Source organism: Bacillus capparidis (assembly GCF_017832095.1).
GTDB classification, from domain to species: Bacteria; Bacillota; Bacilli; order Bacillales; family Bacillaceae; genus Bacillus; species Bacillus gobiensis.
The window spans coordinates 1-57452 of record NZ_JAFDST010000002.1 but is presented as its reverse complement, the minus strand read 5'-3'; the positions used below and the strand labels follow the sequence as shown (position 1 = coordinate 57452).

Sequence of the window (57452 nt, the reverse complement as noted above, 5' to 3'; positions counted from 1 at the left end):
AAAGAATACAGGCATGAGCTCTGAAGAATTTGCTGAAAAACTTTTGGTTCAAGAAAAAGTAGCCGTTGTTCCAGGAAATGCCTTCGGAGAAAGCGGAGAAGGATTTATTCGCTGCTCATATGCTTCATCTTTAGAACAATTGCAGGAGGCGTTAAGCAGAATCAACAGGTTCTTAAAGAACATATAGTGAGCTTGATGGTGAAAAATATCGTGTAAATATGATAAAAAAGACGGAGTGAAAATGATCACTCCATCTATAAAGGGGGGGATACTTGAAAGCCTTTGGCAGTTGTATGTATTCCCCTTATCTCAATTTTAAAACATTTTTCCGTTAATTCTTTTTTCGTTAATCTTTTTTTGCTAATACTATGCATGTATGCTATAATTTTTAATTGCGTATAATTCGAGAATAAATACAAAGATTTAGGAGTGTTATGATTGGCAAATTTTGAAACGGGCAGCGTGTATAGTGGTAAAGTAACCGGATTGCAAGCTTACGGCGCTTTTGTTGCGTTAGATGAAGAAACTCAAGGGCTTGTGCACATTTCCGAAGTTACTCACGGATTTGTTAAAGATATAAATGAACATCTAGCGATTGGTGACGAAGTGCAAGTGAAAGTACTTTCTGTGGATGAAAAATCCGGGAAAATCAGCCTTTCGATCCGCGCAACGCAAGAGGCTCCAGAGAAAAAAGAAGCGAAGCCAAAAAAACAAATTCAATCAACTCAAAAAGATGCTGCTTCTTCACAAGGCTTCAATACGCTAAAAGACAAGCTTGAAGAATGGATTGAACAATCAAATCGCAAAGATTTGATTAAAAAGTAATTTAAAAACCGAACCCTTATGTGGTTCGGTTTTTTTGAATTAGCGCATTTCCGGTTCGGGCTCGTCGCGCACCGCTTCTTCTTGCGGTTTAAATATCAGTGCGATGTTGATCAGTCCTGCAATTCCGACAATACTATAAATAATTCGTGATAACAGTGATCCTTGCCCTCCGAAAATCGCTGCTACTAAATCAAATTGAAAGAAACCTATTAGTCCCCAGTTTATTGCGCCGATGACCGTGAAGATAAGAGCAATACGTTGCAGCATACTCATTTGAAAATCCTCCTTTTTTATTCATCCTGCAACAATAGAGTGCATCAATCGCAAATAATTTATACATATTAGTTTAGAATGCGCATCACTTTACACAGGAATGTTGACTGGGCCATAATAATTTTAAAAGGAGGCGAAAATAATGGAAAAATTTACATATTGGAATCCTACCAAATTAATTTTTGGTAAAGGAGAAGTAGAAAAGCTTACGGACGAAGTGCCGAAGTACGGAAAAAATATTCTCTTGGTTTATGGGGGAGGAAGCATTAAACGTAACGGCCTATACGACCAGGTGACAGAGATTCTGAATAAAATAGGCGCAAACATATATGAGCTTTCAGGTGTCGAACCCAATCCAAGACTAACGACAGTAAAAAAAGGGGTTGAGATTTGCAAGGCTGAAAACATTGACTTTCTTTTAGCTGTTGGAGGAGGCAGTGTCATTGATTGTACGAAGGCTGTAGCTGCCGGCGCGGTTTTCGATGGTGACGCGTGGGATATCGTAACGAAGAAACATATTCCGCAAGAAGCCTTGCCTTTTGGAACAGTACTCACATTAGCCGCAACCGGTTCTGAAATGAACTCGGGTTCTGTCATTACTAATTGGGAAACAAATGAAAAATACGGATGGGGTTCTCCGCTTGTTTTCCCGAAATTTTCAATTCTTGACCCGGCCAACACGATATCTGTGCCTAAAAACCACACTATTTACGGAATCGTTGATATGATGTCCCATGTGCTGGAGCAGTATTTTCACCATACGAAAAACACACCACTGCAGGACAGAATGTGTGAGTCCTTATTAAAAACAGTCATCGAGGCTGCACCGAAATTAGTTGATGACCTCGAGAATTATGAGCTCCGCGAAACTATTTTGTATTCAGGAACGATTGCTTTAAACGGCATGCTGCAAATGGGCTATAGAGGCGATTGGGCTACTCATAATATTGAGCACTCTGTCTCTGCCGTTTATGATATTCCGCACGCTGGCGGACTGGCGATTCTTTTCCCGAATTGGATGAGGCATACTCTCGATGAGAATATCAGCCGATTTGTTCAGCTTGCTGTTCGTGTATTTGACGTTGATACTAACGGAAAATCTGATCGTGAAGCGGCTCTCGAAGGAATCGATAAACTAAGCGGGTTCTGGACAAGTCTTGGTGCGCCGAATAAGCTTGCCGATTATGAAATTACAGATGAAAAAATCGACGTCATGGCAGACAAGGCAGTAATAAATGGAGATTTTGGCCGCTTTAAAACATTGAATAAGGACGATGTCGTAGCTATTTTATCTTCATCGTTATAAAATTGTTTTTTATGTCCAAAAGCTATGCTTTTGGACATGATTTTTTAAGTTGTGAAATAGGCGTTTTTTCTCATAACGGGTCAGAGGCTTGCTTTCGTAAATAACTTCATATAAAGTGAATATGATAATATCTTAAGGCAATTGGGAGGCAAAAAAATGGGACATATCCAATTTGATTATTCAAAGGCACTACCATTTTTCGGTGAACATGAAATTACATATTTAAGTGATTTAGTAAAAGTTGCCCACCACACCATCCATGAAAAAACTGGTGCTGGTAGTGATTTTTTGGGCTGGGTTGACCTTCCGGAAAACTATGATAAAGACGAATTTGCAAGAATTAAACAATCAGCTGAGAAGATTAAATCAGATTCTGACGTTTTGTTAGTCATTGGGATCGGTGGTTCGTACTTGGGAGCACGGGCAGCAATTGAATTTCTTAACCATTCGTTCTACAACGTGCTTCCAAAAGAAAAAAGAAATACACCGCAAGTACTTTTTATCGGGAATAATATCAGCTCTTCTTATATGAAAGATGTTATGGATTTATTGCAAGACGTTGATTTCTCTATTAATGTCATCAGTAAATCAGGAACAACGACAGAGCCTGCTATTGCATTCCGTATTTTCCGCGACCTTCTCGAAAAGAAATACGGAAAAGAGGAAGCGGCAAAACGAATTTATGCAACAACTGACAAAGAAAAAGGCGCATTAAAAACCGTTGCCACAGAAGAGGGCTTTGAGTCCTTTATCATTCCTGATGATGTTGGCGGCAGGTACTCTGTATTGACTGCCGTAGGCTTGCTTCCGATCGCTGTAAGCGGAGCCGATATTGACGAAATGATGAAAGGGGCAGCCCAAGCCAGAAAAGATTTCTCTTCATCTGAAGTTGAAGAGAATCCAGCCTATCAATATGCAGCTGTTCGTAATATTTTATACAACAAAGGCAAAACGATTGAAATGCTTATCAACTATGAGCCGTCCTTGCAATATTATGCAGAATGGTGGAAGCAGCTATTCGGAGAAAGTGAAGGAAAAGACGAAAAAGGTATTTATCCTTCATCCGCTAATTTTTCAACGGATCTTCATTCTCTGGGCCAATACGTTCAAGAGGGCAGAAGAGACTTATTTGAAACAATTATTAACGTAGAAAAGCCAAAGCATGAGTTATCCATTGAAGAAGCAGAAAGTGACCTTGACGGCTTAAACTACCTTGCCGGCAAAACGGTCGATTTCGTCAATAAAAAAGCATTCCAGGGAACAATGCTTGCCCATACAGACGGCAACGTGCCAAACTTGATTGTCAACATTCCTGAGCAAAACGAATTTACTTTCGGCTATCTCGTATACTTCTTTGAAAAAGCATGTGCGATGAGCGGATACCTTCTCGGTGTAAATCCGTTTGACCAGCCGGGAGTTGAAGCATACAAAGTGAATATGTTTGCGCTTCTAGGCAAACCTGGATTCGAAGAGAAAAAAGCAGAGCTTGAGAAACGGTTAGAAGACTAATAGGGTATAGTAGAAATGGCAGACTTACAGGGTCTGCCGTTTTCTTTTAGTAATGGCCGAGATTATCCGGGACGAATTCAACGAAGCTTGCACTCATTATGCTTGTTTTTGTTTTTTAGAAATATCGGCATATATCGAAGATCCCTCCGATATTTCTATCCACATGTGGTTTGTAGTTCAGTTACCGCTTCTCCTCCTGACGATGCTCCATAATAGCATCGCATATCATATTTGATGTATTCAGAATATAATCCGCTCCGGCCAGTTCCGCGTTTATTACTTGCGTGTCTGTCACGATTTCAACCATTGCATAGATGCCTCGATTACATCCCTTTAACGCAAGCAAGATTAAGACCGTCAGCATGTCTGCATCCGACTCATTTTTATGTTGGTCTGCCGTAATGATAGCACTCGAAGCGCGTGCTGTATTTGCTCTTTCCAGAACGGATTTATCCGTTGCGTTTCCCCGAATGAAGTGCAGGTTATTTATAAGCGGGGCTTCCTTCAATGTGTCATCGATTAATACGATAGGGGTAGTTCGTTTCTCCGCTAGAATGGTATGAATGAGCTTGTTCGATTTTTCATTCCAACCCACAACGATCATGTGATCACTGCCTTCATATCTTACCTTTCCTTCTGAATAGCGATGCTGCTTATGGAAAGTGGCCGATGAGATAGACGCAAAGTAGGCAGAAAAAATGCCAACTCCGACAAAAATAAGCAGCATGCCAAGTACTTGACCCGCTGTAGTTCGAGGAGCGAAATCACCATAGCCGACTGAGGATACTGTGACAAGCGCCCACCATATGCCTTCAAAGACGGTGGTAAACTCTTTAGGTTCTATCCAGCTGATAACTGTGCCGAAAAGGGTGATGACCAATAAAACGAAAACGGCCATTCTGATCAGAATCGGCCATTTCAGCCATGTAATATAGATCCGATTCGATTTGATCATGAATCACCATTCCCAGTAACGCTGAAGGATAGAATTTCCTGAACAATTCGATTCAGCTTTTTTTCAATTGTCTCTTTTCCGTGTACTTCTATGGCTTCTTCAATAACTTTCAGAGTATCCTCATCAAATTCAATATTGTTTTTTTGTATCTTAGCTTCATTATAAAGCTGAATAAAGGCATCAAGTCCTTCATTCATTTTATCGATAGCACCGCTAAGAAGATTTTGTTCTTTGCTTGATACATTCAATGGGATCACCTGCTTTTAGGCTAATTAGTAATACGAATAGTGTTCCCTGTTTTTAGTGAAAAACGCAGCAAATAATACAAATGCTTGAGAAAAAAATAGACATAAGTTCTGATGCAAAGATGGCTGGACATTCATTCGCCGAATGGGCATGTCTCTTATTTGTTTTCGGACATGAGGGGAAAAAGGAACACAATTATATCGGACCAAAATACTGTACAAAAGAACGCCGGCTCATTAGAATTATTTTTTAATAGCATGTATTTTTACTTGCACAAGAGGGGAAGATGACAGCATGTTTTTCTTTTACTTTTTAACATTGGTCGCATTTGCTATTTCAATTTGGGCACAATTTAAAGTAAAGAGCAATTTTGAGAGATATTCTAAGGTGGAAGCCTCTGGGCACAAAACTGGTGCCGAGGTGGCAAGGCATATTTTGGATACAAACGGGCTGCATAACGTACCCGTTGAGCCGGTAAGAGGAACTTTAACAGACCATTATGATCCGACTGAACGTGTCGTCCGCTTGTCAGAGCAGGTATATTATGGACGATCTATTTCGTCGATTTCCGTAGCTTCTCATGAGGTGGGGCATGCAATTCAGCATCAGGAAGCCTATGGCGCGCTTGTATTGAGACATAAGATTTTTCCGGTGGTGAGCTTTTCATCCGGTATTGCGCCCTTATTGTTAATCGGCGGCTTACTGCTTGGGAGCTTAAATTTAATCGGGTTTGGCATCATTCTGTTTTCTGCCGCTGTCTTTTTTCAGCTGGTCACACTTCCTGTTGAATTTAATGCGAGCTCTAGAGCGAAAAATTTTATCGTTTCAGAAGGAATCATTCGAAATAATGAAGAGAAGAGTGTGAACAAAGTATTAAATGCTGCAGCACTGACATATGTCGCAGCGGCATTGGTATCCTTGTTTGAGCTTCTTCGTTACGTCATGATTTTTCTGTCGGGTCGAAATAATGAGTAAATCGTTAGAGGAGGTGATCCCTTGCCATATTTTGGCGAGGGATTTTTTTGATCATACTAAACATTATAGTTGTAGCTCTGCTCATTGCTGCTACCGCGTTTTTTGTTGTCGCCGAATTCGCCATCGTCAAAATCCGGGGCTCAAGAATTGATGAATTGGTTGAGAGCGGCAATACCCGTGCAATAGCTGCTAAACAACTTATTTCCAATTTAGATGAATATTTATCTGCCTGCCAGCTCGGAATCACCATTACAGCCCTGGGGTTGGGATGGCTGGGAGAACCAACAGTCGAGAGAATTCTTCATCCTTTGTTTGTTAGTTTTGGTATTAAAGAGCCGTTAGCGGGAATTGTTTCGTTTGTGATTTCTTTTATCATTATTACTTTTCTGCATGTAGTACTCGGTGAGCTGGCTCCGAAAACCATTGCGATTCAAAAAGCGGAAGAAGTAAGCCTGTGGACGGCAAAGCCTTTAATCTTGTTTTACAAGCTTATGTTTCCATTTATTAAAGTGCTGAATGGATCTGCAGGTTTAATTGTTCGTTGGCTCGGATTTCATTCTGTGAATGAGCACGAGGTCGCACATAGTGAAGAGGAGCTGCGGATGATCCTTTCTGAAAGCTACCAAAAAGGCGAAATAAATTTGACAGAATTTAAATACATGGATAAAATTTTCGATTTTGATAACCGGCTGGCAAGAGAAATCATGATTCCCCGTACTGAGATGGCAACGGTTTCGATAGAAGCGACGATGGAGGAAGCGCTACATTTCATGTTGAACGAAAGATATACGAGGTACCCTGTCATTGAAGGGGACAAAGACCATATTGCCGGCATTTTAAACGTGAAGGATGTATTTAAAAAAGAGTTTTTATCCACCAAAGCGAGCGTTAAGGAAATGATGCGCCCGGTGATTATGGTATTGGAAAGCACTGCGGTCGGTGAGCTGCTTATTCGCATGCAAAAAGAACGAAAACATATGGCGATTCTTGTTGATGAATACGGCGGTACAGCAGGTTTAGTAACTGTTGAGGATATTCTTGAAGAGATTGTAGGCGATATCAGGGATGAATTTGACATTGATGAAATGCCTCACATTGTAAAAAAAGGAGAGGGGCACTATGTCATGGATGGCAAAGCTCTCGTGGAAGAAGTGGGTGAGCTCTTAGGTTTATCTATTGAGCATGAAGATGTTGATACAATTGGAGGGTTGCTTCTGACACAGCAAATGGATTTTGAAAATGGGCAAACAATCGACATGTATGGCTGTCAATTCACCATTGTGGACGTAGAGGACCATCATATTCGGACGGTAGAAGTAAAAAAAGCGGAGAGTTAATCCGCTTTTTTGTTTGCAAACTGGCTTATATAAAGGCAAAATAGCAGTAAAGGGAGGATTTCACAACATGCTAACAAGGTTTACAGTCGAGACAAATCACAGAGATGAAATGATTGATGTTACTGCAAAAATCGAAAAATTTGTGAAGGATAATCAAGTAAATGAAGGCGCTGTTATTGTCTATTGCCCTCATACAACCGCAGGAATTACGATCAACGAGAATGCTGATCCTGACGTAAAACGGGACATGCTTAGAAGGTTTGATGAAACCTATCCGTGGAACCATCAAAAAGACAGACATATGGAAGGAAATACGGCCGCTCATATGAAATCAAGCACAGTCGGTGCTTCCCAACACATCATTATCGAACAGGGAAGACTTGTTCTCGGTACATGGCAGGGCATTTATTTTTGTGAATTTGACGGACCAAGATCAAGAACGTGTTATGCGAAAATCATAGGTTCCTAGATACAGAGTTTTAACAACAAAATCTACAGTGAAGGGTGAGAAACCTGAAGATTGTTCAGCACTCCTATCAGAAAAAAGGGAAAATCGTATTTGTTTTTGAAAATTGGCCCCATTCTGCAGTGATCATGGTACCGATCAAAAACTATTATTTTATCAGATTTGTAAAATGGGATGAACGTGATCCTGTTGTTACTAGAGAAGATTTGGAGCAGATGGAATGGGCCGCCAATCGGATGCTTGGATGTTCACATTTTTATCGAAACCGTAAAGCATTAACGTTGAATCCGTGAGAGCAGTTCTAGTATATCCACTCGCGTCACATGAGACATCAAATAAGCTGATTGGGTTGCACCTCTTTTTCTGAATGAATTTAACCGTTGAATCACCTGTTCTGCGGTCAATATCCCTAACCCGAAAGCGGCAAATTGGTCATAGCCAAAATAGATTGCATTTTCTCCGCGCCACTCAGGCCGAGCAGGATCGAAATCAGGATTCGCAAAATAAAGGCAATCTCCAGGAAGAAAATCATTTCGAATTTCAGAGTAGACGGGAAGCTTTTCATAATGCCAATCATAAAGAGTAATCGTTGGGAAAGCGGCATTAAATGCTTGATCACCAATCATTCGTAATAAAGCGAAATAAAAAATAACAACGATGGCGGTTGCGCATTCAAAGGCATAGAGGGAGCCGCGTTCAAAAATATCACGAATACCAAGTGCTGCCGGTACATTGTATCTCAATTCAAGCGCGCCTTCGGGTGACCGCCTCCAAAACATATCGTTTCCGTATGTTTTTGCAAACGTTGCGAATTTTGCGCCGCTATGGATCAGTGCCGTTGCGGATTGAATGGTATGGTTTCGAAACGAAGTTTCAAAAGATAATTCACGCATGCTTGAATAATCATAGCGGGCAGGACTTGTAAGCATCGCTTCGATAATTTTTTGTTCTGCCGGATTCAGCTGATCGGAATTTAGTACGTGTTCAGGCGCAATTCTTTGTCCGGATAGGAATATCATATTTCAGCACCCTTTAATTTTTTACTAGTATATGTGCGGAGCCTGGCTAAGGTAAAAAAGAAAATCAAAAGAAAGAGGGAATCATTTGAAACGATTGAAATTAAGCGCCGTCATTACACTTGGTTTGCTGAGCGGATGCGGAGTATTAAACGAAGTAAACTCAGGAATCAACTATATTAACGAATCAACAGAGTATATGAATGAGGCTCAAGTGTTTGCTGAGGATCTGTCTTCGTTAGCGAATGACGCGGTCAATAACGAAGATGCTGGAAAAAAACTAGAGAGCCGGCTGACTGAAATGAAATCGAATATTGAGGAATTTAATAAGCTTACACCGCCCGAAGCTGCTACATCAGTCCACGAAGAAGCGGTTAAGCAAAATGAAAAGCTGCTTTCGGGAATTGATCAAGTCCAAACTGCTGTTAAAGAGGGAACATTTCAACTGGAGCAGCTTGAGAACTCTGAAATCATGGGAACGATAACTGAAGTAACAGATTTGATGAAGACGATTGAAAAGATTCAAGAATAATATTCCCTGCAAATAAAACCTACTCCTGTCCATTCAAGAATAGGTTTTATTTATGCTCATTTTATTTTTTCAAAGGCTCGAGAGACAAACCATTGATGCCTTTCCCTCATCATTTTTTCCGTTCTTTCGTCTAATCCCCATTCTGAGATCCTTGAGGCAGGGCGTAATGCGGCAAATAGATCCCAATAAGGGAGGTACTTGAATTCGATTGCTGTACACATCGATTTGTATTGATTTGTAAAATCATTCATTGCGGCCATTCCATATGCCCATAGAATCTCTAGCCTGCTATTGGCAAAATCAGCAAGCGGGTCTCCGAGAGCTGCGTCTTCCCAGTCGAGAATTGCAATGAACTGTCCGTCTTTCCATAAGATATTGCCCGGCCAATAATCTCCGTGCAATAATACAGTTTTATTCACTTTAGGAAATGGCCAAACCGATTCCAGCATTTCGCGAATACGGCCTTCATTTAGTGATTCATCAATGATTGCAGGACGTTTCTCCAGCTTCTCTGCATAAATTTCTTCTTGTTTCGGCAAAAAGGATAATTCAGGATTCGAACCTTTGATCTTGTGAATGTTCGACAGCGATGTAGCAAGCTCATGTATTGCGGTGTTTACATTGCGAGGAATGTCTTTTTGCTTGCTTTCAATAAATTCAATAACAATAAATGGATTTGGAAATATGGCTCCCGAGCTATCGAAATGGTACGGAGCAGGTACGAGCAGCCTTTTAGACTTCAGGATTTGCAACAGCTTGAATTCGTCAGCTGCGATACGCGGATTTCGTTTCAGATCCGTTTCCCCATGTTGGCGTACGATCATTTTCTTCTTTTTTCCATCGGATTGTTCGAATTCAATCGCTGTCACTTGTGCGGAGACTCCTCCAGATACTCGCCACGTTCTCAGCAGCTTGCTTCCTGGATCCATTGTTTGAACCAATTGTTGAAACTTTTTTTCTTCTATGAATTTTGTTTCATCCATCGTATTCACCCCACAAGATTCGGTAAAACCACCATTCATTGTAGATTCATTTTATGCAGTCTAGTATTTCAAAATCCGGTGAAGATGTCGATATTAATTTTAACAATATAGAAGGGGACAACTTATGAGAAAATTTATTAAATGGCTCTGTACACCATCAATCTCAAGAAAGCTTTCGATTGCTTTTTTGCTTGTACTAACCTTACCCATCATTTTATTGGCTCTAGGCGCTTTTCATACAGCCAGCAAATCACTGGAAGAAGAGATGATGAGGAATGCAAACAATAGCGTAAAGTCACTGGACAGAACGATACAAAGTGATATGGAAACTAAAGTTGCGGCAATAAAAAATTTCAGCAACTGGATTAACAAGGATAGCTTCACGGAAGAAAACCTAGATGTTACGAGACAAAGATTCGAACAATATAAGTCTTTAAATAGTAATATTGAATCGATTTATACAGCCTCATCAAAGGGTGACTTTATTCGCTTTCCGGATATAGAGATGCCGGAGGATTTTAATCCAACTGAAAGAAACTGGTACAAATCTGCGGTGGCGAATAAAGGAAAATATATTTTAACCGATCCTTATCAAACAGCTTCTACAGGTTTAACCGTTGTTTACAATTGCAATGGCGAATTTGGATGGTTCAGGAGTAGTTGCAATAAATATTCCGATCAATTACTTAAGTCAAGTAACAGAAGGTATCAATATAGGGAAAAGCGGGTATGCGTTTATCGTAAATGAGAATATGCAGTATATTTCCCATCCAATCGAATCTGTTGGCGGAACAGTTAAAAAAGACATCAGCGGTAAGCTGGCTCAAAACAAGAACGGACATTTTGACTTCGTCATGAATGGTGCAAAAGAAAGAGTCATTTTTGAGACAAATGCATTCACTGGATGGAAAATTGCCGGAATAATAAACACGAATGAAATTGCCGAATCGTCTGAGCCGCTTTTTAATTTTACGATGATCCTTTTCATCGGATCTGTCCTTGTCGGAGGAGTTATTATCTTTACCATTATTCATTCCATTAGAATGCCATTAAAGAAACTTGTAGCTTCTGCAGCGAAAATCAGCAATGGTGATTTAAGTGAAAAGATTGAAATTCGTTCAAAAGATGAAATAGGGCAATTAAGCCAAAACTTTAATAGCATGGCAGAATCACTTAGGAATGTTATTGGTTCAATTCAACTTTCGGTCGATAATCTTGCGTCTTCATCGGAAGAATTAACTGCAAGCGCACAGCAAACAAGCAAAGCAACTGAGCACATTACGTTATCAATTGAGCAGTTTTCAGGAGGAAACGAAACACAAAGCGAAAATGTTGAAAAAAGCTCTGAACAGCTTGATCGTATTGACGATGGGCTGCAAAGGATTGCCAAGACATCATCTGTCGTAGCTGAATCTTCTATCAAATCAATTGAAACTGCAGAATCCGGCGGCCAGCTTGTCAGAAAAAATGCCGGCCAAATGAAATTAATTAATGACACTGTCAAGCATGCGGAACAAGTGATTAAGGGATTGGAATATAAATCGAAGGATATTAACAAAATTGCATGAACTATCAATGGCATTGCTGATCAAACGAATTTGCTTTCTTTAAATGCAGCAATTGAATCTGCGAGAGCAGGAGAATACGGAAGGGGCTTTTCCGTTGTAGCTGAAGAAGTGCGGAAGCTAGCGGCTAGGTCCTCTGAGTCTTCTAAAGTAATCGAAAAAATGATTCACGAGATTATTAAAGAAATCAATGGGTCTCTTGCTATGTTTCAATCTGTCAATCAAGAAGTCAGTACTGGACTGGATATTTCAACGCAAACAGAAGAAAGCTTTAAAGAAATACAAACCGTGACAAATGAAATCGCAGAAGACATTAATCAAATGAATGTAATGGTCAGTGATTTATCGGAAGGATCAAAGCAGGTTTCTACCTCAGTTAGAAGCATTGCTCAAATATCAAAAGAAAGTGCAGCAAGCATACAAGATATTGCTGCGTCTGCAGAAGAGCAGCTTGCATCGATGGAAGAAATCAGCGCTTCGTCAACAACTCTTGCTACGATGGCGGAAGAATTGCGCGAGCTGACGAAAAAATTTAACACGAATAAAAAAACGTAAGGATTGTCTATGGCTTTAAAATTGAGAAATCTTATCGTACACTAGAGCTACAATGGATAAGGAGAGTGACGTCTTTTGCGATTAGAAGGAAAAAAAGTGATTGCACTGGTAAGTGATGATTTTGAAGATTTAGAGCTGTGGTATCCTGTTTTGCGATTGAGAGAAGAAGCGGCAGACGTTCATCTCGTTGGCGAAAAGGACAAGCATGAATATATAGGGAAATATGGCGTTCCCGTCACGTCTGATTATTCTTTCGGCCAAATAAATGCAGATGACTATGATGCGATTTTGGTTCCAGGAGGCTGGGCGCCGGATAAACTAAGAAGGTACCCGGAAGTGTTGGAAATGATCAGAAAAATGAATGCAGAAAAAAAGCCGATCGGACAAATTTGCCATGCAGGCTGGGTATTGATATCTGCAGGAATTTTGGACGGTAAAAATGTAACAAGTACGCCGGGGATCAAAGACGATATGACAAATGCAGGCGCAACATGGTTCGACGAGGCTGTTATAGTCGACGGCCACATCGTATCCAGCAGACGTCCGCCTGATCTTCCCGAATATGTAAAAGTATTTGCCGATGTATTAGCTGAATCCTAAATGAAATTCGGGTAACATATTTTAATAGGATCAGAAAAAAAGGGTGTCCCAAAGATAAGCTCTAGGAACACCCTTTTTTCACGTGATCACTAGTGTCGTTATGTCCATCAGACTCTGGATGAAGGACAATTTTCGAGATCACTAGTGTTGTTATGTCCTTCAGCCCCTGGATGAAGGACAATTCACGTGATCACTAGTGTTGTTATGTCCATCAGACCCTGGATGAAGGACAATTCACGGGATCACATGCGTCGTTAAGTCCTTCAGACCCTGGATGAAGGACAATTCACGTGATCACTAGTGTCGTTAAGTCCATCAGACCCTGGATGAAGGACTTTTCACGGGATCACTTGCGACTTTTTGTCTTAAATAGGGAGGTGAATATTCCCGCAGATATTATTTTATGTTCAAATTCACCATTTTTCGTATAACTTAAGTCTCTTTTCATTCTCATCCCCCATAAGGCAGAGGCAGGCTAATTCATTACTTTTCATCAGCCGGGTACACAATCCCAATCTGTTTTCTTGCTTTCTCCATAATTGCTGCTGTTTGTAAAGTAACTGAATAGGAATTGATTTCAGATTCGAATTTGCCCGCTTTCAGACAGTTAATGAATTCTTGAACCTCGTAATACATCGATGGCTTGTCCTGAATGACCGTAATTTCTTCAGACGTACCATCTCTATATTTAATTTCTACTTTTTCAGGAGTATGTATTTTATCGATGAGAATCGATCCGTTTTCTCCTTGGATTTCAGAAGGCAGATGTGAATCGGTAATTTTGCTGTACATGACCACAGCTTCATGGTCGTTATACTGTAAAAGCAAGCTTCCTTCACCATCGACACCGGATTCAAGTCTTAGTCCACCCGCCTTAACATCAGATGGCTCGCCGAAAAGAGAGACAGCCGGGTAAATGCAGTACACGCCTATGTCCATTAATGCGCCATTTGAAAATTCCGGATTAAATGCATTTAGCACAGTTCCTTCCTTATATGCGTCATAACGGGAAGAGTATTGACAATATCCGGCTACCATTCTGCGGACCATTCCAATTTTATGGATGTTCTCGCGGATGGCTTGAAAGTTTGGTAATGGAGCCGTTTTTAAAGCCTCCATTAAGAGAACTCCATTCGCCTTAGCGGTTTCGATCATTTCTATCGTTTCTTTCGTATTTGATGCTAAAGGTTTTTCGCACAACACATGCTTGCCATGTTTCATCAAAAGTACCGCTTGATCTTTGTGAAACGAGTTTGGACTTGCCAGATAAACCGCGTCACATACCGGGCTTTTTGCCATTTCTTCAAGATCAGTAAACGTATGGGGAATCGAATGTTTTTCAGCAAACTGCTTTGCCCGCTCTTCCGTTCTGGAATAAACAGCGGATAGTTCAAATTCTGGTGCATGGCGAGCTGCTTCAATCAAACGCTCAGTAATCCAATTAGTGCCAACCACAGCAAAGCGTATCATAACAAGACACTCCTATCATTGTACTTAGTCAAGTATACACAGTTTAGATTATACCTTGGCATTCGTGCTTGCAACCCTTAGTTGATTGGAATTATAATAGAAGGACTAAGACAAAGGAGGTGTATGAGATGTTGACTACTGTGATTCGCGCGGATTTTTTATCGTATATGTATATCTGCCGTGCGATTTTTTCCGCAAATGAAGCCAAAGGGACAAGTCTGTCCATTTTTAACAGCTTCATACGGAAATTACAGTGAGTAGAACTCTCATTCAACCGAATTTGTCATCGGACTTAAACGAGACGGCTCAGGTGCCGTCTTTTTTTGTGGGAAATTAGGCGTTTTTGCCTTTTTTCGCATGCAATCTGACACGGCACAGGTGGGTTCTTACGCTTACCTGTGCTTTTTTAATTGACTTGGAGGAATATAAAATGATTTCAGTTCAAAATATTAGTAAAATGTACGGCGGCAGCATGATTTTCGAAAAGGTAACCTTTGAAATAAATGAATACGACAAAGTAGGGATTGTCGGCAGAAATGGAAGCGGCAAAACAACATTATTGAAGCTGCTTACGGGGGAAGAATCTCTTGACGAAGGAGCAATTTATATGAAAAAAGGCTCAATCGTCGGCTATTTGCAGCAAGAGGGAAATTTTAATAATAACTCAACCGTATTTGATGCCTTAATGAAAAGCTTCCATAAGCTTCAAGCAATCGCAAATCAAATGAAACTGCTGGAAACGGAAATGGCTGTATCAAAAAATATTGAAGTCTTGTTAAAACAATACGGTGAACTGCAGGAGGAATTTTCAAGAGATGGAGGCTACGAGATGGAGTCCCGTGTTCAAGCTGTGGCAGATGGATTGAAGATTACAGATTTGCTGCGAATCTTATTCACGAGCTAAGCGGAGGAGAAAAAACAAAAGTCGGGTTGGCAGCGCTGCTTTTGAAAAATCCGGATATATTACTGCTTGACGAACCGACAAACCATCTTGATATTGAAGCAACAGAGTGGTTGGAGAAATATTTGGGAAGCTACAAAGGAACGGTTGTCACAATTTCTCATGACCGTTATTTTCTCGACCATGTAACAAACAAAACGATCGATCTGGAGGATGGGGAGGCAACTGTCTATTTATGCTCCTATTCTAAATTTGTAAAGGAAAAAGAAAAAAAGCTGCTTGATGAATTTAAAGAATACGAAGAGCAGCAGAAAAAAATTAAAAAAATGAAAGAAGCTATTAAACGATTGCAGGAATGGGCCAATCAAGCCAATCCTCCCAATGAGGGTCTTCATAAACGGGCCCGCCATATGGAGAGAATGCTTGAAAGGATGAAAAAGAAAAAACGGCCAATGTTGGAACATAAAAAAATAAATCTTGCCTTTGAGATGAAGGAGAGAAGTGGAAAGGAAGTTATATCCTTACAAAATGTTTCAAAAAGCTATTCAGGTAAGTCATTACTTCAAAATATACATTTGGATGTATATTTTAAAGAGCGTCTGGCAATTGTCGGCAGCAATGGTTCTGGCAAGACGACATTACTCAAACTTATCATGCAGCAGGTCCTGCCCGATTCTGGAGATGTGAAAATAGGAAGTAATACCCAGATTGGATATTTGTCCCAGCATACTCTTGCTGAAGCAAGCTCTCACAATGTTATGGACACGTTTAGACAAAAAATTGTCGTAACAGAAGGAGAAGCCCGACATATTTTAGCTAAATTTCTTTTTTACGGCCCTGCGGTTTTTAAGAAGGTTGCCCAACTCAGTGGAGGAGAAAAAATGCGCCTTCAGCTTGCAATAATCATGTATCAAAAACTGAATTTACTGATCCTGGACGAGCCGACGAATCATTTAGACATTGATTCCAGAGAAGTATTGGAAGAAGCATTGCTTGCATTTGATGGAACAATTCTATGTGTTTCCCATGACAGATATTTGTTAAATAAATGCTTTACCAAGACTTGCTGGCTTGAAAATGGGAGGTTGGAAATGTACGTAAAATGCTATGACGAAGCCAGGTTGGAAAAGACAAACCGAATGAACCTCAGATAGGCAATGATTTCTATTTCAATGTCGAATAGTGTACAATTTAGTAAAAAGCTACTTGGAGGAGTTTATGGAATCAATGCAGATATGGAGCGGGAGGTTTAAAAGATTCTTTTTAAACAATAAATTTGTTATCTTTTTACTCGTCCTGCTATTAATTGGTCTAAACATCTTAATTTTCTCAAAAACATCATTTATCTTTACTCCAATAATCGTTTTATTAAGAACCCTATTGCTTCCATTTGTTATGACCGGAGTCGTGTTCTATTTGCTGAATCCTCTGGTGGATTTTTTGGAACGGAAAAAAATAAAACGGATATTTTCAATTATTATTCTTTATATTGTGATTATTGGACTACTTACGATCACGATCGTGAGCATTATTCCTTTTTTGAGAGAGCAAATAATGAGTCTTGTTCACGATTTCCCTAAATATGTAAAAACTGTTGAGGAACAAACGGAAAAGGTTCTTGGCAGCCAATTTGTCAATCAGGCACAGGAAACATTCAATATTAATGTAATAGATATCGCGAACAATATGTCTAATCAGGCAACACGGATTTTAGACAGTACGTTTACTGGGGTTGGGACCTTCATAGGCGCTGTCACTGAGTTTGTCATTTCGTTAATCACAGTTCCATTTATCTTATTTTATTTATTAAGGGATGGAAAAAAGTTGCCTCACTTTATCTTAAAGTTTGTTCCCGACCGCTTAAAAAAGGAAGCACATACGGTAATGATTGAAATGAATCACAGGCTGAGTTCTTATATTCGCGGACAGATTATTGTTAGTTTTTGTATCGGGATATTATTGTTTATCGGCTATTTGATCATCGGGCTGGACTATGCTTCGCTTCTTGCTGTTATCGCTGCCTGTACAAGTGTGGTACCTTACCTTGGACCTACCATTGCGATTACGCCAGCTATCATTATTGCGATAGTGACGTCGCCTCTTATGGTCTTAAAGCTTGTCATTGTATGGACAATTGTCCAGCTCGTAGAAGGAAAGTTCATTTCCCCGCAAATTATGGGTAAAAATTTGCAGATCCATCCGATTACTATTATCTTTTTATTAATCACATCAGGAAAGCTGTTTGGAGTTCTGGGAGTTATCCTTGCCATACCGGGCTATGCGGTTATCAAAGTAGTTACCACTCACTTGTTTGCCTGGTTTAAATCCAGGTCAAATCTATACAATAGCACTGCTGAAGAATATAAGAAATAATTAAAAAGGCTTAGGCTTCTAAGCCTTTTTAGTATGAATTTAGTATTGATAAGTTAAAGGAAAAGTGTCATATTTTTAATGTACCTATTTAAAATTTAATAAAACGAATTCGAAACATTTATGCTAGTCTGTCCGTTCAATAAAGAGAGCAAAATTACAGATGCGGGTACGCACGATAAGAAGGGAAGAATAGAATGAATTTTTGGGAAATCTTTGTCGCCGTAATTTTAGGACTGGTTGAAGGATTAACTGAATATGCCCCTGTTTCCTCCACCGGACATATGATCATTGTTGATGATCTATGGTTAAAGTCAAACGAGCTGGTTTCGGATGAAGCGGCATACGTATTTAAAATTGTGATCCAGCTTGGATCAATATTGGCTGTAGCGATCATATTCAGGGATCGCATCTTGAATTTGCTCGGTTTAAAGAGGAAGATTTCAAAAGAGCAAGAGCAAGGGAATAAATTGACACTTGCACAAATTTTCGTAGGACTGGTTCCCGCCGCGGTATTAGGTTTTTTATTTGAAGATTACATAGATCAGTATTTGTTTTCTGTTCAAACAGTTGCAATCGGCTTAATCGGAGGAGCTATTTTGATGCTCGTTGCTGATTGGATTAACAAACGGAAGCCAACAACCGATTCCGTTGATCAAATATCATACAAGCAAGCGATCGGCATGGGGCTGTTTCAATGTATTTCACTTTGGCCCGGCTTTTCCCGGTCAGGCTCAACGATTTCAGGCGGAGTTATCCTCGGGTTAAACCACAGAGCTGCAGCTGATTTCACATTTATTATGGCTATACCGATTATGGCAGGCGCCAGCTGTTTGTCACTGGTGAAAAATATGGAAGCTTTAAGCATGGATCTTTTGCCGTTTTTCGCAGTAGGCTTTATTACTGCATTTGTCGTAGCTCTAGTCGTCGTACAATTCTTTTTACAGCTGATTAACAGAATCAAGCTAGTGCCGTTTGCGATTTACCGGATTGTACTTGGGATTATTTTATTGCTTTTGTTTATGTAGATTAGTATTTTAGCAGCGTGCGGATCACCTCCGCACGCTTTTTATGATGAAATATTGTAATGTAATGTCGTGTGACTCAGCGAAAATTAAGATCGCGATAAAGGGGTCAGGATCGCGCGTAAAATGGAAAGACCGCAAAAAAAGAACCAAAATCGCAAGTGAATTGGTAAAAATACAGTCGTTTCAAAAAAATAACCAATACGATTAAAAGAGAACATTCAAATCAAACAAAAACAATGCTCAAACCTCTTATATTTGTATAAAAAATGCTTGTTTTTCATTTATATAATAGGAAAAGACGTTAAATACGGGGCCATAGCTCAGCTGGGAGAGCGCTACGCTGTCAGATTTATGCTAGTGATTTCTCACAGTAAAGCTTGCTAGAATACAGATATAATGCAATTCTGCTGGACTCGAACGTATGTTAAATCACTCACTATCACTTTGAGTTTCTGTCTTGTTCAAATACATTTTCTACTTCCGATTCATTACACCCTGTTTTTATCGGCTTAAATTAAACTGAGCGACTGTATACTTCGAGACAAGACCTTGATCGTTCATGATACGTCCAATACGACGTCGTGAGACTTGCCAACCAAGTTTTTCAAGCTCTTTTTTGATCTTTCTCTGCCCATAAATATTTCGGCTATTTTTAAAGACATCTACCACCATATTCGTCAGTTCTTCCTCATTGTTCTCACAAATATTGGCTTCATAATAATACGTACTTCTTGGAAGTTGCAGGACGGCACACATTGCTGATAACGAGTATTTGTGACGGTTATTTCTAATCACATCTACTTTCGTCCCATGATCAGCGCGGCTTGCTTTAAAATATCATTCTCCATCATGAGCTTTTGATTTTCTTTACGAAGTCGTATTAACTCTTCTTGCTCGGGAGTACGATTGTCTATTTCTTGAAAAGAACCTGATGTCTGGTGTTGACGAACCCATTTATCAAAGGCCGAAGGCGTCAGCTCGTATTCCTTAATCATTTCACTTCTTGGTTTACCCGAAGCATGCAGCTGAACGATTTGTTCTTTAAATTCCTTTGTGAATGTTCTTCTTTCTCTTTTCGTCATATTGATTCTCCTAAGTTTTTATTTGAATCAAGTGTATATGACCTTAACTTTTCTGTCCAACTAAGTGTAACCTATCCATGTAAAAAAACCAGAAACAAAGGGTGAGGCACTTCAAGCAATCCAGGAGTATATTGATTTCTACAATAAAGATCGTTTTCAAGAAAAATTTAACGGCCTTTCCCCGATTGAATATCGTGAAAAGACCGTAGCTTAAAGAGCTCTTTTTATAATTGTCTACTTGACAGGGGTATGTGCAGAGCTTTATTGCTCTGGCTCTTTTTTTATTCGATCTCAGTAATTTTTTCTACTTGCAAGGGTTTTATTGTTTTCATACAATTCTCATAGGTACTTTATCACGTATCACTAAAGGAGAGAAGAATGATTCAGATTGAAGAGGTATTTGATGGGTTGCAATCTGTTGGGGTTGACCTTGATACATTGAAAACTATTGATTGTACTGGGAAAACTCATGATAAGATAAAGAAAGAGATTTCAAAGAGAGTATCACTAATAGTTTTACATATTAACAAAACCTTGAATGTTACCCCCGATAAGTTTCAAGTCTCGGTAGATGAGAATATTAACAAGGAAAGCTCAACTATGTCACTTCAGTTTGAAATTGAGGTGCTTCACTAATGAGTATAGAAAAGAGCAAGAAAGAACTAATAGAAAAATACAATACTGGAGAGTTGACTGACAAGGCTGTTATTTCGCTTGGTCTCTCCTCTATTGTCATTATAGAAGTCATTCATGAAATGGCAATAGATAAAATTTTTGGTTACAGACAATTAGCCAATGGTGGGAAAACGTTCTTTCTTTGGAAACTTTACCACCATAAGAACGGAGTCTCTATTCTGTTTGGTGGTAGGTATTTACCTATTAATGATTTACTAAAAATGAATTATTAACTTCTCGGGTTTTACCTGAGAGGTATTTTTTTTGCTCTTGGATATTGGCTCCAAATAAGTACAAAATATGAGCCTTTTATGATCTGAGTCTTACCACAGTATGACTTGCAATTTTTTCTTTGTGCGCTTGACAACTCTTATGTAAGTACTGTACGATATATTTCTGGATAGATGCTCGTACTGAGTTCAAATGAAGGTAAAGCACTGTCAATACTCGGGGCCATAGCTCAGCTGGGAGAGCGCTACGCTGGCAGCGTAGAGGTCAGGGGTTCGAGCCCCCTTGGCTCCATCACTTAAACCCTTGTGTATCAAGGTTTTTTTTCATGACCAGATATTAGAAGATATACTAAATTCATCGGTTGGGGACGAATTGAATTTTTTGGGTTAAATTTATCAAATTTCTCCGCAGTATCTCTCGTCAATTTTTTAGTGACGTGGCTATTTGTTCCGGTTAGAACTTTTTGACTTGAATGTCCACTTCTTTTTTAGATTGTACTAAAATGAGCGCCTTCTTCTATAAGAAGAGTAACCATTGTATGACGGAGATCATGGAGGCGGATGTATTTTAGATCAATCTTTTTAGCAAACTTAGACCATCTGTAAGTGGGAGTCGTATAATAAAATGGTTTTCCAGTACCTCCATGAAATACATATTGCTTATCTCCTCCTTCCCATGCATCCCCTAATCTGAATTTCTCTCGTTTCCATATCATTTGATACTCTTTTAATTCATCCATGTACCAATCAGGCATGGCAACAAAACGTGTAGATCCTATTGTCTTTATTTCTTTAATATGTGCCTCATCGTTAACTGTTTTAGGAATATTCCTAGTTACATGAAAACCACCTTCTTCAAAGTCCACATCTTTATCCCATTCCAAAGCGATAGCTTCACCTCGACGTAGCCCACCAATCATAGCGGCCAAAAAATATAATCTCCAGTGAATAGGTTCTCTTGCATATAGTTCTTGAATGCATTTTTGGGCTTCTTCAGCTTCGTAATATTTCATTTCTTTTTTTCTTACCTTAGGAGCAGATATGTTTTCCATTGGATTAACCTTTATAAATTTCTATTCCTTAGTAGCCACCTTAAATAAACTTTTTAAAACTCTGTAAGAATCTAAAATTATCCGATCGGAAAGGCCTCCCCTTTTTTTGTCCTTACGTGCCCCCGTATGTCCCAACTGATCAATATAGTCAACAATTTGTTTGCTTTTTATCTGATCTAATCTTTTATGACCAAACACAGGGTTTATATGGTTTTTGAGGTGATTTTTATAGAGTTCAATGGTAGTAACAGAATATCTTTTTGTAACTACTTTGTTCATAAATTCTTCAGCGAAATCTCTAAATATAATTTTCTCAGGGGCAATGTATTCTCCAGCAAGTACTTCTTGTTTAAATTGATGTAATTGAACTTCTAAATAGTTTGCTAACTTTCGTGTCGTCTTTAAAAGCTTTTCATCTTCAATACGAATTGTCTTTGTTCTTTTGATTCTTTTATTTTTAGCATCATACCCTGCTTCGACTACGAGTCTAAATAAGTTTTTTCCTCTTTTTTCGATACTTGCCACATCTATCAACCTTTCATAATAATTCATTTTCGTTGATTAGGAATCAAGATTAAAACTTCATGAATGTCATTGATTTTTTGTCTTGTTCTGAATGGGGACGAGTTTTTGTAGGTGTCATAAAATCTTGAAATTTTTCATCAATTTTAGCTTGTTCTATCTTCCGACGGAAAAGATTCAAGCGTTTTTTCGCGAACTTTTTAGTAACACTAAATTCCTTGGCGATGAAAGAAGCCCCTTCTTTAATATTCGAATAGTTTGTAATGTTGTATTTCAGTAGCATAAAAGTAGGTACGCAAAAGTGATACATAAAATTATCTGCTTGATTTTCCTGTAGATATCTGAATAAGTTGATCATCCTATGCTGATTGCAATAATGCATTAAAATGTGACCTAATTCATGCGAAAAATCTTGCCATTCTTCTTCAGGTGAAAGATTGCTATTTAGTACAATGCTGTACAGACCAGATATTTTTGTTCTGCTCGGCTCATCATGATGGAAAATCCAAATGTCTAATTTCTCAGCAATCATATGCATTTGAATTTCACTCGGCTTAAGTATGCCTAATTCGATGTATACATTCTTTACATCCTCTTCTAGGTGTGACATCGAATAACGCAAAAGTAACCACCCCTTTGCAAACGTATGTTCTATTTTTATTTGAAAGAAAAGCCCTATAAAAGGGGGAACTTGATGATTCGGGCTCTTACATTAATCATACTGGCAGCTCGGGCAAAAGATACGGAATATCAAGAATGGCTTGAGGCTGATGGGAGGTAAGAAAGTGAATCAATTTACTATTCCAATCGTGCCAATGGGAGCCGTTTGCATGACACATAAAGGCAAATTCAAAGATAAAAATGCCCAGAAATATTTAACGTACAAAAGCGCTATCCAGTGGCAGTTGAAACAGCAAATGAAAGGGCACCAGATTATTAATGGTCCGGTTCATGTGGAAATATGGTTTAACATGCCAATCCCGGCTAGTTGGAGCGGCAAAAAGAAAGCAGAAGCCGTCGGAACCCGTCATTGTAAAAAGCCTGATATTGATAATTTAACCAAGGGTTTGTTTGACTCTCAATAAATTGATCTGGGCTGATGATAACCAGGTTGCTAGTATGACAGTTTACAAGCTTTATGCGGAAACCCCTGGTATTGAAGTCTTAGTGAAGGAGGTTGCGGCATGAGTACAAAAACTAGAAATGATCATCTACCGGGAGAGGTTATTACATGGAAAATGTCAGAGGAAGAACGGCTGACGTACATAGCCAAGCATCCGATCATTCCAGAGGAGAAGCCGAAGCCATTTGACATGCTAGAGCAAAAAGTTTGGTTAAAAAATTAAATAGCCCGAGCAGAGCCCGGACATTAAACTGTAGGAGGTTTACATTGTAACATGGGTTCTGCCTCGATTGGAGGTACTTATGGAGGATAAATTACAGGAAATTGTGAATGAAGCCAGCATCCGTACAACAATATTTGAGGATTCATACATCGTGGAAATAAGGAAGGAGTCATTTGATTATCTCATAGAGCAAGCTGAAAAGGCTGTTAACGTAGAAAATGAACGCTATTATCAAGCTTTGATTGACATTACAAGAAATCCATCGATCCAGAGTGCAGATCAAATGTACAGGGTCGCTTTAAAAGCACTGGCAGGTGATTCTGAGTGATGCCAAAACACATTGAAATCTTACATACAGTCTTAGCGACTAAGAATAAAGTGATAACAGTTCAGGAGCTCTCTGAGATATACGGAGAGCATCCCGAGGATATCGCGGCTCTGGCCGAACGTAACAAAGATTTGGTTGTGACAAATGGTGTAGTTATGGCGAAAAGGGAAAAGGCTTTAATAGCAGCATTTGTCGGAGCTGGGTAGTTTTGTTATTCGGAATCGTGGTTGAGTCGCCGGGTTTGATTGGGTAAGAGTAGACAACTAATGCAACATATTAAATCAAACAAAATACCAGAGCTGAATTAAGAATTTTCAGCTCTGAAGATCCGTGCTCTCATATTACAATGGAAATCATCATGTCCCATATTAAGACACCTACATTAGAGTGAGAGCTTAACAACATTCACATTTCTTTTTCTCTTTTTCTTTCTTTTTTTTGTTGCCATTTCTTTGTGCGCTGGTTTGGCTTTCGGATTGTGAATTTGATAGTGACTGTAATAAAATTAGCAAAAGTTTTTTAGAGATAAATTTTTTGTTCTTTTGTTTCTTATAGTGTTTATACATGCACATCTAATATCTCTCCTTAATATCTATTTAATATAAATATTTTATGGAGGCTATACAGAATTTGCGCAGGCTTATAACGTTATAAAGGTATATATTTTCAAGCTAGCTGCCATACGTTGATTAAGAGTATTATGAGGGGTTAGGGCAATGATGAACAAATGCAAAGAATGCGGTGCACCAACGAAAACACTATGATTTAAGGAAACAGCTGAAAGTAAAATTGTAGTTATTGTGAATAATCTAGATGACTAATCAAGTGAGAGTGAGCCTGAAAGAAATCGTCGGTGGTGGATATAAAATTTATTGGAATTATAAAGGTCGTTACAGAGTTGTAAAAGGCGGCCGCGGTTCCAAAAAATCAACCACAACGGCACTCAATACGATTAATCGTATGATGGAATATCCATTAGCAAATACATTAGTTGTGAGGAAGGTATTTAAAGATCATAAAGATTCTACGTATGCCCAGTTGAAATGGGCAATCAAACGACTCAAAGTGGAACATCTTTGGGAAGCAAAGCTTTCTCCATTAGAAATCACATACAAGCCGACAGGACAAAAGATATTGTTCTGAGGGCTAGATGATCCAATGAGTGTGACCTCGATCACAGTAGACGTGGGATTCCTTTGCTGGGCATGGTTTGAAGAGGCCTATCAAATCATGAATGAAGATGATTTTGACAAAGTAGATATGAGTATTCGTGGAGAATTACCTTCAGGATACTTTAAACAAATAACGCTAACCTTTAACCCGTGGAATGAGAAACATTGGTTGAAGAAGCGTTTTTTTGATGTACAGCAAAATAATATTCTGGCGATGACGACGAATTACCTGTGCAATGAGTTCTTAGGAGCAGATGACCGAGAGCTCTTTGAATGGATGAAGAAACACAATCCGAGAAGTATAAGATTGAGGGCCTTGGTGAGTGGGGGATTGCAGAAGGAGCTATCTTCACCAACTGGCGAGAGTTTGCTTTTGATAAGTCTGAAATCATTAAACGTCCGGGTGTAAAATCTGCCTTTGGTTTAGATTTTGGGTTTACAGTCGATCCAACTGCATTCCCTGCATCAATTGTCGATCCTAAGAACAGAGAAATCTTTATCTTTGATGAAATTTACGAAAAAGGCTTACTTAATAACGAAATTGCTGATGCAATCAAGAATAAAGGTTATCAAAAAGAGATTATTATTGCAGATGCTGCTGAACCAAAAAGCATTGGAGAACTAAGAAAATATGGCATTAGGAAAATTAAAGCGCTGAAAAAGGACCTGACAGCGTAGAAGCTGGCATTCAATTCCTTCAGCAGTTTTCTATTTACATTCATCCATTTTGCACAAATGCATCGATGGAGTTTAGCAACTATGTATGGGACCGCAATAAGGAAGGTCAAATGATTAATAAACCAGCAGATGAATATAACCACTTAATTGATGCGCTTCGCTATAGCGTGGAGCCGATCAGAAAAAGGATGAGAGTAAGGTAGGTGACAGAATGAACCTAAATCAGTACATCGACAAGATCAAAAACAAAGGGATAACTAAAGAGATCGTGATGGAATTGATCTCAACACATAAAAAAGATCACGAGCGCATAAAAAAGCTCTATGAACGATATAAATCAGAACCAGAAGGCGTGCCGATCTTGGAACGGACGCCTTTTAAAATGGATTTATCGGAGAAAGAAAAAATTCAAAGGATCGACGATAAAGTCAATAACCGATTGGCGAATGCCTTTGATGCCGAAATTGTAGATACCAAGGTCGGTTACATGTTTGGTCATCCGATCACCTATGAGTTTGATGATAAAAGGGGACCCGGCACAACTTCACCGATTAAAGACAAGATCGATACATTTAATCTCCGCAATCACGTGGAGGATGGGGACTCAGAACTTGGGAAAACGGCTGCTATTTGTGGGGGGGGCGGCAAGACTCATATATCTCGACATAGAAGGTAATGAGCGAATCAAGAATATCGATCCTTGGCAAGTTGTTTTTCTGGGCGACAACATAAGCGAGCCTACCTATTCGCTTTGGTATTACAAGGATGCTAATGGGTTTCAAGCTGCAGAATTTTACGATGATACGACGGTTTATTTCTTTCGATCTAATGAGAGTGGGGAGCTGCAGAACGTGTTCTGACTCTTATTGATGCATACAACCGAACATTGTCTGATGCAAGTAATGAGATTGAGCAATATCGTTTGGCCTATCTCATACTTAAGGATATGGGTGCCGATGAGGATACACTTGAACGAATGAAAAAGTCAGGTATAATCGAGCTTTTTGATGAAAAAGATGATGTGGATTACTTAACCAAAGGTATAAACGATGCTTTAATTGAACATCACTTGGATCGATTGGAAGAAAATATTTTGAGGTTTGCTAAATCGGTGAATTTTGGTGATGAGCAGTTTGCTGGGAATGTTACTGGCGTTGCCATGAAATATAAGATCATGTCACTTGAAAATAAATGTATCACCTTAGAGAGAAAGATGACATCAACACTGCGGTATCAATATAAGGTCTTATTCTCAGCATGGAGCAAACGGAATGGAGTGGCACTGGATGATTATTTGAAAGTTGGCTTTAAACGAAATCTACCAGTCAATATGATTGAAGAAGCTCAAGCGACAGCAGCACTTAGAGGTCAAGTCAGTGAGGAAACTCGACTCAGCAGGCTTTCTTTTGTCGATGATGTTCAATTTGAGATTAGGAAGATGCAAGAAGAACAAGATGAATATGCCCGTCATTTGCAACCGTTAGGCGAAAAGGTAAATCACGTTCTGGACTGCCGTTAACAGGAAAAGTATTGTTTATCGTTGCTCACGAAACAGGAAACAACTCAGCAGATGCTGACGCACATTTCAAGTATTTTAACCGGCATGTGACCGCATCCTCAGCTCACGCATTCATCGATGATACTAAAATTCTTGAAATCCTGCCTTTAAATGAAAAGGCGTGGCACGTACAATACCAAAAGGCTATGGATAATATCCTGTTTGGCGATGACGCAAATGATAGAGCGATTGGAGTTGAGTTGTGCCGTACTGGTAACTTTGCCAAAGCTTATAATCGGTACGTATGGTACATGTCTTACTTGTGCCGGAAATTCGGTTTGAAACCAAATAAGCATATCGTTTCCCATAAAGTATTAGATCCGGAAAGCCGATATGATCCAGAAAGTTGGTTGCAGCCACACGGGATTACATGGGAAAGGTTTATTTCAGATGTAACTGCAGTTTACAATGCTTGGACTGGCGCAATGTGAAAGTTGAAGCGCCAAAAACAGCAGTGAAAGCAGCAACATCAAACCCTGAAAAAGTGCTTAGAAAAGGTTCTAAAGGAGTAGCAGTTAAAGGATTACAGAAAAAACTCATTGCTGCTGGATTCAAATTGCCGCGTTTTGGCGCTGATGGACATTACGGCGATGAAACAGTCGTGGCTGTCAAAGCATTTCAAAAGGCTGTCGGGATTTCCGTTGACGGAATTTACGGACCTGATACAGACAGAAAGCTCGACAGCTACAAAAAGCCAGTGAAAAAGAAATCCAACGCATCAATTGTTCCTTATCCAGGTAAACTAATCCGAAGAGGGGCAAGAGGTAAAAATGTTGAGAGGATTCAACGTGCTGTTGGTGTACAACCTGACGGGATTTTACCCGAACCTTGGAAATCTTTGCTACAAAGAAAATCGCGCTGAGTATAATTCCGGCGAAAACCCCTTTCGATAAATCATGGGTAGCTACAACGGTAACAACTGTCACAACCATGACGATGGTGTCTGTTAAAGGGACTTTGGTTAAGGTTCGAAGAGAGGACCAATCAAATGTTCCAATGGACACCATGATCATAACCCCGGCTAAGGCAGCCATAGGGATTTGTACAACCCAATCCCCCAATACGATAATTAAGAACATGAGAAACACACCGGCAACGAAAGTAGATAATCGTCCTCTTCCGCCTGACTTTACATTAATAACTGACTGCCCAATCATTGCACAGCCGGCCATGCCGCCAAAAAACCCTGCGACAATATTTGCAATCCCCTGACCCCTGCATTCTCTGTTTTTATTGCTTTCTGTATCTGTCATATCATCTACAATCGAAGCAGTTAACATGGATTCTAATAAACCAACAACTGCTAACGCGAGAGAAGTCGGAAAAATGATCGCTAATGTTTCGAAATTCAGCGGGATTTCCGGCAGCAGGAATGACGGCAGCGATTGTGTGATTTGGCCCAAATCTCCGACCGTACGAAGATCAGTATTCGCGAAAATCGCAAATACTGTCATTATTACAATCGCAACAAGCGGAGCAGGCACTACTTGTGTAAAGCGCGGAAGCAAATAAATGATGGCCAATGTGACTGCAACTACTATATACGTCAGATTCGAAATTCCAATAAAATGAGGAACCTGTGCCATGAAAATTAAGATGGCTAACGCATTTACAAAGCCTACCATGACCGACCGCGGTATAAACTTCATAAAGCGTGCAATTTTCAGCACCCCAAATATCAATTGGATAATCCCCGTTAAAATCGTCGTTGCAAATAAATACTGGATTCCATAATCTTTGACTAATGTGGTCATAAGCAATGCCATTGCTCCTGTGGCGGCTGATATCATTGCAGGACGACCTCCGGCAAATGAAATCACTACGGCGATACAGAAAGACGCATACAGCCCTACCATTGGATCGACTCCAGCAATGATAGAGAAAGCTATCGCTTCAGGAATTAAAGCTAAAGCCACCACAATACCGGAAAGAATATCATTCTTTGGGTTTCCAAACCATTCCTTATTCAATTTTTGTAACAATTTAATTGACACCTCTTATTCTTTTCATTTTTTAATGGCTTCTAACTCTCATAGAAGCCGGGGCCGTTTTTAACAATTTCAACTTTAGCAGAGAACCCGGGAGAAGTCTAGAAAAAATTGTACCAAAACTAATCGTTTTTGGGACAAATCTCAACCATTATCTATACTTCCTCAGTTTTGTTAAAATAATGAATAGATTTGAAAGACAGGAGATGATTTCGTGATTATCGGCTATACTCGTTCATTCACTCGGGAGGAAACAACTTTGCAAATCGCAATTTTAAAGCAATTTGGTTGTGATAAGATCTACGATGAACCAAATGGCGTTGTAAACGATCAGACAGAATTAGATAAATTACTGCAATCGCTTTCGCAAGGCGATAAAGTCGTTGTTTATAAACTTTATTGTATTGCTAATTCAACCAGACATTTAATCGAATTGACACGATTTTTTAAGGAGTATCATATAGATTTCGTTTCGATACGGGATCAGATTGATACATCAAAAAAATGTGGTCAAATTTTTTTTCAGTTTATGGAGAACATTCAAGAATTAAAACATGACGTTATCAGTGAACGAACGAAAGCAGGATTAAATGAAGCAAAATCAAGAGGCAGCGTTGGTGGCCGCCCTAGAAAGCCTGATCGATATGTGAAACGGGCAATTGAAATGTACCTAAGCGGGAAGTTTACCATTGCTCAAATTACAATCGAAACCGGTATTAGTAAAACGACTTTGTATCGATACTTAGAGGATTCCAATAAGTATTGATGAAGACACATGTGTATAAATTCTCATGGTCTCATATTATCTTGCCCCGCGTCGCACTTTGTGTTTCCTTAAATTCGCAGACCAAATCTGGTAAAACAGCTGCCCTTCCATATGGTAGGGCTAATTCCTTTTTACATCAACAATATCAATAAACTTAACCAAATTGGCATCCCCGTTATTATCCACAACATGTAACTGTTTAGTTTGCTTGTTTATGTAATCCACAAGCCGTGTGATCTCGCGGAAATGTCCATCATCACACACCATTAAACTGTAACGGAAACACAAACTCCATTGATTCATGAATTATGTTTTCCATATCCTCAAAATGTTGCTGATACAGCTCTGGCTTTTCGACTAGCAGTATTTCTCTTTTACGTGCAACCAAAGCCTCTCGGTGTTCGGGGAGCATCATCCGGCTAGATTCCCATATTATGTTTGATCCTGGTGTTAACATAGTAACTTTCATAATTCTCAGCTCCTTTTTCGTATAATATACGAACATACGTTGTTAATTCAATGTAAAAAAATACCTAGCACGTTAGACGGGTATAACCTTCGAGAAATGTAAGATCTCTATAATTTCAAGATCCACCATATATCTTTCAAGTACTCGACAATAAATCTTGTCGCAGAGTAATTGGAGTGAGTCATTGTGTTCGAACGCGCTGGAATATTTCTCATCAAACACAATAAGTGCCCAATGTATGAAACCACTATTATTTATCCTTTTGAAACAGCCCAAGATTACTTCATCAAGGAATTTTTGTTTAATAAGTTTGTACAAATAATCCATCACCTTCTAGCCATTCTGCTAAAAAAATATTTTTGTAATCAGAAATACCTTGAGATGTGAGTTGTTTTTCTAACCAAGGCTTATTAAAACCTAAATCATTTAATTCATCCCATAAAACTTCACCGTCGCGAATCAAAGTAACAGGAACATAAACGGATTTTATAGGCATATTGAAATCTTCCTGAGTAGTTTTCTGGTATTTTGTCTTTTTTAGTATGCTAAGTGAGCCGTTCGTTTCTAAGTAACAAAAAGCAACTTCTCTAACAGAAAAGGTTTCGCTTTGCCGAAGTAAGCTTTGCAGTTGATTGATATTCATTCGATTTTTTTTCAATTCTTCCCGATCAACTATTCCATTTTTAATAAGAGCAGACGGTTTTCCTTCAAAGATGCCACGAAAAGCTAAATATTTTTGTCCAAGATATTCGACCATAAATAGTAAAACGCCCCATAATATCATTGAGTATATAATATAAAATATACCGATTTTGTCGTCGTATAATGCGTTTCCTAATAATTCGCCCAATACTAAAGCGGCAATAAAAGTGAAGGGTGTAATTTGATTTATGATTTTCTTTCCAACAAATTTGACGATTATAAAAAGAAGAAAAAACCCAATAATAAGTTCAATCGTTAGGTACATGACTTTCATATTATGAAAACTCCAATCAAACCATACATAAGATTTTGTTTATTTCTTTCTTTATATTTAACAATACCAGCAAAAAAGATTCTTAATTAAAGGCGGGGTAAGTATACTTCATTATTGTTCTCGGTTAAGATTTTAGAGTCATTAGATATGAAGTGAATAAAGAAGTCTGTTATTCCATTTAAAACATATTTTATGGAACTTTTATCTTCTTTATAATCCGAAATCCTTGTGTTTTTTAATAATATGCGTTGTATAAAATTTACCAAGAAACGAATACTAGGAAAAAACAAAAATAGGTGATATAAGTGAATTTTGCTTGGGAATCATTTATCCTGATAATGGCAGGAATTATTCTTTTAAGAATATCGGGTAGAAAATCTATAGCACAAATGACATTAGCTCAAACGGTTGTAATGATATCTATTGGTACGATTATCGTACAGCCAATAATCGAAGATAGTCTTTGGAGAACAATAATTGCTGCATCGATTTTTGTTGCTTCCTTGATAATAATGGAATACTTACAACTAAAATTTAATTTTTTTGAAAAATTTTTAACCGGTAAATCAATAGTTGTAGTGGAGAATGGGAATCTAAATACAACCAATTTAAAAAAGCTTAGACTTACAGTTGATCAGCTTGAAATGAGATTAAGGTTACTAGGCATATCTAAAATTTCAGATGTTAAAACCGCGACGTTGGAACCCAATGGTCAATTAGGATATGAATTAAAGGAAGAGGCTAAACCTCTTACTGTTGGGGAGTTTAAAAAATTAATAAATCCTGCATATCTAAATTTTCAATCTCAAAATCAAGAATCAAATAATAATATATTCGATGAAATTACTTCAGGGCATACTAATAGAAATCCAAATCAATTACATTAATTTGTCTTTATCTTATGTCTATATAGAGTATTAAAAAGAGAAAACAATGAACAGCCCGTGTTTTTTGTTGATATGTTTAAGTAATGCCTTTATCTGATACGGAAGAAGCCTACCAGTGAGTATAGGCTTCTTTTTTTATGCATTTATTATTTTCTGTCGTTCGCCTCATGTCTATACGATCAAGGCTGGCGACCAAGTATTTAAAAAGATTCGTATCTCTTTTAAAGTGATTCCTGCTGCTAATGCCTCCAATATTAATTCTTTCCACTCTTCATCTAATTGAATGGATTTCGATATTTGCAATGCCTTTCGATGCGGAATTTAAAAGAACATTCTCATTTCAAGAAAGACAGACCACCGGTATTATGAGGTTCTTTTAAATTTGAAATGTGGTTAATTATAATTCGTTTCCGTTTAAATCCATACTCACTTTCAAGAAATGAATTGAGCTGGAGGCTAAGGAACCTTAAGTGTTTTTCATATTTATGTATTTCCAATTCTAGAGGATAAGCACCCATTCGAACTCATTTCCCATTTGAACTTCTAAATAGTGACCTTCGATGGCTTCTCCTTTTACATGGTATGAAATTTTAAATACTTTACTGCTCTTATCTTTTGCTGTAGGAGTTAAATCAACGATGGTCAACTTGTTATTCATAAACATCATCCTCTCCAAAAGAATGTCTTTATTCTAAGCTTTAAGGAGAAGGACGTAAAAACGACTTGTCCTAACAAAATTGATGTTTCATGATCAATGTTCTTCAAAAAAATTGTTTTAAAATCAGAGAGCAAATTGTTCCTTGATCCTTACATGAAAAAATTTTCATAGATAGGTAGGAAATACTAGGAATATGGTGGTATATTATCTTAGAGGAGGAGAATATATGAAAAAATTAAAAATTTTTCTTATGGCTTTAATTGTTATTCTTGCAATACCTAACATTTCAGCAACTCATGTTTCTGCAGCAAGCAAAAATCTTGTTGTCCATTACATCGATATTGGACAAGGGGATGCAATATACATCAAAACACCAAAAGGTGACGACATCATAATCGATGCTGGCAACAAAGCCAAAGGAGAGGATGTTCTTAAGTATCTCAAAAAGCAAAAAGTTGATGACATTGAGGCTATGATTGCAACCCATCCAGACGCTGATCATGTCGGTGGTTTAGACGAGGTTCTTGCTGCCTATCGAGTCGAAAATATTTATGCACCAAAAGTAAGACATACAACCAAAGCATACACGGACTTTTTACAAGCAGTTAAAAGAGAAAAGAAAGGCGTTAAAACTGCTAAAAACGGAGTTGCTTTGTCTTTAAAGGACAAGTCTATTAAAGCCAAATTTATTGGCCCTGTGAAAGACTATGCAAAGAGTGATCTAAATAACTGGAGTGCAGTCGTACATATTCAGTACAACAAAAACTCTTTCTTATTTAGTGGTGATGCAGAATTAAAGTCTGAGAAAGACATGCTTTCCAAAAAATTATTATCAAAAGTTGATGTTTTAAAGGTGGGTCATCATGGTTCCAAGGATTCTTCATCCAAGGATTTTTTAAGCAAAGTTAAACCCACATATGCAGTGATTAGTGTGGGTAAAGGAAATCGTTACAAGCATCCTACAAGTGAAACGTTGAATCGATTAAAGGCGGTTAAAGCAAAAGTGTATAGAACGGATAAGAATGGAACTGTGAAAATCACAAGCACTGGCACGAAAATTTCTGTGAGTCCTGCAAAGAAATGAGTAAAGTTATAAAAGGAATTATTGATCGTTTTGAAGGTGAAATAGCTGTTGTTGAAATTGAAGGAGTAACCAAAGACTTTGCCAAGGACATTTTCCCAAAAGAAGCGACAGTGGGTGATGTTGTTGAACTTGAGGATAATAAAGTTAGAGTTTTGAAAAACGAGACTGAAAGGCGTAGAAAAGAAGTAGAAGATTTAATGAATGATGTTTGGGAAGATTAAGACAAAAAAGAACCCTGAGTTAGTATGGACCCCGTATTGTAGACGAAGATCAGTACTAAATAATCTGCTTACGATATGGGGTTTTAAAGGGAATAAGCGATGCATTGAAGCAGACTTCGGGGTTGCTTCAAACATTAAGAGCGATTAGATGTTTTTGTTATTATGTCTTATGAGTCATCTGAAAAATGTTATTGTAAATTTATATATTTTATTTTAGGGGTGTTACTGTGAATGAATTAATTATCGAGAATTCAGATTTGTTGCATGAGGTGATTTATGTAATAGACGACGATGCTCAAGAAATAAAATATCCAATACAAAGAGTTGTTGATTTCTTATTAAGTGAAGGATACTTAATAAGTAAATCTGAATCAAAAAGAACCTCTTTTGTCTTGTACAAAAATAAAGTAAAAACAACTATTACTGAAAATTTTATCTCATTCCAAAAACTTGAACAAGTTTATCGAGAAAGGTACAAGCAAAATTTTTATAAATATCTTATATCTCGCTCTAAGATTTATTATCAATCAGCCTTACAGAATGCAAAGGCTTCTAAAATAAATCTGATCCAAAATCAACGTAGAACATGTGTAAGTAATATGTACTATTCATTACATAATAGTTTTGCATCTATGGTAGAATTTTATAAAACTGAAAAGGTAATAGACAAAAGTATACTGGAACTTGATAATACTAATGAAGATGAGACAAAACTTGAACATTTTACTCCGATAGCTCTAGAAGCTTTTAAAAATAATATTGATGAAATCCTCATTTCTGGGAAGGAAGATTTTATTTCTAGACAAGAAATGAATGCAGGTCGTATGAAAAGTTTTGAAAACCCATTTACCTGGATATTCCCACTGTTTTCAGAGTTGTTTAAAGAAGAAAAATTCACTGAGATGGTTGAAACAATGGTGGAATCTTTAAACAAAGTAAATATAGAAAATTTAGGAATTGATACTTCTTCAAGATGTTCTAGTTTTGAAATTCAATTAAAATTGATTCTAAAAGAAATAAGAGAAAGCTCCAAAGAAGATAGAATATCAAACCCTCAAAAATATTCATGTCTAAATATGGCAGCTTTTTTTGCATATGGATATATGTTAAGGCAATCAGCTGACTATGATTCATTGTTTGAAGTGAAGATACCACACCAAGATATAATAAACTGGACTATAATCACATCCAACTTTTTAAATTTTGTATCTGGATTCTTATCAGAGAATTATAATGAGTTCAGTGGAAGAGTGCAGAAATTGGATGCCGAAAGTTCGACAGAAATCTTGAAAAGTTTAGATAATGATAGTCTAAATACTGTGATGACAATGACAGGTATCATAATTGATAAAGACTTTAACCTAATCGATATAATAAAAAATTTATATTCTCAAAAAGGATATAACATGATTAACCAACGAGGAATGATTACAGAGCTGTCAGAAAATACTGATAATATAACGATTTGTAGATTATTGTTTAGTACTCCTTTGGAATGTTTTATATCTATATCAAGTCAAGGATTATTTCGTGTAGATATCGTATTATCAGATACAACCATAGATACAAAATTTTCAAAAGGAATTAATCAGTTTTATCTTGAAAAGTTAATACATGAAGAAATTATTCAAAAAGATTTGTTATCTGTAGTTTCTAAGAATGCTAAAATTGTGAGAGGTATACCTAGTACACCTCAGTATAATTCCCTAGGTTATTTGGACTTAGTATTAGGTATACATGAAGGAATAAAATTTAAATTTGTTTCCAAAATAAACAAATATTTAAGAGATTTTACCGAAAAAATTTCCAATGAAAAGTTCGTTATTAACAGTGATTTCTCTATTAACAGTTTAGAGAAGTTAAAGTTTATTAGTAGACAAAATTCTATCCTCTTTGTGCCTAGATCACCAAGGAGAAGAGAAGTAATTAATCAAATTGAAAATGGTTTAACGGATAAATTATTATTTATATTCTTTTATACTGACAGTGAAATTTCATCTAATATTAAAGAGTCTCTAGAAACAAAAATATGTAAAGAATATCCCAAATTAGATTTTAAGGTAGAATTTGTTCAAATTACTGATGTTGAAACAAGACAACTCATTGAAGAAGATTATAGTTATTTTGAAGTGAAAATTAAAAACCTTATGGAGAAATTCGGAAATAGTCAAAATTCAGATGAGTTTAAACAGCAGATAGAAGAATTAATTGAATCGGAAACTGAGGATGAGTTAGAAATTGAAGGTCTAGAAGCTACTGTTAAATAGTGATAAATTAAAGTGTTGAAGTCCAGTATGGATTTTCAGGAGATGTATACGAGCATTGAACATATTCATAAGTATGAAATCGCGTTTGATTAGCATACCTAAAACAGGGCTTCAAAGTCGTCGGTCGGATTTCGAATCTCTCCTGGCACATACCAATAAAATAATAGCCAAAACCCATTTATGTATAAAGGTTTTGGCTTTTTTGTTCTGCTATAAAAACAGCAAAAAAATTTTTAAAAAAATTATTGATATTTGGAGAGGAATAAATTAATTATATAGTTAAAATTAAAATATTTAGACGATCTATTCTATGAGAATATTCGAACCTTCGCTGCCGATAACGACAGGAATGACTGTAGGTATTAAGATTTTTTCACTTTTAGCAAGAGCAATCCAAACAACGATTTCACTTAAGAGGGAACTCTGGAACTGTACCCAAACTGAAAAACGTTCTAAATACGAACGGTTTGGAGGATTATTTTACTTAAAAGTTTGGAAGGCAGGTCACCGCATGGACTTGACCGTCGTCGAGCACCAGCTGGACAATGATATCGCCTGATGATATGACGACAAGGTGCGAGTACTGATTGGATGCTTTCAGATCCACAGACCAGATCGAGAACTTCGTGAGGCTCGGGTTGTTGTGCTTTCCTGTTCCCGGCTCCCCCACAGTTCCAGTGAAGACATCGACGTTGACGTCCGAGTTCGAAACATTGGCGATGAGTAGTGTACCTTTGTTGATTGAACCGATTGTAAGCGGGAAAACTGTTCCCTGCGCCACCCGTATTCCGCTGGAGTTCACCGCCGGTGGTACGGCAAACACGAGTCGGTTTTTAGGACCACTCTGTTGCAGCACGGCGCTGGCGGTCTGTGCGACCAATGGTGTCCGCGCCCTTACTAAGGCGGGCTGCCCCTTGCTAAGCCGGAACAGGTCATTGTTAGGATCGGTAGACGAAGATACGTAACCGTTCGCGTTTTTGAGTTGGCTGAACCAGGCGAGTTCAACGCCCTTTTCACTGTACACATTGAAGGTAACGTCAACTGCACTTGCCGCCTGTGAGTCCAGGCCAACCTCAAGGTGAGCATTGGCACTTGGTGAATTTCCGAAGGTGGTGATCATCGCAAAAAACTCGGACATGTCGTCACTCCCTTTCCAAATAACAATTTATTACCGTTTCCTCTGAAACCACATACTTCGGTACTTGTGCGGGCCTCCGTCAATTCCTTTGATTTTCAACCTTGCGACCATACTGGAAAATTCTCATCCTGTTCTATGGTTGAAAAAACAGCACATTGACTCCGACTCGCATTACACATGGGTCGTCCCCGTTGTTATCAGTGAGCTGCATTGTGCAGACAATATCGTCACCCTCTACCCGGGTGTCGACCTGCAGTTGTCCCAGTGGCCGTTCACGCAAACCCATCTGTGGATTACCCAAATTCCCGTTAATGTAGCCACAGTTGATTTTGCTTATCCCGACAAAAGTCCAATTTGCCCCCGCTGGTCGATTTACACGCGCTCTCAGTGTTTCGGGGCGACCGGGCTTCAGATTATTGGTCCCGCCGAAGTGATCAAAATTGAAGTTGAGGATGGTGCCACCCAGAATTCGACCCTCTGTCGGTAACTCTTGCATACGACCTAAGGCCTCAGTTATTCCCGTAGTAGCTTGCATAGAAGAAGAGGTCGATTTAACTTCACCTGCAAACGTACTGTCTTGAAGCACTTGACCTGAAAACGTTTGTTCTTGAGATTCATTGAATATCTCTGTCATAATACACGCTCCTCATAGTTGAATAAATATCTTGCGGTGATAGTATGTCTCTTTTGTCTCTTCTCTATACATTGAACACGTTTGATTAGATTAATAGCTTCTTTTAAAGTAGAAATAGTGAAAGACTCATATAATTACCATCATTGAAAGTCGAATCTGGGGAGTTAAAAAAGCTCCTTTTTTATCCCATTCTCATGGAGGAAACAGCCATTTTACAACTCCAGTGAACATATCCATGAGTATTCATCATGAAGGTGGGGATTATTGAAGGATCACATGATGACAAGTGTTACAATGCTTGCTACGATTATTTAGTAAATCTCTATATGAAAGAGATGGAGCGCCAATGTGATAGTCATAAACAAAATGATTCTGAAATTAATAATTTGGGGACGCATGGGGACGAATTGGGGACGCAATTGTTCAGAAACACCCAAAAGCGCCCATTTTTAAACAGAATGACCATAAACAAAAACTGATAAAATAAGGTTTCGACCAAGAACGTCCGCTCCATTCAGAAGTACCTGTCTACACTGGCAGCGTAGAGGTCAGGGGTTCGATCCCCCTTGACTCCATCATTTGCATCAAAATAAAATGACACATTTTCTTGTAAATCAAGGAAATGTGTCATTTTTTATTAAAGAATTACACTAGTTTTCAATCAAGGTAATAATTGCAGCAGGACAAAAATCACTATTTATGAGTAAGATGATTGATGCATGAAAATCTTTACTTGGAATTTTAACCAGTATATAATAATACATAGTAATTCTATGTATAACAAATACTTCTAATTATAAAAAGGTGTCTAAAAATGAAACAAGTAATCTTTATTCTAATTTCTTTTGTAACAGTATGCTTGTTATTTATAGTCGCAATCGTAATGTTATACATGCCATTTATATACATGTTAAACGATTCATTTCCACGGTCTAACCACTTCATATTTTGAGGTGCAACTATTTAAATCTAATAAGGATATAGAGTATTGAGTGACCATTTGAACACGACTACAAAAAGAACAAAAAGCACTCGTAGATTAAAATGAGTGCTTTTTTCAATTCGTTGACATTATTCCCTAGATGTCCTACTGAAATATCAACAAATAGACCCCCTTTATTTTCACTAAATGGACGTAGTTATAATTAGTAAGGAGGAGATGAATATTAATCGTATTCAAAATGACTCATGTCAATTTTTACTTGATATTTTAGAGATATTAAAAGATAACGGCATTTTCACCGAAGAAGAAGCTGTAGAAAAAGAGAATGAGTTGAAGGAATTGAGATGATGCTTAGATCTCCTAGTCCTGCTAACCTCTTTTTCCCGTAGAGTGGTTCGTGTAGAATAAATTTTTTAGCGGGAGAAAACTAAACAAGACTCGGGAATTGAAACATCCGAATACAACCATAAAAAAAGCAGAAAAAAATAGAGAACCAACTAAAGAAGCACAACAGGATCACCGGAAGAGAGAAATATCTAAAAGAAAATCAACTTTAAAACAAAAAAAATTAAATCTCTAATCTATTTTTAACTCTTGCATTGCAAGAGTTATTTTTAATGTGCTTGAAGCTTCACTTTGTATTTTTCATCATAAAAATGGAAAAAATGTTATTGATGAAAGAACCGTTTTTCAAAATATTGAATTAGCGAAAAATATACGATAGAAAGAGAGGCTGAATCCATGTCAGCTGAACAGCGGAAAAGATTGACGATTTTGATGATTAATATGTTTATTGCGATAGGAAGCTTCGGCATTATTATTCCGATTCTGCCGGCTTATTTAGAGTCAATTCATCAGGGAGGGACTGCTGCCGGTTTGATGATCGCTATTTTTGCGGGAGCGCAGCTTGTCTTTTCGCCGATTGCCGGGAAATGGACAGATCAATATGGCCGGAGAAAGATGATTATTTTTGGACTTGCAGGGTTAACGCTGTCCATGTTTGTTTTTTATGCGGTTCATTCAATTTGGCTGCTTTACGCTTCCCGTGTCATCGGCGGAATTGGCGCAGCTCTGCTTATTCCGGCTATTTTTGCCTATATTGCTGATATCACTACGCTGGATCAACGAGCAAAAGGGAATAGCCTGATCTCTGCTGCTATGTCTCTTGGAATCGTTGTTGGACCCGGGATCGGCGGGTTTTTAGCCGGTTTTGGATTGAAAACGCCATTTCTCATTTCTGCTATTGTATCGCTTGCAGCCGTTATTTTCTCCGTCTTGCTTCTTAAAGAAAGCGAGCGAAATCTCACTGCTCCTGAGAATCAGATGGCAAAGGATGACGAATCTCTCGCAAGAAAAATGGTTCGTTCCGTAAAGATGCCGATTTTTATTCCGCTGATCATTACATTGGTGATGAGCTTCGGATTAATGGCATATGAGTCAGTCATTGGGTTGTTTGTCGACGATCAGTTTGGCGCAACGCCTCAGCAAATTGCGGTGATGATCACCGCTACCGGAATGATCAGTGTGATCGTTCAGCTTTTTGTTGTAGATCGCATTGTACATAGATACGGAGAAGGCTCTGTTTTAAATATCTTTTTAGGGGTAGCCGCAATTGGTTTCTTTCTTTCGATCGTTGCCAACAGCTATGTTTTATTTTTTGGAATCTCGCTTTTAATTTTTCTGGCAACCTCTATCCTACGACCGGTTTTGAATACGCTTATCTCAAAAATGGCTGGAAATGAACAAGGGTTTGCCATGGGTATGAACAATGCGTATATGAGTATAGGAAATGTGATGGGGCCGACATTTGCCGGAATGTTATACGATGTTCAAATTACGTTTCCGTTCATTTTAGGCCTTGCGCTCTTAGCTATGACGCTGCTCATAACAATTGTTTGGCAAAAACGATCATTAAAGCAAAAGGCGAAAAAAGTTGTTCCTGAACAAGTGTAAATTTTGTCCCTTATCAATGATGATAAGGGTTTTTTTCATAGTGGGTTATCTTGACTTTTCGCAATAAGTAAACTACAATTATTCCCACTTCGAAACTATTATCAAGGGAATGTTGTTCAGTATGGTTGTTGAAAAAACGAAAGAAGACGGAGATCTTTCTCTCAAGTTATTTGTTGTATTGACTCGGGCATTGCAATCCGTAAAAAAGCGTGTAGTAGAAGACATACGAACCTATGGACTGAATCCAACGGAGTTTGCTGTTCTTGAGTTGTTATACAGCAAAGGTGAACATCCGATCCAGAAAATCGGCGATAAAGTATTAATCGCAAGCAGCAGTATTACGTACGTCGTCGATAAGCTGGAAAATAAAAAACTTGTAGAGAGAAAAGCATGTCCGAAGGATCGCCGCACCACATATGCGGAAATAACGGCTGAAGGTAAAAAATTAATGGACGATATTTTCCCGAATCACAAAAATTCCATTCAAGAAATATTTGGCGGACTAACTGCGGATGAAAAAGAAGAAATGATTAAACAGTTGAAAAAATTAGGGTTTTACGCTCAGGGTCTGTAAAATGATCAGTGTGGGGGTATTTCACTGCCTCCACCATGGCTTTCGGTATATTTTTTTATAATAATATCTCGCATTCATAATAAATGAATACGAGATATATGGTTCAAAAAATTTAGAGTGAAAGGAGAATAACAATGAAACACATTTTCAGACAAGGAAAGGATCTGACAAAGCCAACGCTGCTTTTGCTGCATGGAACGGGAGGCGATGAAACTTCTCTTATACCACTTGCGGAAAGATTCTATGAAGATGCTTCTGTTTTAAGTGTACGGGGGAATGTTTCAGAAAACGGAATGCCACGATTCTTCCGGAGGATTGCAGAAGGAGTGTTTGACGAAGAGGATCTTATTTTTCGGACGAAGGAACTACATGAATTTCTCGACGAAGCAGCGGAAAAATATCAATTTGACCGGGAAAAATTGATTGCGATTGGTTATTCCAATGGAGCCAATATCGCAGCGAGCTTGTTGTTTCATTATCGTGATGCTCTAAAGGGAGCGATATTGCATCACCCAATGGTTCCAAGAAGAGGAATCGACCTGCCGGATCTTTCAGATAAGCAGGTGTTTATTGCTGCAGGTACGAATGATCCGTTATGTTCACCGCTGGAATCAAAGGAGCTCTTTTCGCTGCTCAAAAAGGCAAACGCTGAAGTGCAGCTCCATTGGGAAAATCATGGGCATCAACTGACGTTTGAAGAAGCAAACGCTGCAGCAGAGTGGTATAAAGCGGAAATTTTACCCGAAGACTTTTAGGGGCTGAATTTTTTTTCAGCCCCTATTTAGTTACATCACAAGTGGTTTGGGTAATCACAATATTCAATAATTGTGCCTTCTGTATCTGCAGGATTTAAATAGATCAAGCGCCTGCCGTGTTTGTTTATCCGCAAAGTATCTTCTAAAGTTCGGATTCCTTGTTTTTTCAGTTCATCTATCGCTGCATGAAGGTCATCGACTCGATAAGCAATATGATGAACGCCTTTGCCTTTCTGTCTTATGAATCGGGCAATGGGAGAAGTGGTGTTGTTGGTCGGTGCCAGAAGTTCAATTCTCTCCCCGCCTACTTCCATGATCGCGACCTCGCTTTCGACGCCTGTTGCTTCACTTATATAACGGTCAATCAATTTACCTGTTAATACGTTTTCGTAAAAGTGGATACTGTTTTCAATGTTTCGGACTGCAATGCCAATGTGATCAATTTTTTTATCCACATGAATCTCTCCTCGGCTAATGAATCATTCATATTTTAACATATCGAAATTTATATTCTTACATATGTGATACAAGAAAGAATAAGTCTCTTAAATCTATTTATGACTGCACGATAAACAATTGCCTCAAATCTAATGCTCCACTAAATTATTTTTTTTCTGACAAAGTGCAGGATGCTAGTCTAATCATTATTAACTCCTTCCCATATACTGATTGAGAGATTTATAGGAAAGGCGACTAAAATTAAAGCCTGTCTGGAAAAAAATCCAGTTTGGAGGTGCGGCTATGAAAATCATGACTATTTTAGGAACACGGCCAGAAATTATTCGTTTAAGCATCATTATAAGAAAACTCGATGAATTGTCAGATCAGCATATATTAGTTCATACCGGACAGAATTTCACAGAAACATTAAGCGATATTTTTTTCAAACAATTAAACGTAAGAAATCCCGATTATGTCTTGCTGGATCGGCAGCAAACTCTGGGAGAGCAGCTATCTACTATTTTCAGCCGGATAGAAAAGATTCTGAATGAAAACAAACCAGACAAAGTACTCGTTCTAGGAGATACAAATAGCGGCCTTAGTGCTCTCTTAGCTGAACGAATGGGCATTCCTGTTGTTCATTTGGAAGCTGGAAACCGATGTTTTGATCTGGAAGTACCTGAGGAAATCAACAGAAAAATCATTGATGCAATTTCAAGTTTTAACCTGCCATACACTCCGCAAAGCAAAGAAAATTTAGTTAAAGAAGGAATTCCGAGAAATCGAATTTTTGTATCTGGCAATCCAATTTACGAGGTGCTGGAACATTACAAAAACGAGATTCAAAAAAGTACGATTCTTACTAAGTTAAGTTTGCAAAAAGATGATTATTTTCTCGTTACAACCCATCGTGCTGAGAACGTTGACCATGAATCCCGTTTGCTTGAAATATTTAGTGGCATTAACAAAATTGCAGAAGCGTATAAAAAAAGAATTATTTGCAGCATTCATCCTCGGACAAAATCACGGCTGAATGACAAAGCGATTGACATTCATCCTTTAGTCGAGTTTCATGAACCGTTCGGATTTTTTGATTTTGTGAAGCTTGAGCAGAATGCGCTTTGTGTGCTAACAGACAGCGGAACAGTACAAGAAGAGTGCTGCTTGTTTCACGTTCCTACTGTCACTATTCGTAAAACGACAGAACGTCCTGAAACTGTGGAATGCGGAAGCAATATGGTTTCGGGAATCGATGCCGAAAACATAGCAAACTGTACGGAGGTAATGATCAATCAACCGAAAACTTGGGCAATACCAGATGGATATGATCGAAATGACGTTTCTGACAGAGTGATAAAACTAGTGCTAGGGGGCATAAAAGTTGTTTAAGAACAAGACGATTTTTGTGACAGGAGGTACTGGGTCTTGGGGGCATGAATTGGTCAAACAACTATTATCCTATGAACCAAAGGAAATTCGTATTTTCTCAAGAAATGAAACCAGCCAATTTTCAATGAAGCAGGAATTTGACAATAACCCTAAATTAAAATTTCTTATTGGAGATATTAAAGAAAAAGATCCATTTAAAAAGGCCACCAAAGATTTCAATCAATCTACCTGTTAAATAAAGTGAAATATGTAAAGAAGACATCGGATTCATTGCTCTCCGTGTGTAGGATGATGCTTTACTGTATTATTCTCTAAAAAAAGAATTTGATGATTTGGAGGGTTTGAAAAAAGGGATGACAAGTTGGACTCATGTAGATGCAGAAAATCTCCATAAAATTTTTGATATCCGTTTATTATTTCCATTTCAAACCATCTGCCAAAGATTCTTCATCTTTTCATGAATCACCATCCCTATAAAGTACAATTTGAACTATAATTTAATAAAAATGAAATACTTTATAAGTAGAATCCAAAAGGCAAAACCTTAATCATTTCTAGTAATGGGCAACAAAAGTTGAAAAAAGAATACTAAATGATGTAGTAACTCACAAAAATAAAAATTATATGAAAAAAATACAGACTGAAAATTTTAAGAAGTTTAGAAAAACTTTATTCTAATTCTTCAAACTTTTGAAAATAGTAATAATTCGATTATTTTCAAAAGTTTGAAGATTTTTAAAAGAAATTTCCTCTATGATAATTCAGAGAATCCCTTAAGCTCTGATTGAAAGTATATTGAGGCTCCCACCCTAACAACTTTATCGCTTTAATATCAATTCTTATAGGCTCTACACGTTGAAAAAAATCTGTTGTAATCATTAAATTAGTAGGGGTCAAATCCTTGAAGACCCTCACTACATCTACTAATGACTTGCTATTACCTGAAGCAATCGTATATGAATTATTTTTTTTGCCGTATTTAAAGATAGTATGATAGGCTTTGATTGCATCTCTCACATCTAGAAAGTCTCGTTGATCTAAAAGGTTATGAAAGTGAAATTCAATACTCGTAGAAGTTCTTTCATTTAAGGCGATTTTTTTTGCCAGCAGAGAACAGATACCATTGGAAGGACCTGGTCCAATTAAATTTGAGGGTCTAGCAATCATGATATTTAAATCAAACATTGTACTCCAACATGAAGATAAAAGTGTTTGTACATATTTAGAAAGGCCATATGGATGATTAGGTTTTGTTAGATAACAAGGATTGAAGTCTATTACGGATCCAACAACGATTATTTTTGCTTGAGGTGAATGAAGTCGCACTCCTTCAAGTAAGTTTAGTGTTCCATTTGCATTTGCCATAAAAGTAGGAATTGGTTTATCCCAAGAAACTCCACTGTGGTTTTGTCCCGCTAAATGCAAGACATAATGAGGTTTTATACTTTTAAGAGTTGCTTCTACCTCTTCATGATTCATTAGATCGCAAGACAAGAACTTGATTTTTTCTTCCTTAGGGGTATTTTTATGAACCATTCCATATACTTCGTATCCTTCCTTTAAGAAATACGCACACGCTTTAACACCTGTAAATCCCGCTGCACCTGTAATGAGGATCTTAATCATCTACCTATTCATCCAATCTTGTAGGGTTAAATGTGGTACTCGTATAACTTCTCCTAAAGCATTAAATTTAGAATGCATATTATACCAATCTGTTTGATCATCTTCTGTATTAGAACTTTTGTTACCAGAAAAAAGATAATCTATACTAATATGAATGTGTTTTCCACCAAAAGTGTCTAATACATCTACTAAAAAATGGAGTAATAAACTCTTAACTTTAATCGCATCAATTACATGTCTTTCTGCATTTTCATTTAAGAGCTCCCCTCTATTCAAAGCAATTTCAGGCTTATTCTCTAGTATATATTTATATTCTTTAACTTGATTAAGATCACTTGCATCTATGGCGACCCCTCCGTGATTACCTTCTTCTCTAATCAAGTAGTCTACGATCATCCTTGACCTCCCAGAATGAGGATATTCATTCTAGAAAACCTCCATCCTTTAGCATGGCTTTAATTTCTTCATAACTGATTATATTATCACTAGAACAATAAGTATCTAATTTTACTTGTGGATAAGCCTTATAATATTCTTTAAGACCCTCAATTGGAATTGTTGGGAGAATAACAAAGTACTCATTGTCATAGACAATCGTATTATGACTCTCAAACTCTGTTAACAGGATTTCATGAAGCTTTTCTCCAGGCCTGATACCAGATTCTTCTATTATTACTTCATCATCTGCATACTTATCAATTAATACTTGAGCTAAATCAAGTATCTTGCAGGTAGGCATCTTCATTACAAAGATTTCTCCACCATGACTTTCGTAAGTTGCCTTAAACAAAAGCTTAATTGCATCTTTTACCGTCAAGAAAAAACGGGTCATTTCTTTATCTGTAATTCCTATTTTAGAATAGTTTTTAATGTCATGTTTAAATACTGGAATAACACTTCCGTTTGTACCTAGTATATTCCCTCCACGGACACAAACAAATTTCGTTTTATCTGTTAAAACATTTGCATTAATAATAAGTTTCTCTCCCATTGCTTTTGTAATCCCATAAAAATTAGATGGATTTGCAGCTTTGTCTGTTGAAATATTAATAACTTTTTCTACTTCATTTACAATAGCTGCTTCAATAATATTTTGAGTACCAATGACATTCGTCTTTAATGCTTCTAGCGGTTGAGATTCGCACACAGGAACATGCTTCAATGCAGCAAGATGAAAGATATAATCTACGCCTTCACAAACCTCTATTACTGCTTCTTTGTCCCTTACATCTCCTATTACGAATTTAAGCTTTGGATTATTATTAAATTTCTGCTTCATTGTGACCTGACTCGTTTCATTCCTAGAAAAAATCCGAATTTCTTTTGGACCGTTGTACAATAATTGGTTAACCAATTCCTGTCCCCATGAGCCAGTTCCACCTGTTACCAAGATCGTTTTATTAGGAAACAATTTCAAAACCTCCTAAAGAATATTAATTACTTTATCAGTTACATTTAAATCTAAATACTCAGTTGGACAAACCCAATTGGTAGGTCTAGATATCATTTCTTTTACTCCATCAATGATGTTTCTTTCTTATAATCCCGATATAAAATTACTTCTACAATCCACTGTTTCGGGTCTTTCTGTTGTTTTTCTTACCGTCACAGTTGGTATATGAAAAATGCAGCATTCTTCTTGAAATGTTCCAATATCTGTAAAAACACAATGAGCATTTCCCCTAATTTTACAAAGTCAAAAAAAACCAAATGGTTCATGAAATTCGATTAAGTAACTAAGGGGAATGTCTTTTGCTTTATTTAGATTAGACTTTTTTCTAGGGTGAGTACTAAAGATGATCCTTTGTTTGTAGATATCTGCTAATGTGTTTAATGTATTGACGATGCTTTTTAAATGCATGGAGTTGTCTACATTTTCCGACCTATGAATGGTTACTAGAAAATAATTATTTTCCTGAGATTAAGGTTTTCTAAAATTCTGCTTTTTGTTATTTGTTTTTCATAATGAGTTAGTACTTCATAAATTGGATTCCCACAAATCGAAATTCTACTAGGAGTCATTCCTTCTCTCAGTAGATTTTTTTTCTGCTCACCTTAGGATTTTTGTTTAGTCGATAATATATAATACGGATTCCGAATCCCTAATTCCTCAAAAAGATTCCCGTACAAAGAATGAGTAAAAGTCTGTCCAGAGTGAATTAAGAGATGCTTTTCTGCTAATTCATTTAACTTCTTAATGATAAAGCTTAATCTAATAATTTCAGGTCTTGTTCCTACTACAGTTAATACCTTCATAAATCGCTCTCCTTACTCCCTTCTCTTTTATATGTTTATGGATTTAAGGAAGTTCTTGTCCTAGACATTTCACTATATTTTAAAAAAAGGCTATTGGCCACGTTAAAAATTTTGTTACATCTAAATTCTAAAATCATCATCTAATTAAAAAAAAAAGACAAAAGTCTAAGAAAAGATAAAGTCTATGAATATATTAATACTTAGAATAAGTATTGCATGTTTTAAGAAAGGGGAGATGTTACTATGAAAATTTTGCTAGCTACTTACTTTGTAGTACCTCATACAGGTGGAGTATGGAATTATATGGTGCAATTAAGAAAAGAGCTTGAGTCATTAGGCCATGAGGTTGACTTATTGGGTCAGGAACATAATTTTATTTATATAGTAAATAAAAATAGAAGAGTGGAAAAAGAAAAATTGATTCCATTAGTTAATGAAAGATTAAGTAAACATAAAGACCCATCAATTTTTTCTGATTCCTTTATTAAGAGATATGAATTTTTAAGGCATTTATATGAGATAGGTGTAAATCAAATAGGGTTACAACATTATGATCTAATTCATACACAGGATGTTATTTCTACAGCTGCTATTAATAAGATACGTCCTTTAGGAACCCCTCTAGTTGCAAGCCTACACGGAAGCGTAGCTCATGAATTGAAACACTTCCACATTAAAAAATCCCCAACTTCTCATTTAGCATGGAAATATTTTGATAATCTTGAGTTTGAGGGAGCAACAGCTGCTGAATGTACGATAGTAGCCAATTCATGGCTGAAAAAAAAATTAAATAATGAATATAAGGTTCCAAATGAACAGATAAAGGTACTCCATTATGGCTATGACACTATTACATTTCTTAAACGAACAAAAGCAGTGTCGCCTATAAAACCCCCAGTAAATAAAAAAGTTATTATTTACTCTGGCCGATTGGTTGAACTTAAAGGTATACAATATCTTTTGTCCTCTCTCCATCAATTGAAAAGTTTACGTAATGATTGGATTTGTTGGATTGTAGGAGATGGTTATATGATGGAATCTTTAAAGCTTAAAACTAATGAACTAGGTTTAGAAAAAGAAGTGATCTTTTGGGGTAATCGAGATGACGTACCTTATTTATTGACACTTAGTGATATTTTTATCCTTCCTAGCATTTTTGAAAACCAGCCGTTATCAGTAATTGAGGCACAAATTGCCGGAAAAGCTGCTATAGTTAGTGATGCAGGAGGATTACCAGATATGGTAAAGCATGGAGTGACAGGATTAATAACTAAAGCAGGAGATTCAAACAAACTATGTACTAATATAAATTATTTACTAGAACATGATGAATTTAGAAAAAAACTTGGTTCTAATGCACAACAGTGGGGGTTATCACATTGGTCCCAAGAAAAAGCTATTAAAAATCTTTTGGATGTATACCAAAGTTCTATATCCAAAAAGACAAATAAGAAATAGAGATATTAATTTTATAAAACTATTCAAATCTTTAAAAGTTAGTAGAGATTATCAGTTAATTCCAACAATACAAGAAGAATAAGATTATATAAAAGACCTGTCAAGGGATTCCAATTAGGAAAACTCCAAACGACAGGTTTAATTCATTACCATTATTAAATTTTTAGGAACATCAATTTATTAAAAGGCTATTCAAATTATTGTTAGTACATATGGTAACTGTGAAAATTAATTCAGGTTTAGCTTTATATACAATGGCGTCAAGTTAAGTTGATAGTTTTATTTTCATTCCCTATACTCTGCCCCTCATTCTTTTCCATATTATTAATAACCAAGTTCCAGACCGTGTACTTCCCTAAAATAGATAACTTCTTTTTCCATTTCTTCTTTAATACGTAGATTTGAGTTTAGAACTGGAATCGGCTTATGGATTGCTTCCGCTTCAGAAACCACAATTGTATTATTAATTCCAAGACGTTTTAAAAGAAGATAAAAAGCAGCATCGTCTCTTATATATAAAGATGGGATAACAATGTGATCTTTCAAAGCAGAACGACAAAATGCCAGACATCCCATCGGCCCCCACTCAGTCACATGATATTTAGATTTAACTTCTTTATTTTCTGAACGATACAATGTATTATTTTCAATTTTTAATGTTGAACCGGCATGTTGAATATCTCCTTTCGGTCCTCTGACTACACCTGTAAAGACGCAATGGTTCGGAAAGTAGTTCATTGCTTCTTCAACTTTCTCTAGCCATTTAGGTTTTAATTGCATATCATCATCTAAGGAAATTATTATATCGTGCTTCAGTTTTGCTTGTTCAAACATAAAATGCCTAGCACCGCCACATCCTATTTTTTTATTATTAAATTTTCGCAAGTCATTATATAAAACTAATTTAATATCATTTCTTTTCTGTTCATTAATTAGTTTGAGTAAGATAGCATGCAACGGCATAGCATGATCATTATAAATATAAAGATGAAATGGGATAGTAATGTCTTTGCAAAGATTTTTAATCACCCAGTAAAGTACGTTTTCTCTACCTGATGTGGTTGTTATCATAATGCCAACTGAACGATTCATTAGTACACTCCTTTAACTAGCATTGTATTTTCATTTCAATCAAGACCAGGATCATTATAGTTATCTATCTTAAATTTTCAGATTAATGTTTTAGTGTTTTAAAGTTTTACAGGGGTTATGATTTAAACTGATTCTTAGAATATGATGATCTATAGTACCAAATTTAAAATTCAAAACACCTCCTCCTTTTTAATTTCATTGATCTGTTTTTTCATTACCCGGTTTCAATTTGTTAACCTTGAGAGTCTCTATTTAATATATTTAAAAGCAAGTTTCATTGTTTGGATTCTTGGAAACAAATTTCGTACACGTACATATATTAAAATATGTTTTTGTATTGATAACTCATTATCAATAAATAAAAGCTTTTAATATATCAATGTGGGACCGTCAATAATTTTGTGTAAATACTAGAAATCCTTTTCTTAATAGATAGCTGGTTATTCTTTCGATTTGAACATAGTTGCGAGCTCCGCACGAGCTTGATTAAAACCAATATGACAACGTGTGGCGAAGCGTTGGTTGTAGTCTTCAAACTGTGAAACAAGGAATCGTTCCATTGCTTCTTCATTAGGGAATTGTTCTTTGCGTTTTGTATATTTCTTGATCTGTTTATTAAACGACTCAATTAAATTCGTTGAATAAATGCTTCTCCAAATCGATTTAGGAAAGCTGTAAAACGTGAAGATATAAGAATTTTCACTGAGTGACTTCGTCACTTTTGGATACGCTGATCGCCATTTGTCACAGAATGCATTCAATGCTTCTCGTCCTGCTTCTGCACTTTCAGCACGATAAATCGATTTAAAGTCATCGCAAATTTTCGGACGGTCATTTACACGTACCTTATGGGCAATATTACGGGCTAAATGAACACAGCACGTTTGATAATTGGCATCTGGATACACACTGAAGATACTATCTGTAATACCTTTTAAGCCGTCCGAAATAAAGAGCAGGATTTCTTCTACACCACGATCTTTCAAATCGAGCAGAAGTTCTTTCCACACAAAGGCAGACTCTGTTGGAGCTATCGTGTAGGATAATACTTCTTTTGAACCGTCTTCTCGAATGCCTACGGCAAGATACACGGCTTCTTTGGATACCGTTTCACGTTTTACCGCGATATATGTAGCGTCTAAGTACACGCAAACATAGTGGGAATGAAGGGATCGCTGGCTAAACGCCTCAACTTGTTCTGTCATCACTTTTGTCATGTTTGAAATCGTTTGTGGAGTGTAATGATGCCCGTACATTTTCTCGATCAAACTCGAGATTTCTACCATCGTTACACCTTTTTGGAACATATGAATGACGAAGGCTTCAAGCGTATCATTTGAACGTTTGTATGGCTGAACGGTCCGTTGTCTAAATTCAACGTTGCGATCACGAGGAATCGAGATCTGAAGATCGCCATATTCTGTGTGGAGTGTTCGAGAGTATGTACCATTACGGGAATTACCAGAGTTAAAACCAAGACGATCATATTTTTCATAGTCTAGAAAAGCTGTTAGTTCCGTTGCCAGCAGCGTATTTACAGTTGCTTCTAAATGCGAACGAAAAATCTCTGTAATGTCTTCTTTTTTTACTAGAGCTTGGACGATATCTGATGTAAACTGATTCATAGGGAAGACCTCTTTTCTGTGAATTTTGTGTGGTAACTCAATTTTACTAGAAAAGGTCTTCCTTTTTATATTTACACAAAATATTTTACGCTCTCATCAATGTTAGCTTATTTCAATAATAAAGCAGAAAAGAGATATCAAAATCACAAAACTAGGAAAGTTTTTGACGGAGGGTTATTCATGAAAATTTTATTTGTTTTTTATCTGCCTAGCGGGGGAATTGAGACACTAAATCGCCAACGTCAAGCAGCTCTAAAAAATATTCAATGTGAGTTTCTTTACTATCGAAATGACAAAAAATTTATTAATGATCATCAAGCCCCGGTCTATATTACGAATGAAGACAGCAAGATTAGAAATATTTTATCTAATGGAAAGTACGATGCAGTTATTATCGCTTCGGACTATTTAACAATGCCTCGATTTAGAAAATTGGGTTTTAATGGAAAGTTTATATACGAACTTCAAGGTGGAGTTAAAGAACAAGCAAAGCATATGTTAACACATGCTAAGCCGGTTATATCTAGATATGCAAATGGATTATTAAACCCAAGAACACCTTATATTACAGATTTATTTAATGAACTTTTCCCTAATACTCCTAAATTCGGTTTTAATAATTGTATAGATTATACTCAGTATGCCTACAAGAAATTCCCTTTGCACCCTAACCCTATAATTGCTTGGATTGGACGAATTGAAGATAATAAGAATTGGAAGGAATTTTTATTAATTGGGAAAAAGTTAATTGAAGAGAATCCTAAAACAGAACTATACATGTTTGAAGATCCAACTCTTTCTAATCCGAAAGAGCGCAAACAATTTGAGGAAATGAAAAATACATTAAATTTAAATAAAAACTTAAGTTTGTATGCTAATGTTCCCAATAAGTATATGAGAAACTATTTCTCAATAATTGGGGATTCGGGTGGATTTTTATGTATTACTTCTAAAGCAGAAGGGGCACCTTATTCACCATTAGAGGCAATGTGTAGTCGTTGTCCTGTTCTCACTACAGACTGCTATGGTGTTCGTACTTCTGTGATTCATAACCAAACCGGAAAATACTATAAAATTGGTCAAATAGATGACGCGTTTAAACAAGCTAAAGATCTCATGACAAATTCAACTTTAAGAGAACAGATAAGACTTAAGGCTTTAAATCATGTACAGACTAATTTCAGTTTAGAACGTTATAATTCGAATTTTACTAATATGCTTGATTTATTAGGGATTAATAAAAGCTAAAACTATACTTTCAAGACATTGCAATTCCTTTTTATGGAATGTGAATAGGAGACAGAAAAAAGTAGTGACTAAAAAAATCTTGGCATCACGATATAAAAATGAGAGATCTATACTAGCAACTTTACGGAGGGGTTAGGGGCATGCTAGTAGACAAAAATTTAATGATGGAAGTAGTGTCCCATTCCCTGCTTCCATCATCAACTTCATAATCTAATTGATTGAATATATTGCATTTAAATCGTAATCTTCCAAATTTATTTCCCAAAGCAATTTTTGATTAACGATATCAAAACATGCTAATCTTGTTGGCATATGACCGTATTGACCTTTCCAAGTAATTGTTCCATCCGGCTTAAATTCTCTTGAGGGTCTTACCCTTGAAAAACCGACCAATATTTTTTCTTCATTTAATGGTCTTATTCCTCTACAATACCCTATCTTCATATTATGGTTTGATATTTTAACGAGATCGATTTCCTTTTCCACTTTAAGTGTATTTGCATTAACAATTACAACTCTTCCGTCTATTTGAGTAAAGTAGATTTTATTATTATAAACAATTCCGTCATGAATCCACTCTCTTCCGATTGAGATTTTTTTATTTGAATCAGTTAAGCACACTGCATCTTTTTGTAAACATCTAGTAACCCAAATATCTCCGTTAATTTCAAAAGCAAAATTAGGATGTGATTCATGAGGTTTTGTTGAAGGTACTTTTCGATAATCAATAGAATTATTAAATCTTTCCCACGGTTGATTTCCTAAAACATTCCAACAATTAATAACTTTTCCTTTTGGAGAAAGTTCGATTACCATATCTAATCCTGTATTCACAACTAGAATATTCCCATTAGTTCTAGGCTTTACATGGTGTATATCATTAAACATAGGAAGTGAGATATAATTTTCTATTTTGAAATTTTTTTCATTGTATACTAATACCTCAGTATGAGTCCCAACAAATAGTTTTTGATTTGATAGAGTAGCAGCCGTAAAAGAGATTGATGCATTATTATCCGGACAAACTGCTGGTGGAGAATTATATTCAACTGCCTTGTTAATTTTATGTTTATGGTTTGCTAATTCAAGTTCTAAAACAATTGCTTTATCATATAATTCCCAATTATTCAATATTTTAGGTTTTAGTTTAGCGCCGACTAAATAAAATTTCATCATTCTCCATCACCCTCTGTTTATTTTTTTCAAACATTAACGATCAAAAGAATCAAGTCTTATGCAGCTTTTCATAATGATTTAGCATTTTCAAGAGTTCTTAAAAAAAGCATGTCATTAATATTATTGAATTACACTTTACACCCCTTTCTATGAAACCACTTTTTTTCTTTTATATACTATGTCCAAACTTCTCTCAATGATATAGGCAAGCTCTAATATTAATAATATTGATTGGAACGCCCTCTACATTTTTGTCCATAAGGCATATAATATATAGATTAAATAGACAGAGGGATATTGCACTTCGTATTGGAGATATATTAAACTACTACCAATAAAGAATAAGAGATTTTTGTCATAAAAATTCCGGCATGCAGATTCTTCGACTTATAGCGGAAGTCTCTTAATTAAAGCATTAAATGAAAAGAATGTTGAAATTGAGGTATTAGGTGTTCGTTCGCAGGAAAAATTCATAAATTGCTTCCTTACAAAATATGAAAACAATACCTTGATTGCTTATGATCAAAGAATATTTCAACATATTTCCTACTATTAATATTAATGGCATCAAATAATAAGTATGTAACATTTAGAAGTTTACAAATTTATTGAGATGTTACGTGAAAGTCAGCTTCATTATATGACCTGCTGAAAGTCATTCAACGTGTGTATGCGAAAAAACGATGTAAATATCAGTCGCGATCAAGCTCTTATACTTGATCGTACAATAAAAAACACGAGAACCGATTTTCTTTATACCCTTCCACCTTATCGGTAGATGCTGTTAGAATTAAAAGAATGGGTGAAAATCAATAGGGCAATAGAATAACCTGTTAATTACAGATGCAGGGAGGCCTTCTAGTTAAGTGACATTCTCACTTATTATCGGGAAGCTATGTAAAATGTCCGCCGCTAAGCGGGCGGCGGAATTTTTTCATGGCGGTGGAGGTTATATCTCAATTCCTAAGGAAATAAGCATTTCACTAAAATGAAGGCTGTATTGTTCCGGAGTGAAATTCGATTTTAAATGTATGATAGCTGTTGAAATGATATGTTCTCTTAATGGTTGATTTTCAATCAGTTCTTTAGCCTGTTGAAGCGCTTCAGGTATATTTCCTATCGTGTAATATTTTCCCGTTTGATTATGAATGATGGAGCTTCTGACCCCATCTGAATCCGTTGTTAATACAGGGCATCTGCAGCTTATTGCTTCAAGAATGGAATAAGGTGCCCCTTCAACCCTTGACGTTGAGCAAAGAAATCCTCCTGAATCGCCAATTATTGAGAAATACTCTGCCATACTTTGATGAGGAGCATTTGCAAATACTGTAATGTTATCAATTAAATTCAATCGTCCGATAAGCTGAAAGAACTCTTCTCTGTCTTTAGGTGTTGAAAACGAAGGATCCTCAAACATGTATAGCTGGATCTCAGGATTATAGTCATGAATAAGATGATGGCCAATTTGCAAAAATTCTTTCCAGTTTTTATTGTATTCTATCCGGCCGGTCCAGCCCACAATCGGCTGAAGAATTTTAGATTGCGGTTGATAAGAAAACGTTTTTGTATCAAAGCTATTGTTAAACGAAAACTTAGGAATTTCCAGAAATAATTCGTTAAAGATTTGCATAATGTGAGGTGTTTTCGGATTCAGCAGACCATTCCCATATTTCGTAACGTAAGGGACGGCTTTTTCAAGTTCTGATCTGGCAAAATCCTTTGCTCCGTACCCCTGAACCTCTAAAATGAGTTTCCCTTTGTATCCCAAATTTCTAAATCTTGCGAGTGCCAAATAATCTGAGGTAATAACAATTGCTTCATATTTTCCTTTAGCTAATATCCTTTTGATCACCTCATCATCATTTGTAATGAATGTAGGGGCATGATGATCATTGATAAGTTCTCTCTCTTTTCGATAATAAAGAAAATGACAATTAATATTTTTCTTTTTAAAAGCGTGGCTTCTTTGTCGGTTTAAGGTTTCGACTCCTCCGCTTGGAACAAAAAAGACAAATAAGATATTTACGTGTTTCGTCTTAATCGGAACTAATGCTTTAGGCTTTGTTTTCAATTTGATGTCCGAACTGCTTTTCAAGTCGTTGCTCAGTTTGCCTTTTGAGCTGGTTTCCAAGCTGATGTCCGAATTGCTTTTCGGACTGCTTTCTAAGTCATTGTCCACACTGCTTTCCGAACTTCTGTCTCTGCTTCTTTCTAAGTCATTGTCCACACTGCTTTCCGAACTTCTGTCTCTGCTTCTTTCTAAGTCATTGTCC

General features: G+C 37.1%; 60 protein-coding genes, 1 tRNA gene and 10 pseudogenes (1 of these 71 running past the window's edge). 44 read left to right on the top strand and 27 right to left on the bottom strand.

What is annotated here, in order from left to right; all coding sequences use genetic code 11:
• A protein-coding gene (locus JOC74_RS07355) for an aminotransferase (RefSeq protein ID WP_053603968.1) crosses the window boundary here: on the top strand, positions 1-187 show its end. The gene continues 977 nt to the left of window position 1, outside the view; 187 of the gene's 1164 nt are visible here — the last part of the coding sequence; its start codon lies off the left edge, out of view; it ends in the stop codon at positions 185-187.
• A 251-nt stretch (positions 188-438) separates the two neighbouring features.
• Positions 439-825 (top strand): S1 domain-containing post-transcriptional regulator GSP13, encoded by a 387-nt coding sequence (gene yugI, locus JOC74_RS07350; protein WP_053603967.1) that lies wholly within the window; start codon positions 439-441, stop codon positions 823-825.
• A 39-nt stretch (positions 826-864) separates the two neighbouring features.
• On the opposite strand, the gene JOC74_RS07345 is transcribed toward yugI, so the two are convergent.
• Positions 865-1098: a DUF378 domain-containing protein gene (locus JOC74_RS07345; RefSeq protein WP_053603966.1), complete on the bottom strand. Its 234-nt coding sequence runs from the start codon at positions 1096-1098 to the stop codon at positions 865-867.
• 142 nt (positions 1099-1240) lie between these two features.
• Here JOC74_RS07345 and JOC74_RS07340 point away from each other — a divergent pair, with 142 nt between their 5' ends.
• Together JOC74_RS07340 and JOC74_RS07335 are read left to right on the top strand one after the other, a co-directional pair.
• Complete coding sequence (locus JOC74_RS07340; protein WP_053603965.1) at positions 1241-2404, top strand: iron-containing alcohol dehydrogenase; 1164 nt, start codon at positions 1241-1243, stop codon at positions 2402-2404.
• A gap of 156 nt (positions 2405-2560) precedes the next feature.
• The gene (locus JOC74_RS07335) at positions 2561-3913 is read left to right on the top strand and encodes a glucose-6-phosphate isomerase (protein ID WP_053603964.1); all 1353 of its coding nucleotides are present in this window, start codon (positions 2561-2563) and stop codon (positions 3911-3913) included.
• A gap of 181 nt (positions 3914-4094) precedes the next feature.
• On the opposite strand, the gene JOC74_RS07330 is transcribed toward JOC74_RS07335, so the two are convergent.
• Both JOC74_RS07330 and JOC74_RS07325 read right to left on the bottom strand, forming a co-directional pair.
• Positions 4095-4868 carry an ion channel gene (locus JOC74_RS07330; RefSeq protein ID WP_053603963.1) on the bottom strand — a complete coding sequence of 258 codons (774 nt, stop codon included), beginning with the start codon at positions 4866-4868 and terminating at the stop codon, positions 4095-4097.
• Positions 4865-5116 (bottom strand): protein mistic, encoded by a 252-nt coding sequence (locus JOC74_RS07325; RefSeq protein ID WP_053603962.1) that lies wholly within the window; start codon positions 5114-5116, stop codon positions 4865-4867. The genes JOC74_RS07330 and JOC74_RS07325 overlap by 4 nt, the downstream gene beginning before the upstream one ends.
• A 292-nt stretch (positions 5117-5408) precedes the next feature.
• Between JOC74_RS07325 and JOC74_RS07320 the strand changes: the two genes are divergently transcribed.
• The 4 genes from JOC74_RS07320 (at position 5409) to JOC74_RS07305 (ending at position 8185) form a co-directional block, all read left to right on the top strand.
• Positions 5409-6089: a zinc metallopeptidase gene (locus JOC74_RS07320; RefSeq protein ID WP_053603961.1), complete on the top strand. Its 681-nt coding sequence runs from the start codon at positions 5409-5411 to the stop codon at positions 6087-6089.
• Positions 6090-6136: 47 nt separating this feature from the next.
• Positions 6137-7426 carry a hemolysin family protein gene (locus JOC74_RS07315; RefSeq protein ID WP_053603960.1) on the top strand — a complete coding sequence of 430 codons (1290 nt, stop codon included), beginning with the start codon at positions 6137-6139 and terminating at the stop codon, positions 7424-7426.
• Between the two features lie 67 nt (positions 7427-7493).
• Positions 7494-7895: a secondary thiamine-phosphate synthase enzyme YjbQ gene (locus JOC74_RS07310; protein WP_053603959.1), complete on the top strand. Its 402-nt coding sequence runs from the start codon at positions 7494-7496 to the stop codon at positions 7893-7895.
• A 44-nt stretch (positions 7896-7939) separates the two neighbouring features.
• Positions 7940-8185: a protein YuzH gene (locus JOC74_RS07305; protein WP_053606090.1), complete on the top strand. Its 246-nt coding sequence runs from the start codon at positions 7940-7942 to the stop codon at positions 8183-8185.
• Here JOC74_RS07305 and JOC74_RS07300 read toward each other — a convergent pair.
• The gene (locus tag JOC74_RS07300; protein ID WP_053603958.1) at positions 8168-8911 is read right to left on the bottom strand and encodes a protein-glutamine gamma-glutamyltransferase; all 744 of its coding nucleotides are present in this window, start codon (positions 8909-8911) and stop codon (positions 8168-8170) included. The genes JOC74_RS07305 and JOC74_RS07300 overlap by 18 nt on opposite strands.
• 85 nt (positions 8912-8996) lie before the next feature.
• Between JOC74_RS07300 and JOC74_RS07295 the strand changes: the two genes are divergently transcribed.
• Positions 8997-9440 (top strand): DUF6376 family protein, encoded by a 444-nt coding sequence (locus JOC74_RS07295; protein WP_053603957.1) that lies wholly within the window; start codon positions 8997-8999, stop codon positions 9438-9440.
• Positions 9441-9496: 56 nt separating this feature from the next.
• Here JOC74_RS07295 and JOC74_RS07290 read toward each other — a convergent pair whose 3' ends face one another.
• Positions 9497-10423: a phosphotransferase family protein gene (locus JOC74_RS07290; protein ID WP_053603956.1), complete on the bottom strand. Its 927-nt coding sequence runs from the start codon at positions 10421-10423 to the stop codon at positions 9497-9499.
• A gap of 124 nt (positions 10424-10547) precedes the next feature.
• Here JOC74_RS07290 and JOC74_RS24280 point away from each other — a divergent pair, with 124 nt between their 5' ends.
• The 4 genes and pseudogenes from JOC74_RS24280 to JOC74_RS07280 all read left to right on the top strand — a co-directional run bounded on the left by JOC74_RS24280 (position 10548) and on the right by JOC74_RS07280 (position 13143).
• A complete protein-coding gene (locus tag JOC74_RS24280; RefSeq protein WP_376773352.1) occupies positions 10548-11171 on the top strand; it encodes an MCP four helix bundle domain-containing protein in 624 nt (207 codons plus the stop codon).
• On the top strand, positions 11056-11991 hold the full coding sequence (locus JOC74_RS24275; RefSeq protein ID WP_376773383.1) for a methyl-accepting chemotaxis protein: 936 nt from the start codon (positions 11056-11058) through the stop codon (positions 11989-11991). The genes JOC74_RS24280 and JOC74_RS24275 overlap by 116 nt, the downstream gene beginning before the upstream one ends.
• Positions 11992-11997: 6 nt before the next feature.
• A pseudogene (locus tag JOC74_RS24270) lies at positions 11998-12543 on the top strand (methyl-accepting chemotaxis protein); the annotation flags it as partial.
• Between the two features lie 75 nt (positions 12544-12618).
• On the top strand, positions 12619-13143 hold the full coding sequence (locus JOC74_RS07280) for a type 1 glutamine amidotransferase domain-containing protein (protein WP_053603955.1): 525 nt from the start codon (positions 12619-12621) through the stop codon (positions 13141-13143).
• A gap of 483 nt (positions 13144-13626) precedes the next feature.
• Here the strand turns inward: JOC74_RS07280 and JOC74_RS07275 are convergent, their stop codons facing one another.
• A complete protein-coding gene (locus JOC74_RS07275) occupies positions 13627-14613 on the bottom strand; it encodes a Gfo/Idh/MocA family protein (RefSeq protein WP_053603954.1) in 987 nt (328 codons plus the stop codon).
• Between the two features lie 128 nt (positions 14614-14741).
• Between JOC74_RS07275 and JOC74_RS23895 the strand changes: the two genes are divergently transcribed.
• From JOC74_RS23895 to JOC74_RS07260, 4 genes and pseudogenes are all read left to right on the top strand, one after another.
• Positions 14742-14870, top strand: coding sequence for an RAxF-45 family protein (locus JOC74_RS23895; RefSeq protein WP_264080125.1), 129 nt, complete (start codon positions 14742-14744; stop codon positions 14868-14870).
• A gap of 173 nt (positions 14871-15043) precedes the next feature.
• Positions 15044-16635 (top strand): annotated as a pseudogene (gene abc-f / locus JOC74_RS24265) (ribosomal protection-like ABC-F family protein); the annotation flags it as partial.
• 97 nt (positions 16636-16732) lie between these two features.
• Positions 16733-17887: an AI-2E family transporter gene (locus JOC74_RS07265; RefSeq protein ID WP_053603951.1), complete on the top strand. Its 1155-nt coding sequence runs from the start codon at positions 16733-16735 to the stop codon at positions 17885-17887.
• Positions 17888-18081: 194 nt separating this feature from the next.
• Positions 18082-18912 (top strand): undecaprenyl-diphosphate phosphatase, encoded by an 831-nt coding sequence (locus JOC74_RS07260; RefSeq protein WP_053603950.1) that lies wholly within the window; start codon positions 18082-18084, stop codon positions 18910-18912.
• Between the two features lie 381 nt (positions 18913-19293).
• Here the strand turns inward: JOC74_RS07260 and JOC74_RS07255 are convergent.
• Positions 19294-19994: pseudogene (locus JOC74_RS07255) on the bottom strand (IS3 family transposase); the annotation flags it as partial.
• A gap of 106 nt (positions 19995-20100) precedes the next feature.
• On the opposite strand from JOC74_RS07255, the pseudogene JOC74_RS07250 reads away from it, so the two are divergent.
• The 4 genes and pseudogenes from JOC74_RS07250 to JOC74_RS07235 form a co-directional block, all read left to right on the top strand.
• Positions 20101-20208, top strand: a pseudogene (locus JOC74_RS07250) (IS3 family transposase); the annotation flags it as partial.
• Between the two features lie 164 nt (positions 20209-20372).
• Complete coding sequence (locus JOC74_RS07245) at positions 20373-20630, top strand: hypothetical protein (RefSeq protein ID WP_053603948.1); 258 nt, start codon at positions 20373-20375, stop codon at positions 20628-20630.
• Entirely contained in the window at positions 20630-20902 is a 273-nt protein-coding gene (locus tag JOC74_RS07240; protein WP_053603947.1) for a hypothetical protein, read from the top strand. Before JOC74_RS07245 ends, JOC74_RS07240 begins: the two co-directional genes overlap by 1 nt.
• A 216-nt stretch (positions 20903-21118) precedes the next feature.
• Positions 21119-21191: transfer RNA gene (locus JOC74_RS07235), tRNA-Ala, on the top strand.
• 196 nt (positions 21192-21387) lie between these two features.
• Here JOC74_RS07235 and JOC74_RS23420 read toward each other — a convergent pair.
• From JOC74_RS23420 to JOC74_RS07225, 3 genes are read right to left on the bottom strand one after another with little or no spacing between them, the layout of a single operon-like run.
• Positions 21388-21951 (bottom strand): site-specific integrase, encoded by a 564-nt coding sequence (locus tag JOC74_RS23420; protein WP_225970215.1) that lies wholly within the window; start codon positions 21949-21951, stop codon positions 21388-21390.
• Between the two features lie 21 nt (positions 21952-21972).
• Positions 21973-22476: a tyrosine-type recombinase/integrase gene (locus JOC74_RS23890; protein WP_225970214.1), complete on the bottom strand. Its 504-nt coding sequence runs from the start codon at positions 22474-22476 to the stop codon at positions 21973-21975.
• A 49-nt stretch (positions 22477-22525) separates the two neighbouring features.
• Positions 22526-23095, bottom strand: a complete 570-nt coding sequence (locus tag JOC74_RS07225) for an ImmA/IrrE family metallo-endopeptidase (RefSeq protein ID WP_098945235.1) — start codon at positions 23093-23095, stop codon at positions 22526-22528.
• Positions 23096-23243: 148 nt separating this feature from the next.
• On the opposite strand from JOC74_RS07225, the pseudogene JOC74_RS07220 reads away from it, so the two are divergent.
• The 10 genes and pseudogenes from JOC74_RS07220 to JOC74_RS07185 all read left to right on the top strand — a co-directional run.
• Positions 23244-23661, top strand: a pseudogene (locus JOC74_RS07220) (RusA family crossover junction endodeoxyribonuclease).
• Positions 23658-23819: a hypothetical protein gene (locus JOC74_RS07215; protein WP_192841114.1), complete on the top strand. Its 162-nt coding sequence runs from the start codon at positions 23658-23660 to the stop codon at positions 23817-23819. The pseudogene JOC74_RS07220 and the gene JOC74_RS07215 overlap by 4 nt, the downstream one beginning before the upstream one ends.
• A 79-nt stretch (positions 23820-23898) precedes the next feature.
• Positions 23899-24147: a hypothetical protein gene (locus tag JOC74_RS07210; protein ID WP_053603946.1), complete on the top strand. Its 249-nt coding sequence runs from the start codon at positions 23899-23901 to the stop codon at positions 24145-24147.
• Positions 24147-24353, top strand: a complete 207-nt coding sequence (locus tag JOC74_RS07205) for a hypothetical protein (protein ID WP_053603945.1) — start codon at positions 24147-24149, stop codon at positions 24351-24353. The genes JOC74_RS07210 and JOC74_RS07205 overlap by 1 nt, the downstream gene beginning before the upstream one ends.
• 607 nt (positions 24354-24960) lie before the next feature.
• A pseudogene (locus JOC74_RS23410) lies at positions 24961-25569 on the top strand (PBSX family phage terminase large subunit); the annotation flags it as partial.
• Between the two features lie 23 nt (positions 25570-25592).
• Positions 25593-25997, top strand: a complete 405-nt coding sequence (locus JOC74_RS23405; protein WP_280881814.1) for a terminase large subunit — start codon at positions 25593-25595, stop codon at positions 25995-25997.
• Positions 25998-26005: 8 nt separating this feature from the next.
• Positions 26006-26200 carry a terminase large subunit gene (locus JOC74_RS23885; protein ID WP_312883821.1) on the top strand — a complete coding sequence of 65 codons (195 nt, stop codon included), beginning with the start codon at positions 26006-26008 and terminating at the stop codon, positions 26198-26200.
• Between the two features lie 8 nt (positions 26201-26208).
• Positions 26209-27516: pseudogene (locus tag JOC74_RS07195) on the top strand (phage portal protein).
• An 11-nt stretch (positions 27517-27527) separates the two neighbouring features.
• A complete protein-coding gene (locus tag JOC74_RS07190; RefSeq protein WP_376773351.1) occupies positions 27528-27986 on the top strand; it encodes a peptidoglycan recognition protein family protein in 459 nt (152 codons plus the stop codon).
• Positions 27926-28165, top strand: a pseudogene (locus JOC74_RS07185) (hypothetical protein); the annotation flags it as partial. The gene JOC74_RS07190 and the pseudogene JOC74_RS07185, both read left to right, overlap by 61 nt.
• Here JOC74_RS07185 and JOC74_RS07180 read toward each other — a convergent pair.
• Entirely contained in the window at positions 28164-29537 is a 1374-nt protein-coding gene (locus JOC74_RS07180; RefSeq protein WP_211086112.1) for a SulP family inorganic anion transporter, read from the bottom strand. The pseudogene JOC74_RS07185 and the gene JOC74_RS07180 overlap by 2 nt on opposite strands.
• A gap of 220 nt (positions 29538-29757) precedes the next feature.
• On the opposite strand from JOC74_RS07180, the gene JOC74_RS07175 reads away from it, so the two are divergent.
• The gene (locus JOC74_RS07175) at positions 29758-30309 is read left to right on the top strand and encodes a recombinase family protein (RefSeq protein WP_053603941.1); all 552 of its coding nucleotides are present in this window, start codon (positions 29758-29760) and stop codon (positions 30307-30309) included.
• 256 nt (positions 30310-30565) lie between these two features.
• Here JOC74_RS07175 and JOC74_RS07170 read toward each other — a convergent pair whose 3' ends face one another.
• Both JOC74_RS07170 and JOC74_RS07165 read right to left on the bottom strand, forming a co-directional pair.
• Entirely contained in the window at positions 30566-30778 is a 213-nt protein-coding gene (locus JOC74_RS07170; RefSeq protein ID WP_053603940.1) for a YolD-like family protein, read from the bottom strand.
• 301 nt (positions 30779-31079) lie between these two features.
• Positions 31080-31754: a DUF421 domain-containing protein gene (locus tag JOC74_RS07165; RefSeq protein ID WP_053603938.1), complete on the bottom strand. Its 675-nt coding sequence runs from the start codon at positions 31752-31754 to the stop codon at positions 31080-31082.
• Between the two features lie 305 nt (positions 31755-32059).
• Between JOC74_RS07165 and JOC74_RS07160 the strand changes: the two genes are divergently transcribed.
• Positions 32060-32641, top strand: a complete 582-nt coding sequence (locus JOC74_RS07160; RefSeq protein ID WP_053603937.1) for a DUF421 domain-containing protein — start codon at positions 32060-32062, stop codon at positions 32639-32641.
• 171 nt (positions 32642-32812) lie between these two features.
• On the opposite strand, the gene JOC74_RS07155 is transcribed toward JOC74_RS07160, so the two are convergent.
• Positions 32813-32944, bottom strand: coding sequence for an anti-repressor SinI family protein (locus JOC74_RS07155; protein ID WP_148564328.1), 132 nt, complete (start codon positions 32942-32944; stop codon positions 32813-32815).
• A 196-nt stretch (positions 32945-33140) separates the two neighbouring features.
• Positions 33141-33299 (bottom strand): hypothetical protein, encoded by a 159-nt coding sequence (locus JOC74_RS07150; RefSeq protein WP_158320301.1) that lies wholly within the window; start codon positions 33297-33299, stop codon positions 33141-33143.
• A 226-nt stretch (positions 33300-33525) separates the two neighbouring features.
• On the opposite strand from JOC74_RS07150, the gene JOC74_RS07145 reads away from it, so the two are divergent.
• The 3 genes from JOC74_RS07145 (at position 33526) to JOC74_RS07135 (ending at position 36871) form a co-directional block, all read left to right on the top strand.
• Entirely contained in the window at positions 33526-34383 is an 858-nt protein-coding gene (locus JOC74_RS07145) for a ComEC/Rec2 family competence protein (protein WP_053603936.1), read from the top strand.
• Positions 34380-34604 (top strand): DUF3006 domain-containing protein, encoded by a 225-nt coding sequence (locus JOC74_RS07140; RefSeq protein ID WP_053603935.1) that lies wholly within the window; start codon positions 34380-34382, stop codon positions 34602-34604. The genes JOC74_RS07145 and JOC74_RS07140 overlap by 4 nt, the downstream gene beginning before the upstream one ends.
• Before the next feature lie 227 nt (positions 34605-34831).
• Positions 34832-36871, top strand: coding sequence for a hypothetical protein (locus tag JOC74_RS07135; protein ID WP_211086111.1), 2040 nt, complete (start codon positions 34832-34834; stop codon positions 36869-36871).
• A gap of 484 nt (positions 36872-37355) precedes the next feature.
• On the opposite strand, the gene JOC74_RS07130 is transcribed toward JOC74_RS07135, so the two are convergent.
• On the bottom strand, positions 37356-38009 hold the full coding sequence (locus JOC74_RS07130; RefSeq protein ID WP_053603932.1) for a hypothetical protein: 654 nt from the start codon (positions 38007-38009) through the stop codon (positions 37356-37358).
• Positions 38010-38142: 133 nt separating this feature from the next.
• Entirely contained in the window at positions 38143-38643 is a 501-nt protein-coding gene (locus tag JOC74_RS07125) for a hypothetical protein (RefSeq protein ID WP_053603931.1), read from the bottom strand.
• 1159 nt (positions 38644-39802) lie between these two features.
• Here JOC74_RS07125 and JOC74_RS23880 point away from each other — a divergent pair.
• From JOC74_RS23880 to JOC74_RS07110, 4 genes are all read left to right on the top strand, one after another.
• The gene (locus JOC74_RS23880) at positions 39803-39934 is read left to right on the top strand and encodes a hypothetical protein (RefSeq protein WP_264080123.1); all 132 of its coding nucleotides are present in this window, start codon (positions 39803-39805) and stop codon (positions 39932-39934) included.
• Positions 39935-40327: 393 nt separating this feature from the next.
• Complete coding sequence (locus JOC74_RS07120) at positions 40328-41539, top strand: MFS transporter (protein WP_053603929.1); 1212 nt, start codon at positions 40328-40330, stop codon at positions 41537-41539.
• A 121-nt stretch (positions 41540-41660) separates the two neighbouring features.
• Positions 41661-42113, top strand: coding sequence for a MarR family winged helix-turn-helix transcriptional regulator (locus JOC74_RS07115; RefSeq protein ID WP_053603928.1), 453 nt, complete (start codon positions 41661-41663; stop codon positions 42111-42113).
• Positions 42114-42247: 134 nt separating this feature from the next.
• Positions 42248-42868, top strand: a complete 621-nt coding sequence (locus tag JOC74_RS07110) for an alpha/beta hydrolase (protein ID WP_053603927.1) — start codon at positions 42248-42250, stop codon at positions 42866-42868.
• Between the two features lie 35 nt (positions 42869-42903).
• Here the strand turns inward: JOC74_RS07110 and JOC74_RS07105 are convergent, their stop codons facing one another.
• Complete coding sequence (locus JOC74_RS07105) at positions 42904-43323, bottom strand: VOC family protein (protein WP_053603926.1); 420 nt, start codon at positions 43321-43323, stop codon at positions 42904-42906.
• Between the two features lie 286 nt (positions 43324-43609).
• Here JOC74_RS07105 and wecB point away from each other — a divergent pair, with 286 nt between their 5' ends.
• A complete protein-coding gene (wecB, locus tag JOC74_RS07100) occupies positions 43610-44698 on the top strand; it encodes a non-hydrolyzing UDP-N-acetylglucosamine 2-epimerase (protein WP_053603925.1) in 1089 nt (362 codons plus the stop codon).
• A pseudogene (locus JOC74_RS07095) lies at positions 44691-44909 on the top strand (polysaccharide biosynthesis protein); the annotation flags it as partial. The gene wecB and the pseudogene JOC74_RS07095, both read left to right, overlap by 8 nt.
• Before the next feature lie 524 nt (positions 44910-45433).
• Here the strand turns inward: JOC74_RS07095 and JOC74_RS07090 are convergent.
• The 5 genes and pseudogenes from JOC74_RS07090 to JOC74_RS24085 form a co-directional block, all read right to left on the bottom strand.
• Positions 45434-46324 carry an NAD-dependent epimerase/dehydratase family protein gene (locus tag JOC74_RS07090; RefSeq protein WP_053603923.1) on the bottom strand — a complete coding sequence of 297 codons (891 nt, stop codon included), beginning with the start codon at positions 46322-46324 and terminating at the stop codon, positions 45434-45436.
• The gene (locus tag JOC74_RS07085; protein WP_053603922.1) at positions 46325-46720 is read right to left on the bottom strand and encodes a Rossmann-fold NAD(P)-binding domain-containing protein; all 396 of its coding nucleotides are present in this window, start codon (positions 46718-46720) and stop codon (positions 46325-46327) included.
• 25 nt (positions 46721-46745) lie between these two features.
• The gene (locus tag JOC74_RS07080) at positions 46746-47735 is read right to left on the bottom strand and encodes a polysaccharide biosynthesis protein (RefSeq protein WP_053603921.1); all 990 of its coding nucleotides are present in this window, start codon (positions 47733-47735) and stop codon (positions 46746-46748) included.
• A gap of 126 nt (positions 47736-47861) precedes the next feature.
• Positions 47862-48185 (bottom strand): annotated as a pseudogene (locus JOC74_RS24090) (UDP-N-acetylglucosamine 2-epimerase).
• A gap of 194 nt (positions 48186-48379) precedes the next feature.
• Positions 48380-48580 carry a hypothetical protein gene (locus tag JOC74_RS24085; protein WP_312883787.1) on the bottom strand — a complete coding sequence of 67 codons (201 nt, stop codon included), beginning with the start codon at positions 48578-48580 and terminating at the stop codon, positions 48380-48382.
• 243 nt (positions 48581-48823) lie between these two features.
• On the opposite strand from JOC74_RS24085, the gene JOC74_RS07070 reads away from it, so the two are divergent.
• On the top strand, positions 48824-50038 hold the full coding sequence (locus JOC74_RS07070; protein ID WP_053603920.1) for a glycosyltransferase family 4 protein: 1215 nt from the start codon (positions 48824-48826) through the stop codon (positions 50036-50038).
• A gap of 324 nt (positions 50039-50362) precedes the next feature.
• Here JOC74_RS07070 and JOC74_RS07065 read toward each other — a convergent pair whose 3' ends face one another.
• Together JOC74_RS07065 and JOC74_RS07060 are read right to left on the bottom strand one after the other, a co-directional pair.
• Positions 50363-51130, bottom strand: a complete 768-nt coding sequence (locus JOC74_RS07065; protein WP_053603919.1) for a glycosyltransferase — start codon at positions 51128-51130, stop codon at positions 50363-50365.
• Positions 51131-51570: 440 nt separating this feature from the next.
• Positions 51571-52755, bottom strand: a complete 1185-nt coding sequence (locus tag JOC74_RS07060; protein ID WP_053603918.1) for an IS256 family transposase — start codon at positions 52753-52755, stop codon at positions 51571-51573.
• Between the two features lie 180 nt (positions 52756-52935).
• Between JOC74_RS07060 and JOC74_RS07055 the strand changes: the two genes are divergently transcribed.
• Entirely contained in the window at positions 52936-54003 is a 1068-nt protein-coding gene (locus JOC74_RS07055) for a glycosyltransferase family 4 protein (RefSeq protein WP_053603917.1), read from the top strand.
• A gap of 210 nt (positions 54004-54213) precedes the next feature.
• Here JOC74_RS07055 and JOC74_RS07050 read toward each other — a convergent pair whose 3' ends face one another.
• Positions 54214-55179, bottom strand: a complete 966-nt coding sequence (locus JOC74_RS07050) for a hypothetical protein (RefSeq protein WP_053603916.1) — start codon at positions 55177-55179, stop codon at positions 54214-54216.
• A gap of 949 nt (positions 55180-56128) precedes the next feature.
• The coding region (locus JOC74_RS07045) for a glycosyltransferase family 4 protein (RefSeq protein ID WP_312883786.1) at positions 56129-57452 on the bottom strand (1324 nt) is incomplete at its 5' end.

Bases quoted from the DNA above. Each gene is read 5' to 3' on its own strand.
- JOC74_RS07345 (WP_053603966.1), bottom strand. From the start codon at position 1,098: ATGAGTATGCTGCAACGTATTGCTCTTATCTTCACGGTCATCGGCGCA.
- JOC74_RS07340 (WP_053603965.1), top strand. From the start codon at position 1,241: ATGGAAAAATTTACATATTGGAATCCTACCAAATTAATTTTTGGTAAA.
- JOC74_RS07335 (WP_053603964.1), top strand. From the start codon at position 2,561: ATGGGACATATCCAATTTGATTATTCAAAGGCACTACCATTTTTCGGT.
- JOC74_RS07330 (WP_053603963.1), bottom strand. From the start codon at position 4,868: ATGATCAAATCGAATCGGATCTATATTACATGGCTGAAATGGCCGATT.
- JOC74_RS07320 (WP_053603961.1), top strand. From the start codon at position 5,409: ATGTTTTTCTTTTACTTTTTAACATTGGTCGCATTTGCTATTTCAATT.
- JOC74_RS07310 (WP_053603959.1), top strand. From the start codon at position 7,494: ATGCTAACAAGGTTTACAGTCGAGACAAATCACAGAGATGAAATGATT.
- JOC74_RS07300 (WP_053603958.1), bottom strand. From the start codon at position 8,911: ATGATATTCCTATCCGGACAAAGAATTGCGCCTGAACACGTACTAAAT.
- JOC74_RS07290 (WP_053603956.1), bottom strand. From the start codon at position 10,423: ATGGATGAAACAAAATTCATAGAAGAAAAAAAGTTTCAACAATTGGTT.
- JOC74_RS24280 (WP_376773352.1), top strand. From the start codon at position 10,548: ATGAGAAAATTTATTAAATGGCTCTGTACACCATCAATCTCAAGAAAG.
- JOC74_RS24275 (WP_376773383.1), top strand. From the start codon at position 11,056: ATGGCGAATTTGGATGGTTCAGGAGTAGTTGCAATAAATATTCCGATC.
- JOC74_RS07275 (WP_053603954.1), bottom strand. From the start codon at position 14,613: ATGATACGCTTTGCTGTGGTTGGCACTAATTGGATTACTGAGCGTTTG.
- JOC74_RS23895 (WP_264080125.1), top strand. From the start codon at position 14,742: ATGTTGACTACTGTGATTCGCGCGGATTTTTTATCGTATATGTATATC.
- JOC74_RS07265 (WP_053603951.1), top strand. From the start codon at position 16,733: ATGGAATCAATGCAGATATGGAGCGGGAGGTTTAAAAGATTCTTTTTA.
- JOC74_RS07260 (WP_053603950.1), top strand. From the start codon at position 18,082: ATGAATTTTTGGGAAATCTTTGTCGCCGTAATTTTAGGACTGGTTGAA.
- JOC74_RS07245 (WP_053603948.1), top strand. From the start codon at position 20,373: ATGATTCAGATTGAAGAGGTATTTGATGGGTTGCAATCTGTTGGGGTT.
- JOC74_RS07240 (WP_053603947.1), top strand. From the start codon at position 20,630: ATGAGTATAGAAAAGAGCAAGAAAGAACTAATAGAAAAATACAATACT.
- JOC74_RS23420 (WP_225970215.1), bottom strand. From the start codon at position 21,951: ATGGAAAACATATCTGCTCCTAAGGTAAGAAAAAAAGAAATGAAATAT.
- JOC74_RS07215 (WP_192841114.1), top strand. From the start codon at position 23,658: ATGAGTACAAAAACTAGAAATGATCATCTACCGGGAGAGGTTATTACA.
- JOC74_RS07210 (WP_053603946.1), top strand. From the start codon at position 23,899: ATGGAGGATAAATTACAGGAAATTGTGAATGAAGCCAGCATCCGTACA.
- JOC74_RS07205 (WP_053603945.1), top strand. From the start codon at position 24,147: ATGCCAAAACACATTGAAATCTTACATACAGTCTTAGCGACTAAGAAT.
- JOC74_RS23405 (WP_280881814.1), top strand. From the start codon at position 25,593: ATGGATGAAGAAACACAATCCGAGAAGTATAAGATTGAGGGCCTTGGT.
- JOC74_RS07170 (WP_053603940.1), bottom strand. From the start codon at position 30,778: ATGAAAGTTACTATGTTAACACCAGGATCAAACATAATATGGGAATCT.
- JOC74_RS07165 (WP_053603938.1), bottom strand. From the start codon at position 31,754: ATGAAAGTCATGTACCTAACGATTGAACTTATTATTGGGTTTTTTCTT.
- JOC74_RS07150 (WP_158320301.1), bottom strand. From the start codon at position 33,299: ATGAATAACAAGTTGACCATCGTTGATTTAACTCCTACAGCAAAAGAT.
- JOC74_RS07145 (WP_053603936.1), top strand. From the start codon at position 33,526: ATGAAAAAATTAAAAATTTTTCTTATGGCTTTAATTGTTATTCTTGCA.
- JOC74_RS07140 (WP_053603935.1), top strand. From the start codon at position 34,380: ATGAGTAAAGTTATAAAAGGAATTATTGATCGTTTTGAAGGTGAAATA.
- JOC74_RS07130 (WP_053603932.1), bottom strand. From the start codon at position 38,009: ATGTCCGAGTTTTTTGCGATGATCACCACCTTCGGAAATTCACCAAGT.
- JOC74_RS07125 (WP_053603931.1), bottom strand. From the start codon at position 38,643: ATGACAGAGATATTCAATGAATCTCAAGAACAAACGTTTTCAGGTCAA.
- JOC74_RS23880 (WP_264080123.1), top strand. From the start codon at position 39,803: ATGAATATTAATCGTATTCAAAATGACTCATGTCAATTTTTACTTGAT.
- JOC74_RS07120 (WP_053603929.1), top strand. From the start codon at position 40,328: ATGTCAGCTGAACAGCGGAAAAGATTGACGATTTTGATGATTAATATG.
- JOC74_RS07115 (WP_053603928.1), top strand. From the start codon at position 41,661: ATGGTTGTTGAAAAAACGAAAGAAGACGGAGATCTTTCTCTCAAGTTA.
- JOC74_RS07110 (WP_053603927.1), top strand. From the start codon at position 42,248: ATGAAACACATTTTCAGACAAGGAAAGGATCTGACAAAGCCAACGCTG.
- wecB (WP_053603925.1), top strand. From the start codon at position 43,610: ATGAAAATCATGACTATTTTAGGAACACGGCCAGAAATTATTCGTTTA.
- JOC74_RS07090 (WP_053603923.1), bottom strand. From the start codon at position 46,324: ATGATTAAGATCCTCATTACAGGTGCAGCGGGATTTACAGGTGTTAAA.
- JOC74_RS07085 (WP_053603922.1), bottom strand. From the start codon at position 46,720: ATGATCGTAGACTACTTGATTAGAGAAGAAGGTAATCACGGAGGGGTC.
- JOC74_RS24085 (WP_312883787.1), bottom strand. From the start codon at position 48,580: ATGAAGGTATTAACTGTAGTAGGAACAAGACCTGAAATTATTAGATTA.
- JOC74_RS07070 (WP_053603920.1), top strand. From the start codon at position 48,824: ATGAAAATTTTGCTAGCTACTTACTTTGTAGTACCTCATACAGGTGGA.
- JOC74_RS07065 (WP_053603919.1), bottom strand. From the start codon at position 51,130: ATGAATCGTTCAGTTGGCATTATGATAACAACCACATCAGGTAGAGAA.
- JOC74_RS07060 (WP_053603918.1), bottom strand. From the start codon at position 52,755: ATGAATCAGTTTACATCAGATATCGTCCAAGCTCTAGTAAAAAAAGAA.
- JOC74_RS07055 (WP_053603917.1), top strand. From the start codon at position 52,936: ATGAAAATTTTATTTGTTTTTTATCTGCCTAGCGGGGGAATTGAGACA.
- JOC74_RS07050 (WP_053603916.1), bottom strand. From the start codon at position 55,179: ATGATGAAATTTTATTTAGTCGGCGCTAAACTAAAACCTAAAATATTG.